Source organism: Nonomuraea sp. NPDC051298, from assembly GCF_055586305.1.
Genome location: NZ_JBVJIM010000035.1, coordinates 1 through 57671, shown reverse-complemented (window position 1 = coordinate 57671; position 57671 = coordinate 1). Strand labels below are relative to the sequence as shown.

The following is a 57671-nucleotide window of genomic DNA, read 5'->3' as shown; positions in this document are numbered from 1 at the left end:
ACGCCGACGTCGGACATCGGGAACATGAAGTACGTCAGGCCCCGGTGCCGTTCGCCGGAGGTGCGGAAGAGGCCGAAGCCGTGGGTGGCGTGGGCGGCGCGCGAGCTCCACGTCTTGTGGCCGTACAGGCGCCAGCCGCCGGGCGCGGGCTCGGCGCGGGAGGTGAGGGCGGCCAGGTCGCTGCCCGCCTCGGGCTCCGACCACGCCTGCGCCCACACCTCCTCGCCCCTGGCCATCCCGGGCAGCCACCGCTCGCGCTGCTCGGGGGTGCCGAAGCGCATCAGGGACGGGCCGAGGAGGAAGATCCCGTTCTGGGTGACGCGGGCGGGGGCGCCGGCGGCCCAGTACTCCTCCTCGAAGAGCAGCCATTCGACGAGGGTGGCGCCGCGGCCGCCGTACTCCTCGGGCCAGGAGACGACGGACAGGCGCGCGCCCGCCAGCGTCGCCTCCCAGGCCCGGTGCGCGCGGAAGCCCTCGGGGGTGTCCATCGACGGGAGCGGGCCCGGCACGTGCGCGCCGAGCCAGTCGCGGACCTCGGCGCGGAAGTCCCGCTCGGCCCGGGAGAAGTCGAGATCCACGACACCCAACCTAGCGCACGCTTGGTTGAGTTGCCAGGCCGACGATTGACTCGGGGGTTCGCCTTACGCTGGGAGACGTGCAGGGACTGCTGCTACGGCTCTCAAGCCTCGACGCCGACGCCGAGAGCGCGGTGCGGGTCATCGTCTACTTCGACTCGCTGGTGCGCGACCACGCCAGCGTGCCGGTGCTGCTCGCCGCCACCGCGCGGCTGACCCAGTGCCCGGTCGGCCTGCTCGACGCGGCCACCGGCCGAAGCACCCGCACCTCGCCCGGCGGTCCCGTCGACGCGCACGTCGACGCGCACGCCGCCGTCCCGGCCTCGGCCAGGACGCTCGGCTCCGGGCTCGGGGCGGTCTGGATGGAGCGCGAGGGGCCCGCCCACGGGCTCGACGAGATCGTGCTCGAACGCTACGCCGCCGCGGCGGAGGTCACCCTCGAACGCGCCGCCGCCCTGGTACAGGCCGGGCAGGACCCGGCGCTGGTCGAACTGGCGCTGTCGGCCCAGAGCCGCGAGGCCGAGCAGGCCAGGGCGCTGCGCCTGCTCGGCTTCGACCCGGCCGCGCCCCTTCAGGCGCTGGCGATCGCGCTGCCGGACCGGGGCCTGGCCGCGGGCCTGCGGACGATGGGCCACCACGTACGGGCCGCCACGATCGGCGACACCGAGGCCGTCCTGGTCACCACCACCCTGCCCCACCTCACGATCCGGCGGGAGGGCGGCCGCGGGTCCGCCTCGCCACGGAGGTCGATCGACCTCGGGCCCGAGCTGACCGACGGGGCCAGGGTCGGCATCGGTCCCGAACTGCCCGGCGCGCGGGCCGCCGAGTCGTGGGCGGGCGCCCGCACGGCGCTGCGCTTCACCGGCCCCCACGACCGCGTGATGCGCTGGTCGGAGCTGGGCGCGCTGGCGCTCTTCGCCGACCTCCCCGAGCAGGCGATCGCGGACCTGGACGACGTCCGGGCGATGGCCCGCCTCGGCGAGGAGTCGCGGCTGGCCGTACGCGCGCTGTGCCTGGCGGGTTCGGTGCGGGGCGCGGCCGTCGTCGTGCACCTGCACCACAGCTCGCTGGCCACGCGCATCGCCCGCGCGGAGGCCGTGCTCGGCTTCTCGCTGGCCGACCAGTCCGGGCGCACCCGCGCCTACTTGGCCCTGGCCCTGGTACGCCTGCTCTCCGGCACCAGAGCCGAGCCGTCACCCGACGCCGTCAGAGGCCGAACACCCGCCTGAGCGCCGCCTCCCTCGCCTGCCTGGCCCGCCTGCTCAGCTCGGCGTCGGGCACCGTCATGTCGAACCCGTGGAACGCCCCCGGGTAGAGGTGGAACTCGGTCGAGACCTCCGCCTGCGCCAGCCGCCGGGCGTAGTCGAGGCACTCGTCCCTGAACACCTCCAGCTCGCCCACGTCCACGAACGCCGGAGGCAGCCCCGACAGGTCGGTGGCGCGGGCCGGGGCCGCGTACGGCGGGACGTCGTCGGTGCCGACCCGGTCGCCGAGCAGCGCGGTCCAGCCGAAGACGTTGGTCGCGCGGTCCCACGTCACGGCTTCGGCGAACTGGTGGCTGGACGGCGTGGCGTCGCGGTCGTCGAGCATCGGGCAGACGAGGAGCTGGAAGGCGATCGCGGGGCCGCCCCGGTCCCTGGCCATCAGCGCGGTCGCGGCGGCCAGCCCGCCACCCGCGCTGGCCCCGCCCACGGCCAGCCGGCTCGGGTCGATGCCCAGCTCGGCGGTGTGCTTGGCGGTCCAGACGAGCCCGGCGTAGCAGTCTTCGACGGCCGCGGGGTACGGGTGCTCGGGCGCGAGCCGGTAGTCCACCGACACGACGACCAGGCCGAGCTGCTCGGCGTAGCCGGCCATCATGGCGTCGTCCATCTCCGGCAGGCCGAAGATCATGCCGCCGCCGTGGATCCACAAGAGCGCGGGCCGGTTCTCGCCCCGCTCCTTCGGCTGGTAGATCCGCAGACGGAGGTCCGGCGCCCCCTCGGGCCCCGGCACCATGCGGTTCTCGATCGGCACCCGCGTCTCCGGGACGAACGCCGCGGCGATCATCGCGTTGATCTCCGTGCGGTGTCCGATGAAGTACTCGTTCGTCATCATCGACGGGTCCATCGCGGACATCTGGGTCTGCTCGATGGCGGCGCGCAGCTCTGGGTCGAGATTGGGGTGAAACGCCATAGGATTTCCCTTTCGCGATGATTTCGAGGCTACCCGTTGATGGTCTGAGCCCGGGACCTGCGCGGACAACCGCCAGGCGGCGGCGGTTACCCGCCTCGGGCCCGCCGTCCGGCGGCTCCGGAGACTCGCCCGCGCCACGACGGGCCCGACGATCTCAGGGACTGGATAGGCCCGCTCCGGCACGGGCATGCTCAGCCCATGTGCCATTCCACCGACAGCAGACCGCCCGCCCCGCCGATCCAGGGCGCGGTGGCCTCTCACGAGCAAATAGAGCTGACCGCCGTCGACGGCAACCGCTTCCTCGCCTACCGGGCCGAGCCCGCCGAGCCGAACGGGCGCAGCGTGGTGATCCTGCCCGACGTCCGCGGGCTGCACCCGTTCTACCGCGACCTGGCCGTACGCTTCGCCGAGGCGGGCTTCGGCACGATCGCCATCGACTACTTCGGGCGTACCGCGGGGCTGGGGGAGCGCGGCGCCGACTTCGACTACGTGCCGCACGTCAACCGGCTCACCAACGACCAGGTCAGAGCCGACGCCAGGGCCGCCACCGAGGCGCTCGACGGGCCGGTGTTCACGGTGGGCTTCTGCCTGGGCGGCGCCCAGTCGTGGCGGCAGGCCGCCGAGGGCAACGGGCTGGCCGGCGGGATCGGCTTCTACGGCGCGCTGCGCTTCATCGACGCGCCCACGTCGGGGCCGGGCGCGCCGCTGCTGCTGCTCAGGGGCGGGGCCGACACGGCGTCCACGCCGGAGCAGTTCGCCGCGTACGAGGCCGCGCTCGACCGGGTGGGCACCGAGTACGAGGAGCACGTGTACGAGGGCGCGCCGCACTCGTTCTTCGACCGCTCCTCCGCCGAGTGGGCCGACGCCTGCCAGGACGCCTGGCACCGCATCCTCTCCTTCACCGAGCGCCACTCGTAGCGGCACCCGCCGTCGCGGGCGTCGCTGCCTTTTGCGGGTCAGGGCCGTCTAACCCAGGTAGGCGGCCCTGACCACCGGGTCCTCCCGCACCTCGGCCGGCGACCCCGCCGCGATGACCCTGCCCAGGTCCAGCACCACGATCCGGTCGCACGTCTCCATCACGAACCCCATGTCGTGCTCCACCAGCAGCACGGTGGTGTCCAGCCCTCTGACGACCTCGGCCAGGTGGGCGCTCTGCCCCGCGTCCAGGCCCGAGGTGGGCTCGTCAAGCAGCAGCAGCCTGGGCCGGTCGGCCAGGGCACGGGCCAGTTCGACCAGCCGCCGCTGCCCGACCGGGAGCGCCGCCGCGTACGCGTCGCGCTGCGCGCCGAGCCCGCACAGCTCCAGCACCTCGGCCACCCGCTCCAGCCGCGCCCGCTCCAGCCGCCGCCGCGCAGGCAGGCCCATGAGGTCGGCGGCGAGCCCGCCACCCCCGCCGTGCCAGTCGAGCGCGGCCAGCACGTTCGCGGCCACGGTGAGCCTGCCGAACACCTGCGTCCGCTGGAACGTGCGCCGCACCCCCGCCCGCGCCCGCCTGATGGCCGGCAGGCCGGTCACGTCGCGCCCGCCCACGCGCACCCGTCCCGCGCCGGGCCTGCGCAGCCCCGACACCACGTCGAACAGCGTGGTCTTGCCGGCCCCGTTCGGCCCGATCACGCCGCAGACCAGCCCCGCGTCCACCTCGAACGACACCTGGTCCAGCGCCCTGACCCCGCCGAAGGCCACCGACACGCCCACCACGGCCAGCTCGGTCTCGGCCAACTTCCTCACCTCACCCCCAGGTACGCGGCCGTCAGCCGCTCACTGTCCACCTCGGCCCGCGGCCCGGCCCAGGTGACCCGGCCCAGCCGCATGAACGCCACCCGGTCGGCGATGCCCAGCGCCTCCGTGGCCTTCTCCTCGACCAGCAGCAGCGCGACCCCGCGGGCCCGCAGCTCGGCGAAGACCTCGAACACCTGCCGCACCACCATCGGCGCGAGCCCGAGCGACGGCTCGTCGGCGATCAGCACCCGGGGCGGGCGCACGAGCGCGGGCGCGAGCGTGAGGAGCTGCTGCTCGCCGCCCGACAGGGCCCCGGCGAGCACGGTACGCCGCCCGGCGAGCTGGGGCAGCCGCTCATAGACGGGACCGGGGTCGGGCAGCCAGGTCCGCAGGTTCTCCTCCACGGTGAGGCCGGGGAAGACGCCCCTGCCCTCGGGCGCGAGCAGGATCCCGGCGCGGGCCCTGCGGTGGGCGGGCCAGGCGGTGACGTCGTGGCCGTCCAGCAGGATCCGGCCGCCGGTCACCGGCAGGTCTCCGGCCGCCGCCGCACAGGTGGTGGACTTGCCCGCGCCGTTCGCGCCGAGCAGGGCGACGACCTCGCCGGGGTTGACGGTCAGGTCGACGCCGCGCAGCACGGGGCTGTCGTCGTACCCGGCGAGGACGCCCTCCATCGTGAACAGCGCCCGCTCGCGCACCTGCGCGCGCGGGCGGGGCTCAGGCGCGGCAGCGGGGCTTTCGACACCGCGCCGGTGGTGAAGGCTGTGGCGCAGCTCGGCGAGCTGGGTGAGCACCCCGTCGGGATGCTTGGCCAGGATCACGCCGCCGAGCCCGAACAGGATGGCGCCGACGTGCGCGGAGACGTCCCAGGTGGACAGCAGCTCCGGCACGGCGACGGCGACGAGCCCGCCCAGCACGGCCCCGCCGATGCGCCGCACGCCTTGGAGCACCACCACGGCCAGCCAGACGAACCCGGAGAAGGCGGGCAGGTCGGTGGCGGTGATCGAGCCCTTGGAGACGGCGAACAGCACCCCGCCCAGCCCCGCGATGCCGGACGCCAGCACGAACAGCATGATCTTCGTACGGGCCGCCGACAGCCCCGAGGTCGTGGCCGCCGCCGGAGCCGACCGCACGGCCAGGATCGCCCGCCCGGAGGCCGACCGTTCGAGGTTGCGTACGAGCAGCGCCACGACCCCGATCAGGACGAGCAGCACCACCACCCGCACCCGCGCGTCGGAGGTGTCGGCGAACCCGAACCCGAGTGCGGGCAGCGGCCAGCCGATGGTCCCGTTGCTGAACGCGTCCACCTGGAACAGCACCTGGTCGGCCAGCAGCGCCATGGCGAGCGTGGCCAGGGTCAGCACCCGCCCGCCCAGCCGCAGCGCGGGCAGCGCCACGAGCAGGCCCACGGCCGCGGCGGCCAGCACGCCCAGCAGGATCGCCGCGAAGAACGGCAGCCCCGACGAGAACGCCCACCCGCACGTCAGCGCCGCCATGGCGGCGAAGGCGGCCTGGGCCAGGTTCACCATGCCGCCGATCCCGGTGACGACCACGAACGAGCAGAAGATCAGCGCCAGCACGAGCCCCTGCGCCGCGACGCCCACGTAGTAGTCGGGCCCCGCGAAGGCGAACACCGCCAGCGCGCCGACCCCCACCGCCCACGGCAGGCGCCGCCGCCACGGTGGCAGCCCGGCCAGGTGGTCGGGCGGCGGGGCGTCCTCGGCCGCGCTGCCCGCCACCCGCTCGCGCGACCGGTTCAGCAGGACGAGCCCGGCGAACAGCAGGATCACCGGCACCGCCGTACGCAGCCCGGTCACCTCTTCGAGGAAGTCGGTGTAACCGGCGACCAGGTTCTGCACCACGCCGAGCGCCAGCCCGGCGGCGAACGTCCACGGGATCGAGCGCAGCCGGCCGAACACCGCCGCCGTGGCCGAGGCGAACAGCAGCACCGTGTACGCGGTCGCGTCCAGCCCCAGCACCGACACCGCCAGCACCCCGGCCAGCCCGGCCAGCCCGGAGCCCAGCGACCAGGCCAGCGCGGAGGTGGCGTCCGCGTCGATGCCCCGGAGCGTGGCCAGGCGGCGGCGGTCCACGGAGGCGCGCATGCGCAGCCCGTACGGGGTGTGCCGGAGGAACGCCCACAGCCCGGCCGCCGTCACCGCCGAGAAGCCGAACGTGATGAGCTGGTCGCTGTCGAGGTGCACGCCGAGCACGTCGAACGCCTGCGCGGGATGCGGCCCGACGCCGCGCGGCAGCGCGGTCGCGTCCGCGGGCGGTAGCCCGGCCACGTCCACGACCAGCAGGCCGAGCGCGGGCAGCGCGATCGTGAGCCCGATGGTGGCCACGATCTGCGCGGTCTCCCCCGCCTGGGCCAGCCCGCGGAACATCGCCTTGTGCAGCGCGTGGCCGAGCGCCGGCGCGAACAGCGCCACCGCCACCAGGGCGGACAGCCAGGCGGGCATCCCGGCCTGGTTGAGCTGGTAGAACAGCAGGGCGGTCAGGAAGCCGATGGCGCCGTGGGCGAAGTTGAACACCCCGGTGGCCGCGTACGAGAGCGTCAGGCCCGATCCCATGATCGCGAAGATGGCGCCGGTGACCAGGCCGCTGAGGACGTAGCCGAGGATCATTTGAGCGGCACGTTGTCGAAGCACTTCATGTTCTTGGCCACCTGGAAGGCGCCGTTCTCCAGCTTGACCAGGGCGCCGCAGCCGTTGGGCTCGCTGTGGTCCCTGGGATACCGGATCCGGCCGAAGCCGGCGTTCTCGTAGAGGTACGAGCCGTTGGCCGTGGCCAGGAACCTCTCCCTGGTCAGGTCCTCACCGGTCTTGTCCAGCAGGTCGAGGAAGATGTCGGCGGCCCAGTAGCCGATGGCCAGGTGCTGGGTGAGCGCGGCGCCGGGAGCCGTCCTCTCGACGTCCTGCCTGAGCCGGGCGATCTCGGGGGCGCTGGACTCGAACGGCTCGAACATGGGCGCCGCGATCACGCCCTCCAGGGCCCGCGCGCCGGCCGGGTCCTGGAGGATGGCGACGTCGTAGCTGGTGGCGTCGGTGAGCACGCCCTGGTAGCCGGCCCGCTTGAGCGCCGCGTACAGGCCGACGTTGAACTTCGTGCCGGCGATCACGGAGACCACGACGTCGGGCGGCCCACCGCCGTCGGAGGTCATGATCTTGTTGACGTACGGGAGCCAGTCGGGGGGCGGGGCGGCGGCGGGCAGGCCGGAGTTCACGCCGACCAGCTCGAATCCGGCGGCGGTGAACGACTGGGAGATGGTCGTGCCGCCGTACTTGCTGCCGCTGGAGTCCGAGGTCTGGACGTAGACGCTCTTACCGGCCGCGCCGCCCAGCAGGTCGGCCATCTGCCTGCCCCACCAGGTCTGCGAACCGGCCCCCTGCTTGGGCGCCAGGCAGCCGTTGTAGCCGAAGCCGGTCTTCGTGCCGCACCACTGGGGGCCGGTCGCCCAGCCGAACCAGGGCACGCCCTGCTGCTCCAGGAAGGCGGCGCCGCCGAAGTTGGGGGCGTGCACGGGGACGAGGGCGAACACCTGGTCCTTCTGGACGAGCTTCTTGGCCGCCGCGTCGCCCTTGGCCGCGTCCTGCCCGTCGTCCTCCGCGCCGAGGAACTCGATCTTCCGGCCGTGCACGCCGCCCTCGGCGTTGGCCCGGTCGAACCTGGCCCTGGCGCCGATCTCGGCGTCCTTGGTGGAGTAGCCGCTGGCGCTGGTCTTGGTCAGCACGCCGCCGACCTTGATCGTCGTGTCGGTCACGCCGGCCGCGCCGCCCTGGCCGGGCGTACCCCGCTGCTGGGCCGCGCATCCGGCGGCGAGCAGCAGGACCAGCACGAACGCCGACTTCCCAGGCACCATGACGGCCTCCCCGCTGGCTTTTGGCCTAGCGCTCGCTTGGTTTTCCCGAGCGTAAGTTGGCGGTGCGGGGACGTCAACGCCCGCGATCGGCGGACGGCATCACACGAGCCGACGGTCACGATCGGAGTCAACCCTAGCAATCGCTTGCTCACATGAAGTGATCCGGCTACCGTTTGGCGCATGCTGATGCGCGCGGCCGTGCTCACCGCGTTCCACGCCCCCATGGAGATCCGCGAGGTCGAGATCGCCGACCCCGGCCCCGGTGAGGCCCGCGTGCGGATCAGGGCGTCGGGTGTGTGCGGCTCCGACCTCAAGGCCATCGACGGCAAGAGCCCCGTGGTCGGCCGCCTGCCGTTCGTCCTCGGGCACGAGAGCGCGGGGGTGGTGGAGAGCGTCGGCGCGGGCGTCACCTCCGTCGCCCCCGGCGACCACGTCATCATCGCCATGAACGGCCCCTGCGGGCGCTGCCACCCCTGCGGCTCCGGCCGCTTCCACCTCTGCTCGGGCCCGTCGCGGCTGCCCACCGTCATGGGCGGCCCGCCGCGGATCGCCCTGGACGGCCAGGAGGTGCGCCGCTTCATCGGCATCGGCTCGTTCGCCGAGTACGCGGTCGTCCCCGAGGCCATGTGCGTGCGGATCGACAGATCCGCCCCCTTCGCCGCCATGTGCCTGCTGGCCTGCGGCGTCGTCACCGGCGTGGGCGCGGTGCTCAACGTCGCCCGGGTCCGGCCGGGCAGCACGGTCCTGGTGGTGGGCTGCGGCGGGGTGGGGCTCAACGTGGTCCAGGGCGCGGTGCTGGCGGGCGCCACCACGATCGTGGCGGCCGACGTGGCCGAGCAGAAGCTCAAGACGGCGGAACGCTTCGGCGCCACCCACACCCTCCTGTCCGCTGACCTGCCCCGCCAGGTGGGCGACGTGGTCAAGGGCGGGGTCGACTACGCCTTCGACGCGACGGGCGTGCCGGGCGTGCTGGCGCGGGCCTTCGCCTCGACGCGGCCCGGCGGCACCACGGTCATGGTGGGCAGCCCGCCCCAGGGCCACCCGCTGGAGCTGGACACGGGCCTGCTGTTCGCCTCCCGCCGCCTGATGGGCACCCAGGGCGGAGACGCCGCCCCGCACCGCGACCTCCCCATGCTGGCCACCCAGTACGCCAGGGGCCGCCTGGACCTCGACGCCCTGATCTCCGAACGCCTGCCGCTGGACGCCGTCAACAAGGCGGTCACCCACGTCCGCGAGGGCAGGGTGGCCCGCACGGTCATCACGTTCTGATCCCGGCGGGCCGATCTCCGCCCGACGGCGCGCGAAACTGGACTTGGCGCTCATCATCGGGCTATGCGGTGGTACATGATCGAGCCCATGAACACCACCGCCTTCGCCGTCTCCCTCCCCCAGCAGGTCTCCGACGGCGCCTTCGACCCGGCCGCGTTCCGCGCCTACCTCCGGCGCGTCGAGGAGGCCGGATTCCACAGCGTCTGGACGCAGGAGGGCACCCTCTCGCCCTTCCCCATGCTCGACCCCATCGAGGTCATGACGTACGCCGCCGCCTGCACCGAGCGGCTGCGCATCGGCTGCGCGGTGTTCGTCAGCGTCCTGCGCAACCCGCTGCACCTGGCCAAGAGCATCAGCACCCTCGACCAGCTCAGCCGGGGACGGCTGGAGGTGGGGTTCGGGCTGGGGCGCACGAGCAGGCTGGCGCCGTTCGGGGTGCCGCCCGAGGGGGTCGCGCGGGCGGGGCCACGACGGCGGCGTTCGCCGAGCAGGTGCGTACGGTCCGGGCCGAGCTGGAGCGGACCGGCCGCGACCGGGAGAGCTTCCCGATCGCCAAGCGCGTCTACGTCTCGGTCGGCGCGGACGACAGGATCGGCGAGCAGCTCCGCCGGCGGTACGGCAGCGACGACATGGCGCTGACCGGCACGCCCGAGCAGTGCGCGCACGGCCTGCGCGAGGTGATCGAGGCGGGCGCGGGCCTGGTGCTGCTGGACCCGATGTTCGACGAGCCCGAGCAGCTCGACCGCCTCGTCACCCAGGTGCTGCCGGAGCTGTGAGACTTCGGGGAAGAGTTCAGGATTCCGCAGAGGAGAGAGCATGTCCTACCCCGACCCGCGCTACTTCGGCGAGACCGGCGAGCGCGGCGGCGTCATCGACCCGGCCGGCCGGGCCCCCGACCTGACGATCGGCGCCGCCGACGGCACGAAGGTGCACTACCTGGCCACGGGCGGGTCCACGAACGGCGCGTACGGCCTGTACCGGTGGGAGATGGGCCCGAAGCCGTCCGGCCCCGGCCCGCACTTCCACCGGACGATGACCGAGTCGTTCTACGTGCTGTCCGGCACGGTCCGGCTCTTCAACGGCGACACGTGGGCCGAGGGGCGGCCAGGCGACTTCCTCTTCGTGCCCGAGGGCGGGGTGCACGCCTTCCGCAACGAGCCGGGCGATCCGGCCACGATGCTGATCCTGTTCACGCCGGGGGCGCCGCGGGAGGCGTACTTCGAGGAGCTGGCGGAGATCGCCGAGAGCGGCAGGCAGCTCACCCCCGAGGAGTGGGCCGACGTCTATCTGCGGCACGACCAGTACATGGTCTGAGGTCAGGGCCCGCACGGGAGAAAGGTCGACTACTGTGAGTGACGAAAGACTCACAGAGGGAGGCGCGGTGCACATCCCACGAACCACCATGGCCGGCGTGCTCGCGGCGGTGGCCCTGAGCGGTCCGGTGTCCGCCGAGGCGGCGCGGGCCAGGCTCCTGCACGACTTCGGCGCCCTGGACGTGATCATCTGGAGCGAGCCCTGGATCGGGTCCGAGCGCGTCGGGCTCGGCTACCCGGGCCAGGGCTTCGACTCGAACCGGTCGGAGGAGCACGGGCTCTACCGGTGCGGCAGGTTCGAGACCACCCTGTGGCACCACGGCCGCAACGCGAGCACCGGCGTCGTCGGCTGGGTTGCCGCCTGCGACCTCGTCGACTCCGACTGACCCGGCCCCAGCGGGTCAGACGCCCAGCTTGACCGGCTCCCGCCGCTCCACGGCGGGCTCGTCGTCCTCCTCGTGCCCCTCCACCGACAGGTTGGGCAGGATCCGGTCCAGCCAGCGCGGGCACCACCAGTTGAGCCGCCCCAGCAGCACCATCGTGGCCGGCACGAGGAAGCCGCGGATGATCGTGGCGTCCACCGCGATCGCCACCGCCAGCCCCACCCCGAACGTCTTCACCATCGAGTCGGGATAGGCGATGAACGCCACGAAGACCGCCACCATGATCAACGCCGCCGACGTGATGACCCGCCCGGTCGAGCCGAGCCCCTCGGCCACCGCGCGTGCGTTGCGCCCGTGCCCCAGGTACGACTGCCGCACCGCGGTCAGCAGGAACACCTCGTAGTCCATGGACAGCCCGAACAGCACCGCGAACAGCATCAGCGGCACGTAGCTCTCGATGGGCACCGAGAAGAAGATCGGCTGCACGTACGAGGAACTGACCGGCGGGTCCAGGCCGACCAGCCCGCTGCCCAGCCCGATCGAGAAGACCATCGCCAGCGCCCCGAACGCCGCCCCCAGCGACACCAGGTTCATCACCGCCGCCTTGATCGCCACGACGGGCGCGCGGAAGGCCAGCAGCAGGAGCAGGGCGCTGAGCAGCACCACCACGCCGATGACCAGCGGGGTGCGCTCGGCCATGCGGTCCCCGGCGTCGGTCAGGCCCGCGACCTCGCCGCCCACGTTCATCCGCACGCCGGGCAGGGAGACGGCCCTGACGTCCCTGACCACCTGGGCGGCCCGCTCGTCGCTCGGGGCGTACTCGGGGACGGCCTGCAACAGCACCGAGCGGCCGGAGGTGTTGACCTCGGGCTCGCCCACGAACTTCACGCCGTCGACGTCCTCCACCTCGCGGACGACGTCGTCCACGAGGGGCGCGTCGGCGTCGGCCACCTTCATGGGCAGTTCGGCGACCACGATCAGCGGCCCGTTGAAGCCGGGGCCGAAGCCGGTGGCCATCAGTTCGTACGCGCGGCGCGAGTCGGACCCCTGGACGCCGTACCCCTCGTCGACCGGGCCCAGCTTCAGCGCCAGCGCGGGCGCGGCCAGCGCGCCCAGCACGACGACGCTGGCCAGCAGCACCCGCCACGGCCGCCGCGCCACCCACGAGCCCAGCCCCGACCAGCCGGAGCCCGACGAGCCCGAGCCGCGCAGGAACGGCACCCTGAGCGCGTTGACCCGGTGCCCGAGCAGCCCGAGCAGGGCGGGCACCAGCGTGACCGAGGTCAGCACGGCGGCCACGACCGAGATGCCGGTCACCCAGCCGAGCGTGGCCAGCAGCGGGAACCCGGCCAGCATGAGCGCGCTCAACGCGATGATCACCGTGCCGCCCGCGAACACGACGGCCCCACCTGACCCGGCCACGGTACGGCGTACGGACTCCACCACCGGCACGCCCTGGGCCAGCAGCCGCCGGTGGCGGGACAGCAGGAACAACGCGTAGTCGATGCCCACGCCGAGCCCGATCATGGTGGCCATGATCCCGGCCTGCTTGGGCATGTCCACCACCCACCCGAGCAGCCCGATCACGCCGAGCCCCGAGGCCACGCTGACCAGCGCGGCGAAGATCGGGATGGCCGCGGCCACCAGCGTCCCGAACGCGAACACGAGGACCAGCAGCGCGCACACCACACCGATGATCTCGCTCGGCCCGGTCTTGATCTCCTTGTCGGCCGGGGTCGAGCTGTCGGCAGGCACGACCTCCAGCCCGGCCTCCCGCGCCGGGTCGGCGGCCTTCGACAGGGCCTGCGTGGTCGCGGCGATCTGGTCGCCGTCGTTGCCCTCCAGGCGGACGGTGATGAGGCCGATCTGCAGGTTGGAGGAGATGCCGCCCTTGCGGAACGGCGTGTCCACCTCCTGGACGTGCGGCATCGTACGGAGGCGGTCGATGGAGCGCTCGACGGCCCGCTTGCGGTCGTCCTCGATGAGAGGGCCGTCGGGGGAGTAGAGCAGGAGCTGAACCGTGCCGCCCGTGTCGTAGCCGGAGCCGAAGCCCGTCTTCATGAGGTCGTGGGCGCGTTGCGCGCCGGTGCCGGGGATGCTGGCGTCGTTGCTGGTGGGGCTGGGGAAGGCCAGGCTCCCGCCCATCAGCGCGGCGGCCGCGACGACCCAGGTCACCAGCACGATCCACCCGTGGCGCGCGCACCAGCCGCCCAACCGTCCCAGTAACCGCGTCATCGCCCTGCCCCCACTCGACGGCCGTCCTGTACGGTCGTCCAGGACATACGATAAAGCGGGAAATATCCGGAAGGCCGTCTCCCGCAGGGAAATGAGACGATGACCACAGCCGACGACACCCGCACCCGGATCCTGGCCGCCGCCAGAGAGCTGTTCGCCGAGCGCGGCTACGCGGCCACCTCCCTGGCCGACATCGCCGCCGCCGTCGGCCTGACCAAGACCGCGGTCGCCTACCACTTCCACCCGAAGGACCGCCTGGCGACCGAACTGCTCTCCCCCGCGGCGGGCGACATGCTGGCGCTGCTCGACACCCCGTACGCGAGCCGGGCGGAGTTCGTCGAGGCCCTAGTCGGCTTCGCCGTGCGCTATCGCTCGGTGATCCGCCTGTTCATGGAGGACCTGGCGGCCGACGACGCGACGACGGCGCCCGGCTCGGAGCGCGACACGATCCGGACGTTCAGGGACGAGATCTACGCCAAGCTGGCCGGCGACGACCCCGCCCCCGAGATGCGGCTCAAGAGCTGGGCGCTGCTCGGGGCGCTGCAGTGGGGCGCGGTCACGACCATGGACCTGCCGGAGGAGCAGGTGCGCGCCGCCTTGCTGGAGGTCGCCCGCGCGTACTGAGGCTCAAGGCAGCAGGCCCCGGCCGTAGGCGGCGGCCACGGCCGCGGCGCGGTCGGAGACGCCGAGCTTCGTGTAGATGTGCGCGAGGTGCGTCTTCACCGTCGTCTCGCTGATGAAGAGGGCCGCCGCCGCGTCCTTGTTGGTGCAGCCCCGCGCGACCAGCGCGAGCACGGTGCGTTCGCGCTCGCTCAGCTCGGCGGGCGCGGCGGCGGCGGCCGCGCGGACCCGGCCCAGCACCCGCGCGGCCACCACCGGCGACAGCACCGACTCCCCCACCGCCGCCGCCCGCACGGCGCGGAAGACCTCCTCCCGCGGCGAGTCCTTCAGCAGGTAGCCGATCGCGCCCGCGGTCAGCGCGGGCAGCACGTCCTCGTCCCCGTCGTACGTGGTCAGCACCAGCACCCGGGCCGACGGCACCCGCTCGGCCAGCGACCTGATGAACTCCGCCCCGCTGAGACCCGGCATGCGCAGGTCGGTGAGCACCACGTCGGGCCGCTCGCGCACGGCCACGGCCAGCCCGCGCTCCCCGTCGCCCGCCTCGCCGACCACCTCCAGGTCGGGCTGCTCGACGAACATGCCGCGCAGCCCGTCACGCACCACGGGATGGTCGTCCACGATCACCAGCCGTACGCTCACGTCGCCTCCTGCCCGGCCGCGCTCGGAATGGCGGGGACGGTCACGCTGACCGCGGTCCCCTGACCGGGCGCCGACTCCACCTCGACGCTCCCGGCCAGCCTGACGACCCGCTGCCGCATCGCCGTGAGCCCGAAGCCCGCGCCGCCCGTCTCCCCGGGGGCGAACCCCGCCCCGTCGTCCCTGACATCGGCCACCACCACATCCTCCATGTACGACAGCGTGACCGCCGTACGCCCTGCGCGGGCATGCCTGGCCACGTTGGCCAGCGCCTCCTGCACCGCCCTGAACAGCGTCATCTCCACCTCGGGGTGCAGCAGCCTGGCCGTCCCTGTGACGGTGAGCGTGGCGGGCACCTCGTGCGTGCCGCTCCAGCCGGACACCAGCGCCGACAGCGCCTCGGGCAGCCGCGACTCCGCCAGCGGGCCTGGGCGCAGGCCGTCGAGCGAGCGCCGGACCTCGGTGAGGCTCTCCCTGGCCAGGTCGCGGGCCACGGCCAGGCGGCGGCGTACGGCGGCGGAGTCGTGCGCGACCGCCTCGGCGGCCTCGAGCTGGGTGACGATGCCGGACAGGCCCTGGGCGACGGTGTCGTGGATCTCCCTGGCCATCCGGCCGCGCTCCCCCGCGACCCCGGTCTCCCTGGCCGCGGCGAGCAGCCTGCCCTGCAGCTCGGCGTTCTCCTCGCCCAGCCTGGCCAGGCGCTCGTTGGCGCTCTCCAGTGCCCGGTTGGCGGCGCGACGGCGGTCGACCTCGGTCTCCATGGCCCTGATGATCCACCCGAGGAACGCGGCGAACAGCGCACCGGCCAGCGTGAGCAGAAGTCTCGGCCAGAGGTCGCCGGATTCCAGGCTGACGAAGGGGACGGCGACGAGCGCCGTGAGCGCCACCCCGAGGTAGGCGTACCAGCCGGGCAGCGCCGCGAAGGCCATGGGGAAGCACACGAGGACGACGAGCGCGTACGCCGGGTGGCGGGCCGACAGCACCCCCGCCATCGCCGTCAGCCCGGCGAAGTACACCGCCATCGGCGCCAGCACCCGCTCCGGCCATTGGGGGTGCGCCAGCACCATCCACCAGTGCCACAGCGCCAGGGCGGCGGACAACGCGACCGTGACGGCCCGGTACCGCGCGGGCGTCCCCGGGTCGAACGCCGCCACCAGGGTCACCACGGCCAGCAGGCCCAGGGGCAGGACGCGCCAGGCCCGATCCCAGTCGCGCTCGTGCACCATGCCACCCTCCCCGTCAGCTCCGGCCGGTCGCCTTCATCCTCACCGATACGCCAGCCGCCGCAGCAACGTCTCCGCGGGCCCCCGCACCCCGGCCCGGCGCATCAGCTCGGCCAGCAGCACCGCCCCCGCCCACGCGCCCAGCGCCAGCACGACCGTCGCGGCCGACCCCAGCGTGCCGCCGAGCCCGCCCGCGTACGGGGTCAGCACCGCCACGAAGACCACCGACTGCAGCAGGTAACAGGTCATCGACCGCTGCCCGCAGGCCGACAGCGCGGTGACGACCGGGCCGCGCCGGGCGCCGATGCGCCGCGCGAGCAGGGCCATCAACGCCGCGTACCCGAGCCCGCCGGCGATGCCCGACACCACGTGCACGGCGTTCAGCACCATCACCGTCGCCTGCCCGTCCACCTCGACGAACTCCCCCGCGACCAGCCCCACCGGCAGACCGCCGGCCACCCCGATCAACGGCCCCCACACGGCGGCCCGCCGCACGACCCCGTCCGGCGCGGCCATCAGGTCCCGCCGCCCCGCCCAGAGGCCGACGACGGCGGCCGTGACCACGCCCATCATCCCGAACGGGGTCATCACCCACTCGACGGCCCGCAGGGCCATCGCCGTCGCCGGGTCCGCCACCGCGAACGACCAGAAGTACGTGCGCTCGGTCGCCCCGTGCGGCGTGCTGTAGGCCAGCGCGGCGCTCAAGGCCACGGGGACGAGCCAGGCCGCGGCGAGGATCAGCAGGGTCCGGTCACGTACCCGCAGCAACCGGACCAGCAGGAGTCCGAGCAGCCCGTACAGCCCGAGCACGTCCCCCGAGAACAGCAGCACCCCGTGCACCGCCCCGAACGCCAGCAGCCACCGGCTGCGCCGCCGCAGCACCCGCCGCCCCTCTGCGTCGTCAGGCCGCCGGTTCCAGATCTGCACCATGCCGTAGCCGAACAGCGCGGCGAACATCGGGTACGCCCGCGCGTCCACGAGGCTCATGGTCAGCGCCCCCGCCACGCGGTCCGGCAGGTCGTGCTCGATGACGTGCTGCCTGATGCCGTACGGGCGGCCGTACAGGTAGACGGCCGAGTTGGCCACGGCGATCAGCGCCAGCATGACGCCTCTGGCGAGGTCGGGTGCGAGCATCCGCTCACGCTCCCCGACCGGCCTCAACTCCAGGGTGGAAGCCACGTTCCCTCCTACGCTCGATGGATTCCCACCGAGTGTCCGGGGAGGAGGCGGCCCGCCGAATCGTGCGGCGGGGCGCGATCGGGCGACCGGACGGACGATGCGGCGGTCACCCGTTCGGAGGATGTACCAGTCCTGGCAAGTACGCCCGGCAACGGTCCAGGACCCGGAATACTGGTACACCGGACTCAACCCCATCGATCGACGAGCAGGGGGTCGCGGCGTGCGTACCTGGTTCCAACCCGAGGAGACGGAGGAGTTCGAGGCGGCCAAGGCCGTGCTCCTCCGCCGGTGCCTCGCGTGGGCGGAGGAGCACGGCCGCCCGGCGGACGACCTCCTCTTCACCGCCGCCGTCGACGCCCGCCACGAGAGCCGCGACGGCCGCCTCGCCTACTGGGACGAGACCCAGATCAGGCGCTATCTGCTGGCCTGGGTCCCCAGGCACGTGGTGGCTCCCCGAGAGCTGCTCGACCTCGCCCCGGAGATCCTGCGCACCTACCTCGGCTACCTGGCCGCCACCGGGCTGCGCGACCCCCGGGGCCTCACCCCGGCCGAGGCCGACGACGTGATCACCCGTGCCGTCCCGGAGTTCCAGAAGGCGCTCGACGACCCCCATCTCCAGGGTCTGACGAAGTTCTGGGCCGCCACGGCGCTCGACCACGGCATCGACCTCTTCGAGGGGCCCGCCGCCCTGGCCGCCCTCCAGCAGGACCTCGACGCCGGCCGCGTCCACTACGACCAGGACGTGCTCGACGGCATCCTGCAGGCCCAGCACCTGGACGCCGACCTCGACGGCGAACGCGCCTTCCTCCAGCCGCCCATCGCCCTGCCCCCGCCGCCCGCCCTGACCGAGGCGGCCGGCCGCAGCAGGACCGTCCGGCACCTCGTCGCCCTGGCGAACTGGGCGGGCAAGGAGGGCCGCCCCCTCACCACCGACGGCGCCCTCCCGCCCGACCTCGCCCACGACCTGCGTGCCGCGCTGAACGACGGCGAGGACGCCCTGCCCGTCTCCCTCCTCGACGACGACCCGGCGGCCTGGTACGGCGCGCGCGACGACCGCGACTCCGCCGACGCCTTCCGCCTCGACCTGCTCGTCGCCTGGGCGAAGAAGATCCGCCTGGTCCGCACCAGCAAGGGCCGCCTCTACCAGGTCGCCAAGGCCGCCCCGCTCCTGCGCGACCCGGAGGCGCTGTGGAAGCGCGCGTTCGAGGCCCTGCCGGAGCTGGGCCCGGAGCTGGCGAGATCCACCCCGGGTCAGCGCCGCCCCGTCTCGCTCGTGGCGTCCTTCTTCGGCGACCTCCTCCCCGACCTCCTCAACAGCATGTACGGCATGGACGACATGCCGGTCGTCCGCCTGGCGGAGACGGTATGGCTGGCCTGCCAGGAGTACACGGAACACTTCGGGCTCGGCGAGGAGGAGTCGCCCCTGCGGATCCTCTGGCACCGCCAGGTGACCATCGACCTCGAGCGCACGTTCGAGCTCCTGTCCGACCTGGGGGCCGTGGAGCTGACCCGGGGCCCGGTCGACGCCCTCTATCTCAGCGACCTCGACGACGAGGACCAGGAGCTGCCGCCGGACTCGATCGAGCGCCTGCGCACCCGCCTCGCCGGGCCCGACGTCCTCCTGGCCCGGCTGACCCCGCCTGCCCTGCGCGCCGTACGCGAGCGACTCCTGGCGGAGGGCCGCGACGCCCCCTTGATCGGCGAGCTGTCCACCGCCTCGGCGGCCGAACTGCTGGGCGTCCTGGCCCAGCACTATCCGCCCGAGGAGACGGCCACCGAGCTGAACGCCTGGCTTTGCCATCCGGGCCAGGACGTCGTGGACCTGCTCCAGGCCGTACGCGACTGCCCGTTCCGCACCAGGACCGCCGCCATGCTCGCGGTGCTGGCCGAGGCGCTCCCCCAGGGCCGCGCCCTCGTCCGCGACCTGCGCCACGACCCCGTCCTCGGCCCCGCCGCCGTCAGCCTCCTCATGGACGACGGCGAGATCGACCCGGGCGCCCTGGGCGAACGCGAACAGCTCCTCCTCGGCGCCGAGAACTTCCTCACCCTCCTGGAGCTGGGCGGCCCCGAGTCGCTCATCGACCAACTGCGGACGATGGCCGGCGGCGACGCCTACGATCTGGTCCAGGCCATACTCGCGTCGGGCCACCACGACACCGTCGGCCTGGCGGAGATGCGCACGCTGGTCGCCGAGCCCCTGCGCGGCACCCGCAGCCACCTCCGCCTCGTCGCCAGCAAGCCCCCGGGCGCACGCGGCCGCCCCAAGGGCACCGGCAAACGCCGCAAACGCTGAGCGGCCCCGCTCGACCGGCCTCCGGCGGCGCGGGACGGATCCCCCGGGGCTACTGGGTGACGATGGGGCCGGTGGGTCCGGTGGGGAGGTCGGTGGGCTCGTGGGGGTCGGGGCCTGACTGGGCGGCCAGGCCGACCGTGATGACGATCTGGGCGCCGGGTTTCGCGCACGTCCCCGGTTCGAGGCTCTGGCCCAGGACGCTGCCCACCTGGGCCTCGTCGTCCACCAACTGTTCCTTCGCGGCCACGACGAAGCCCGCCGCCATCAGGGAGACGCGGGCGTCCTCGCGGGGGCGGCCGACGACGGACGGCACGGTGACGCCGTTGCGCGACAGCGTGAGCGCCACTGCGGCGCCTCCCGTGACCCGGCTGCCCGCCTTCGGCTGGGTGGAGAGCACCTGGCCGGTCGGGGCCTGGGCGCAGGAGCGGGTGATCGCGCCGACCTTGAGACCGGCGCCGACGAGGGCGGCCTCGGCCGGTTCGCGTCGCAGGCCGGTCAGCGCGGGCACCGCCAGGCCCGCCGACACCTGCAGGGACACGGTGCTGCCCAGGTTCACGACGGTGCCGGGAGCGGGTTCGGCGCTCAGCACCTGACCGACCTTCTGGGGTGCGTCCACTTCTGTGACGGGGCCAAGGACGAGCCCGGCGCGCTTGACGGCCTTGCCGGCCGCGCCCCTGTCCAGGCCGGTGAGCGGGGGGATCGCCACCGTCACCGGACGGGCCACCGGCGGATCGGCGGCGGGCCGTTCGCGGGGGCTCGTCGATCGTTCGGCGCTCTTGGTCGGGGACGGCTTGTCCGCCGAGGGCGAGGCGGTCGGCGGGTGCGAGGTGGTCGAGGGGGCCAAAGGGCCGCTCGCCTGACGTCCCGCGATCTGCTCGGTTGGGGTCAGCGAGGGCATGACCACGGCGAGGAGCACGATCGCGGTCACCAGGAGGGCCGCGCAGACGGCGATGGCCGCTCCGGGCCAGCCCCGGCTCCGGCGCTCCTGGGCGGGCGGGCCGGTGCCGCCGCCCTGGTGGGAGTCGGGCAGGTGGTAGCCGCCGGGGGTCCCGGTCACCTCGGGCTCGGCCATCGGGGACCGGGCGTCGCGCTCGGAGGGTGACGAGCCGGAAGGTAGCGAGTCGGAGGGTAACGAGGAGGCGGGTAACGAGGAGGCGGCCGCGTTGGAGGGGCGCGCAGGGGAGTCGCGTCCGGGCGGGAGGGCTCCAGAGGCTTCGCCGCCGGACGGGCGGGTCTCCTGCGTCTCACCGGTGAACGGGCGCGCCTCCGGGGCTCCGCCGCCCGACGGGTGCGAGTCGGGGTTCGGCGAGCGCGGCTCGGGGATCAGCCGGGGCGGCGCGGCGACGCGCAGGATGTGCGGCGGAGGCGACCGGAGCACCTCGGAAGGCACCCCGGCGGTCGACTCCCCCAGCAGCTCGAACAGCAACTCCCGGCTGCTGGGCCGGTTGCGGGCGTCCTTGTCCAGGCACGCGTCGACGAGCGTGCGCAGCCGTCCGTCCAGCCTGCCCAGCTCCGGGGGCGCGGTGAGGATGCGGTGCAGGACCGGGGCCACCGAGTCCTGCCCGAAGGGGGCGGTGGCGTTGGCCGCGAAGCACATCGTGGCGCCCCAGGAGAACACGTCGGCCGCTCCCGTGACCGCCGACGCGGTGATCTGTTCCGGAGCCATGTACGCGGGCGTGCCCACCCCGCGTCCGCTCACGGTGGCCGCCGCGTCCAGGGCCCTGGCCAGGCCGAAGTCGATCACCCGTGGCCCGTCCGAGCCCAGCAGGACGTTCTGCGGCTTGAAGTCCCTGTGCACGATCCCGGCGCGGTGGATGGCGGTCAGCGCCGTGATCGTGCTCACCGCGAGCCGTTCCAGCGCGCCGCCGCGCCGGGGGCCGGTGAGCGTGACCTCCCGCTGGAGCGAGGGCCCGTCGATGTACTCGCTCACGATGTACGGCCGTCCCTCGTCGAACCCGGCGTCGACCACCTGGGCCGTACAGAACCTGGCCACGTGCTTGGCCAGCTCCACCTCCCGCAGGAACGCCACCCGCTCGTCACCCACGGGCCCGTGCAGCAGCTTGACCGCGTACGTCTCCCCGCTCCTCGAACCGAGGAACACCGCGCCCTGACCACCCTCACCCAGGCGCCCGGAAAGCCGGTACTCCCCGAGTCGCTGCGGGTCCCCCGTTCTGAGCGGCTGCGCCGTTGGCACGGGCGCCTCCCCTCGCCGCCACCCCTTCTGCTCTCTACTGAAAGCAACGGCCCGCGATCAGTCAACGGTGCTCATGACAATCGCTGCCTGACCGTGACACATCAGGTCAGGACGTACGCGCCACCTTGCCGGAATACGTCACTTCGTCCTTACCTTCACGCGTCACCTTGATGGCCATCTGGTTCACGTCGGAGGTGGGGAACATGCGCAGCGTCCCCGGGTAGCACTCCTCGCCGGTGACCTGATCGAGGACGAAGACCATCCCGCTGCCACTGCGGCCGAGCCGTCCCGCGCAGTGCAGGTCCGCGCCCCATCTCATGGCCCCCGTGCCGTCGCCGTCCAGGCGCAGTTCGACGGGGAAGACGCGCTGCGCGGTGAAGTGCTCGGCCGAGCCGGTCCAGGTCCCCTCGAAGCCCGGCCCCTGGGCGCCGCGCAGCCAGAACACGAGCCCGGCCACGGCCATCAGCACACCGGCCAGCGCGACGGCGGCCTGCCAGGGACGCATGCGCCACCGCCACCGCCGCGCGGTCCCGGTCCCGGTCTCCACGACCGTCTGAGGGGCCGTGACGGCGGGGAAGCTCGTCGTGGGGTCGGGGTCGGTGATCACACCGGGACCGGCCTCCGACGCCCCGAGCCCGACCACCCGGCCAGGACGGGACATGCCTGCGAGAGCGCCCCCAGCACGGCCGCCGGCCGCCCTCCCAGCCACCGGCTCAGCGGCTGCGGCCGCGGGAGCCGACGAGGCTTCGGCAGGGGCGGCCCCGGCAGCGGGGGCCGACGGGGCTTCGGCGGCGGCTGTTTCGGCGGCAGGTGCCCGCGAGGCTTCGGCGGAGGCGGCCTCGGGGGCGGGGGCGGTCGGGGCTTCGACGGCGGCGAGGGCACCGGTGGGCAGCACGTCCGCGCCCGCCGCGCTCTGCCCCAGCAGCCACCGCAGCACCTCCTCCGCGTCCGGCCGCGCCGCGGGCTCGGCGGCCAGGCACGCCCGCACGATCTCCAGCAGCCGCCCGCCCAGGGAGCCGAGGTCGGCCTTGCCGTACAGGACGCGGGCCAGCACCTCCTGCTGCGTCTCCGCGGTGTAGGCGTGCCGCCCCGTGGCCGTGTACGCGACCGTCAGCGCCCACGCCCACAGGTCCGACGGCGTCCCGGCCGACTCGCCCTTCATGCGTTCCGGAGCCATGTAGGCGGGCGTGCCGATCGGGAGATGGGTGGTGGTGGCGGCGGTGCCCATCAGTCGCGAGACGCCGAAGTCGATCACCCGGGGCCCGTCGAGGCTCAGCAGCACGTTCCCCGGTTTGAAGTCGCGGTGCACCACCCCGGCGCGGTGGATCGCGCCCAGGGCGGTGGCGGTGCCGATGGCCAGGCGGTCGAGCGACCCGCCCTGCCGGGGCCCCTTGGCGACCACGTGGTCGTGCAGGGAGGGCCCCTCCACGTACTCGCTCACCAGGTACGGCCGATCACCCTCCAGGTCGGCGTCCAGGAACTGGGCCGTGCAGAACGCCGCCACCCGCCGCACCGCCTCGACCTCCCCCAGGAAGCGGCGGCGTACGTCGGGGTCGTCCGAGAGGCTGGCGTGCAGGAGCTTGACCGCGACCTGCGCCCCCTGCGACGAGTGGCCGAGGTAGACGATGCCCTGACCCCCTTGGCCGAGCCTGCGCGTGAGCCGGTACGACCCCAACTGCCGGGGATCTTCGGCACTTAGCTCGGACATATCCCGCAATTATGCCCGCCAACGGCGGCAAAGCTGTTCTCTTCGACAACCACGACCGCTCGACGACCACGGACAACCACGACGGACGACCGCGACGGACGATCACGACCGGCGACCACGGCGGACGACCACGGCTCACGAAATGAGCGCCGCGTACTCGTCCAGCACCGGCAGCACCACATCGGCGGGCCCGCTGGGCAACGTGGCCACCGCCTCCTCGACCCCGAGCCCGGCGAAGTATTCGAGCTTCTCCCTGGTGGGCCGCGTCCCAAACGGGATCACCCGCGCCATCGGCCGCCCCGCCTTCTCACACGCCAGCCGCAGCGCGGGCAGCGCCGCCCTGATCCCGTGCCCGCCGATCGGCATCCACCCGTCGGCGTATTCGGCCACGTGGGCGAACAGCTTGGGGCCCGCCGCGCCGCCGACGTACACGGGCGGCGTCCCGTTCACCGGTTTGGGCCAGGACCAGGAGGGCTCGAACCCGTCGAAGGCGGCCACCTCGTCCCGCCACAACGCCCGCATGGCCAGGACGTGCCGCCGCGCCACCTCGCGCCGCCGCGCGTACCGGACGCCGTGGTTCTCGATCTCCTCCGCGTTCCACCCGAACCCGACGCCGACCACCACCCGCCCGCCCGACAGGTGGTCGAGGGTGGCGATGGCCTTGGCGGTGACGATGGGCTCGCGCTGGGCGGCGAGCAGGATCCCGGTCCCGACCCGCAGCCGGGTGGTCGCCGCGGCGGCGAACGACAGGGCGACGAGGGGGTCGAGCGTGCGCCGGTACTCGGCGGGGAGTTCGCCGTGCCCGCCCGGATGCGGCGTGCGCCGCGAGACCGGGATGTGGGTGTGCTCGGGCACGTACAGGGAGGAGAGTCCGCGCTCCTCCGCCGCCCTGGCCAGGTCGGGCACCGGCATGGCCACATCCGTCGTGAACATCGTGACCCCGAGCCGCATCCGGCCTCCCAGCACGCGAACCAAGCGATTGCTCGGTTAAGATTTCCAGAGTACCTTGCAGAAGACCATCCCGCGGAAAGAGGTCCCGGTGAAGTTCTCTATCTTCCTGAATCCGCAAATTCCCGGCTCGGGATACGCGGCCGAGGAGAACGCCAAGGCCAAGCGCCCGATCGGACGCGACACCGAGTCGTACCAGCGGCTGCTGCACGAGGTACGGGAGATAGCCGTCCACGCCGACCAGGTCGGGTTCGACGCGCTGATGATGACCGAGCACCACTTCCACTCCGAGGGCATGGAGTTCTCGGTCAACCCGCTGATGTTCCTCACCGACCTGGCCGCCAGGACCGAGCGCATCCTGCTCGCCCCGCTCGGCCTCGTGCTGCCCGCGTGGGACCCGATCAGGGCGGCCGAGGACGTGGCGCTGCTCGACCAGTTCTGCAAGGGACGGCTGCGGCTCGGCGTGGCGCGGGGCTACCAGAACCGCTGGATGAACGTCCTGGGCCAGCGCTGGCAGGCGGCCGCCGCGCGCTCCGACGGCTCGGCCACCGACACGCGCAACTTCGACGTCTTCGGCGAGGTGCTGAAGATCATGAAGCTGGCCTGGACGCAGGAAACACTTCGCTACAAGTCGGACGTGCTCGACTACCAGGTGCCCTACCCGTACGACGGCATCGAGGGCTGGCCGGCCCAGGAGTGGACCCGTACGTTCGGCGCGCCGGGCGAACTCGACGAGGACGGGAGGGTACGGGCCGTGTCCGTCTGCCCCCGGCCGTACCAGAACCCGCACCCCGAGCTGTGGCAGCCGTTCACGATCTCCGACCGGTCGGTCATCAGGGCCGCCCAAGAGGACATCCTGCCGTGGATGTTCACCCCCAACCCCGACGACCACGCCCAGAAGGCCCAGCTCTACCAGGAGGAGTCCGCCAGGCAGGGCCGCCACTACAAGCTGGGCGAGCACACCGGCATCCTCAAGATCGTCGGCATCGCCGACACCACCGAGCAGGCCATCAACACCTTCGGCCGCAGCATCCCCAAGGACTTCGCCGCGTTCTTCGGCCCGTTCGGCTACCTGGAGGTGCTGCGCAAGAAGGAGGACGAGAAGCACGAGCCCATCTCCCCCGAGAAGGGCGACGCCAAGCGCATGAGAGACGTGGAGATGGCCCTGTTCGGCACCCCCGACGACGTCAAGCGCGGCATCCAGCGCATGCTCGACCGAATGCCGGACCTGGAATGGTTCGGGCTGTACATGCAGGGCCAGCAGGGCGTGCTGCCGCTCGACACGGCCAAGCGGAACCTGGAGCTGTTCGCCACCAAGGTCGCCCCGGAGTTCCGATGAAATTCTGGCTCGGGGCCTCGTTCGCCGACGCCGACCAGTTCGTGGAGCTGGCGCGGGCGGCCGAGCGGTGCGGGTTCGACACGCTGACGCTGTCCGACCACCTCTTCTACGCCGACTTCGCCACTCCGTACCCGTACTCGCGGTCGGGGCGGCCGCGCTGGAACGCCCGTACGCACTGGCCCGACGTCTGGGTGACGATCGGGGCCATGGCGGCGGTGACCAGCACGCTGCGGTTCTCGCCGAACGTCTACATCGCCCCGGCCCGCGACCTGTTCACCGTGGCCAAGCAGGTGTCCACGGCGGCGGTGCTGTCGCGGGAGCGGGTGACGTTCGGGGTGGGGGTGGGGTGGTGCAAGGAGGAGTTCACCGGCACCGGCCAGGACTTCCACACGCGCGGGCGGCGGCTGGACGCCATGCTGCCGCTCCTGCGCGCGCTCTGGGCGGGCGAGACGGTCGAGCTGGACGGCCTCCCGCCGCTGTCGATCTCACCCACTCCGGCGGGCCCCGTCCCGGTGTACGTGGGCGGCGACAGCGAGGCGGCCCTGCGGCGCGCGGCCAGGACCGGCGACGGCTGGATCGGCAACCGCATCTACACGGAGGAGCAGTTCGACGTCGTCCTGAACACCCTGCGCGACCGGCTCACGGCCCACGGCAGAAATGACGACGGCTTCGAGATCATCGCGCCGCTGGCCGTCCTGCCGGACGCGGACACGTACCGCAGGTTCGCCGCCAAGGGCGTGACGGGGACGATGGCCGCGCCGTGGTGGCTGGCCACCCCCGAGGAGAAGGCCCGCCACGGCGAGGGCACCCTCGAACTCAAGATCGCCACCATGGAGCGCTTCGCCGAGGAGGTCATCGCCAAGATGTGATCCCCGGCCGGGTCGGGGACGCCGGAGCAGGGGCGGGCCAGGGCAGGCATCCAGGGACGATAGCCTCGTCTCGTGCTGGAAAAGATCGCAGCCACCCGTTACGTCACCCCGCTGCGGGAGGGCGGGTCGCTGCCCGGCGTGGTCGAGGCCGACGACCTGGGCACGTACGTCGTGAAGTTCCGCGAGGCCGGTCAGGGCCGGAAGGTGCTCGTCGCCGAGATCATCGCCGCCGAGCTGGGCAGGCGGCTCGGCCTGCGCACTCCCCAGCTCAAGCTCATCGACCTCGACCCGCAGCTCGGCGTCAGGGAGCCCGACGAGGAGGTGCAGGACCTGCTCAAGGCCAGCACCGGGGTCAATCTGGCGGTGGACTTCCTGCCGGGCGCGCTCGGGTTCGAGCCGCTGGCCTGGGAGGCCGACCCGCTGTTCGCGGCCAGGGTGGTGTGGTTCGACGGTCTCATCCACAACATCGACCGGAGCTGGCGCAACCCCAACCTGCTGGTCTGGCACCGCGACACCTGGCTGATCGACCACGGCGCCGCGCTCTGGTTCCACCACAACTGGCGCACCGCCGACCCGCAACGGCCGTTCGACGCGGGTGACCACGTGCTGGCGCCGTACGCGGGCGACCTCGGGGCGGCCGGCACCGAGCTGAGCCGCCGGATCACACCGGAGCTGCTGACGGCCGTGACGGCCCTGGTGCCGGACGAATGGCTGGCCGGCGAGCCGGGTTTCGCCTCCCCCGACGAGGTACGCCAGGCGTACGCCGACCATCTGCTCCAGCGGGCGCACGGGCCGGGCGGATGGCTCGTCCACGGCCGGGAACACGAGGGGCGCGGCACCGAGCCCGACGGCCGCAGGGCGGGCCCGGGATCGGTCGGCGAGTTCTGGCGGGGAGGCGGCGGCCGATGACCAGGGACGTCTACGAGTACGCGGTGATCCGCGTGGTGCCCAGGGTCGAGCGGGGCGAGCTGATCAACGCGGGCGTGCTGCTCTACTGCCAGCCGCGCGGCTACCTGTGCGCCCGGGTCGAGCTCGACCCCGGCCGGCTGCGGGCCCTCGACCCGGGCGCCGACGTCGAGGGGGTCCGCCGGGCGCTCGGGGCGTACGAGCTGGCCTGCGGCGACCGTCCTGGCCCGCTGGCGGGCGAGTCGCTCGGCGGCCGGTTCCGCTGGCTGACGGCACCGCGCAGCACGATCGTGCAGACGGGCCCGGTGCACGCGGGCCTGACCGCCGATCCCGGCACCGAGCTGGCCCGGCTCTTCGACAAACTCGTCCGCGTCTGACAGGACCGCGTCTGACAGGTTCAGAACAACACGGACATGAACGTGTCGACCTCGTGGAAGCCCACCTTGCGGTAGACCGCCCGCGCCGAGTGGTTGTAGTCGTTGACGTAGAGGGAGACCACCGGCGCGAAGCAGCTCATCGCGGCCTCGACCACGGCCGCCATCCCGGCCACCGCGTGCCCTCGCCCGCGCAGCTCGGGCGCCACCCAGACGCCCTGGATCTGGCAGGCGTGCGGCGTCACGGCTCCCACCTCGGCCTTGAAGACCACCCGGCCGTCGTCGATCCGCGCGTACGAGCGCCCGATCCGGATCAGCTCGGCCACCCGCGTCCGGTAGAGCGCGCCCCCGTCCCCGAGGTTCGGCGAGACGCCGACCTCCTCGGTGAACATCGCCACGCACGCCGGCAGCAGCGTGTCGAACTCGTCGGGCCGCACCCGCCGCACGAGCGGGTCCGCGGGCACGGCGGGCTTGCTGGAGGTGGCCATGACCGGCTGCGCCCAGCGGATCGCCCGCGCCCTCCCCCAGTGCGGCTCCAGCCGCTCCCAGAGCAGGGAGACCGCGTCGACCGGCCCCACGATGGACGAACAGCGCCGACCCTGCTTGCGGGCGCGGTCGGCGAACGCGTGCACGGCCTCGGGACCGGCGTTGACCGGCACCATGTTGGCCCCGGCATAACAGAGCGACACGAGGCCACCGCGCGGCCCGAACCCCCACATCTGCCCGCCCAGCCTCGCCGGATTGAGTCCGACGGCCCGCACCCGGGAGGAGACGAAGACGTTGGCGATCGGGTCGGAGTCAAGCAGGGCGAGCACTTCGTCCCGGTCGCTGTCGTCGAGCACGCGCGACGCCGATGTACGCAGCATCACACGGTCAGACTACGCGAAGGGTTACCGATTGACTTATCCCGCAATGCCCACGGTAACCCTTTCTTGACGTTCGCCCCCGCCGAGGACCCCGATCTCGGTCCGTCGGCCCCCGCCGGGGGCTCCCGTCGTCCCCCCGTCAGCCCTCGCCGGGGACCCGGGGCCGGCTCAGCCGACGAGCCCTTCGAGCACCCCGAGGACGCCGAGCAGTTCGGACGACTGCCGGTTGCCCGACGTCATGTGCGCGGCCGGCCGCGGCTCGGGCAGCGCGGCGCAGGTGGCGTTCTGCCGCGGCAGGGTGCCGTCCCTCAGGTACGCGGCCAGGTGCCCGTCGACGCACTGGCTGCCCGCCAGCGACACGCCGTGGTTGCCGCCCTGCTCGAGCACCATGCGCGAGCGCGGGAAGAGCTTGGCCATCCGCTGCGCCCCCTTGTACGGCGTCGCGGCGTCGTAGCGGGACTGGAGGATGAGGATCGGCGGCAGCTTCGGCGACGAGTGCACCCGCACCGGCTGCCCGCCCTTGACCGGCCAGAAGGCGCAGGGGGCGTTGAACCAGGCGTTCGGCCAGGTCAGGAACGGCGCCTGGCGGTGCATGTTGTTCATGTCGGTACGCCAGCGGTCCCACTGCCGCGGCCATTGCGCGTCACGGCACTGGACGCCCAGGTAGATGGCGTAGCCGTTCTCGTCGTTGGCGTCGTTCTTGCCGTGCTTCTCGTAGACGTCCATGAGGCTGGTCGCGTCGCCCTTGCGCACGTACGAGGACCACGCCTGGGCGAACAGGGGCCAGACCTTGTCGCTGTAGCCGGCCATGGTGAAGGTGTCGTCCAGCTCGCTCGGGCCGACGACGCCCCCGGCCGGGCGGGCGCGCAGCCGGTCGCGCAGCGCGTAGTAGGCGAACGACGTCTGCTTCTCCGTGGCGCCCAGCCGGTAGACGTCGTGGTGCTTGGCGGTCCAGGCCAGGAACTGGCGGTGGCGGCGTTCGAAGGCGCGGTCCTGTTTGAGGTTCGACTCGTACCAGACGGCGGTCGGGTCGACGGAGCTGTCCATGACCAGGCGCTTGATCCGGTTCGGGAAGAGCGTGGCGTAGACGGCGCCCAGGTAGGTGCCGTACGAGTAGCCGAGGTAGCTGATCTTCTCCTCGCCGAGCGCGGCGCGGATGCGGTCCATGTCCCTGGCGGAGTTCTCGGTGGTCAGGTGCGGCAGCAGCCAGGACCAGAAGTGGCCGCAGCGGGAGGCGTACTCGGCGGCCCGGCCGAGCAGCACCTCCTCGTCGGCCCTGTCCCGCGGAACCTGGTCCGGCCGCGGAGCCTTGTAGTAGGTGTCCGGGTCGACGCAGTGCATGGCCGGCTCGCTGCCGCCCACGCCGCGCGGGTCGAACCCGACGACGTCGTAGCGCTCGGCCACGTCGGCGGGCAGCGCCGCGGCCACGTACTCGGTCAGATTGCGCCCCGGCGACCCCGGCCCGCCGGGGTTGAGCAGCAGCGTGCCGAGATGGTTGGCGTCTTTGGACACCTTGGCCCGCATCCGATTGAGCGCGATCGTGATCGACTGGCCCGTGGGCTCGCGGTAGTCGAGCGGCACTCGTACGGTGGCGCATTCGAGAGCCGCCGACGCGGCCTTCCCCGCCACCTTGGGACACGCGCCCCACGCCACCGCGGGCACCCCTCGGCTGGCGACCGCCGCCCCATCCGCGCTCACGACTCCGGCGACGAGCACCGCCAGTCCGGCGACAACCCCAACTAGCCGCTTCACCCGGCCCCCTCCCTGTCAATAGGCCCTGCGATGCTCCCGCGAGCAACCGGGTGAAGCGTGGGGTATGGGGAAATGCTTGCCGTTCCGTAATCGTAACGTGGCACTGAGTGATCGGGCGGCGGCGCCCTGCCGGGTCAGCCCACCGTGACCGTGGGGCCGGAGTCGTCGTCGAGGTCGACCTCGACGCCCATCTCCTCGGCCAGCCGCAGCGCCTCCTCGATCAGCGTCTCGACGATCTGCGACTCGGGCACGGTCTTGATGACCTCGCCCTTGACGAAGATCTGCCCCTTGCCGTTGCCGGAGGCCACCCCGAGGTCGGCCTCCCTGGCCTCACCGGGGCCGTTGACGACGCAGCCCATGACGGCCACCCGCAGCGGCACCTTCAGGCCCTCCAGCCCCGCCTGGACCTGGTCGGCCAGCGTGTAGACGTCGACCTGCGCCCGCCCGCACGACGGGCAGGAGACGATCTCCAGGCCGCGCTCGCGCAGCCCCAGCGACTCGAGGATCTGGGCGCCGACCTTGACCTCCTCGACCGGCGGGGCCGACAGGGAGACGCGGATCGTGTCGCCGATGCCCTCGGCGAGCAGGGCGCCGAAGGCGACGGAGGACTTGATCGTGCCCTGGAAGGCCGGGCCGGCCTCGGTGACGCCCAGGTGGAGCGGGTAGTCGCACCTGGCGGCCAGCAGGCGGTAGGCGTTGATCATCACGACGGGGTCGTTGTGCTTGACCGAGATCTTGATGTCGCGGAAGTCGTGCTCCTCGAACAGCGAGCACTCCCACAGGGCCGACTCGACCAGCGCCTCCGGCGTGGCCTTGCCGTATTTCTGGAGCAGGCGCGGGTCGAGGGAGCCGGCGTTGACGCCGATGCGGATGGGCACGCCCGCGTCGGCGGCCGCGCGGGCGATCTCGCCCACCTTGTCGTCGAACTTCTTGATGTTGCCCGGGTTGACCCGGACGGCCGCGCAGCCCGCCTCGATGGCGGCGAAGACGTATTTCGGCTGGAAGTGGATGTCGGCGATCACGGGGATCTGCGATTTCCTGGCGATGACGGGCAGCGCGTCGGCGTCGTCCTGAGACGGCACCGCGACGCGGACGATCTGGCAGCCGGATGCCGTCAGCTCGGCGATCTGCTGCAGGGTGGCGTTGATGTCGGCGGTGACCGTCGTGGTCATCGACTGCACCGACACCGGGGCGTCGCCGCCCACGGGCACGCTGCCGACCATGATCTGGCGTGAGTGGCGGCGTTCGGCGAGTGGCTTGGGACGTACCGCTGGGATGCCGAGAGCTACAGAAGACATTTCAACCCTTACTGTGACGACGCTTTCCAGTTTAGGTAGCTAATGGGACTGCCCCGCCGTCAGCTCGGCCGCACGGGCGCGCGCCCAGGCGTCGGCCGCCAGCACCTCCTCGACGGAGCCCGCGGGCGTCACCCGGTGCTCCTCGACCACCTTGGCCACGGTGTCGACGATCGCCAGGAAGGGCAGGCCGCCGCGGATGAACGCGTCGAGGCAGACCTCGTTGGCGGCGTTGTAGACGGCCGGCGCGGTGCCGCCCGCGGCGCCGACGTGCCGGGCCAGCGCGACCGACGGGAACGCCACGTCGTCGAGCGGCTCGAACGTCCACGTGTGGGCCCTGGTCCAGTCGATGGCCCGGGCGGCGCCGGGGATGCGGGCGGGGTGGCCGAGCGCGAGCGCGATCGGCAGCCGCATGTCGGGCGGGCTGGCCTGGGCGATGGTGGAGCCGTCGACGTATTCGACCATGGAGTGGATGATCGACTGCGGGTGGACCACGACCTCGATGCGGTCGAAGTCGAGGTCGAACAGCAGGTGCGCCTCGATCACCTCGAGCCCCTTGTTGACCAGGGTCGCGGAGTTGATCGTGATGTAGGGGCCCATCGACCAGGTGGGGTGGGCCAGCGCCATCTCGGGCGTGACATCGGCCATCTCCTCGCGCCGCAGGCCACGGAACGGCCCGCCGCTGGCGGTGATCACGAGCTGCTTGACGTACGCGGGGTCGTGGCCGTCGGGCCCGGCGGCCCACAGGCACTGCTGCACCGCCGAGTGCTCGGAGTCGACGGGGAGGATCTGGCCGGGCGCGGCCAGCCGCTTCACCAGCGGGCCGCCGATGATCAGGGACTCCTTGTTGGCCAGTGCGAGCGTGCGGCCGGCCTTGAGCGCGACCAGCGTGGAGGTCAGCCCGAGCGCGCCGGTGATGCCGTTGAGCACCACGTCGCACGGCCATCCGGCCACCTCCGCGACCCCGTCGGGGCCGCCCAGCACGACCGGCCCGGCGCCGTGCGCCGCCAGCGCCTCCTTCAGGGCCGGCACCGCGGCGGGGTCGGCCACCGCCACCGCCTCGACCCCGAACGCGGCCGCCTGCTTGGCCAGGAGCTCGACCCTGCCGCCCCCGGCCGCCAGCCCGGCGACCCTGAAGCCGCCCGGGTGGCCGGCGATGACGTCGAGGGCCTGCGTGCCGATCGAGCCGGTGGAGCCGAGCACGACGACGGAGCGAAGGGTCTCTGCATGCACCTGTCCATTGTCCCCGCTGTGTGGCGCACTCAGGCACGCGGCACCGGTACGTCCCAAAACTCCCCCACTTATGTGACACGAGATAACGCAGTGAATTTATGCCGGAATATCGCTATATCGGTATGCGCAAATCTTGAGAAATCTGGATATTGCGGCCGCTACCTTCCAAGCCCAGGTCCGCTTTAGGGAGGTACGTAATGCACCGCAGATTCGCCCTGCTTTCCACCGCCGCGCTCGCCGCCGCCTTGCTGCCCGCGCCCACGGCCCAGGCTCAGGCCCAGCCCCAGCCCGAGGGCCAGAACATGATCCAGGGCCAGACCCCGCAGCAGGCCCAGAAGCAGGCGCAGAAGCAGGCGCAGAAGCAGGTCCAGGCCCCGCGGCCCAAGGCCGCCCAGCACGCCGCCGCCGACACGGCCTCCGAACGGCGGCAGGTCACGACGTACTGGACGGAGTCGCGGATGGAGGCGGCCCAGCCTCTGGACGTCCCCGACCCGAAGGCCCGGATGACGGCGGAGGAGCCCGAGCAGGGCCCGGCTTGGATCGCTCCACCCACGCGCGGCCAGGGTGGTGGCGGCGTGAACGTCCAGGCGGCGAGGAGCGCCGGTGAGGCGTGGACCCGGGGCGGCGCGGTCGCGCGCACCACGGGACGGATCTTCTTCACCACGCGGGGCCGCAACGCCTCCTGCTCGGGCACGGCCGTGACCAGCGCGAACAAGAGCGTGGTGCTGACCGCTGGACACTGCGTGAAGATGAACGGAGCCTTCCACACGAACTGGGTCTTCGTCCCCGGCTACGCCAACGGCAACCGGCCCCTCGGCACCTGGGCGGCCACCCGCCTGCTGACCACGCCCCAGTGGGACTCCGGCGAGGACATCAACTTCGACGTGGCCGCCGCCGTGGTCGCCCCACTGGAGGGCAAGACGCTGGTCGACACCGTGGGCGGCCAGGGCGTGGCCTTCAACCAGCAACGACGCCAGCAGATGTACGCCTTCGGCTACCCGGCGGCGGCCCCGTACGACGGCTCGAAGCTCGTCCACTGCAGCGGCCGCGTCTTCGACGACTTCCTGTCCAGCGAGGACCTCGGCCTGACCTGCAACATGACCGGCGGGTCGAGCGGCGGCCCCTGGATGCTGAATTTCAACGAGTCGACCGGCCTCGGCACCCAGAATTCCGTCAACAGTTTCAAATACAACTTCGCCCCCAACTGGATGTTCGGCCCCTATTTCGGAAACGAGGCCCAGGCCGTCTACCAAGCAGCACAAAGCACCAACGCCCTCTAAGGAATTCACCGAAAGTAGTCACTAGATCACATCTCGTGGTGCAGACTCGGGGGACATGACCTTGAGCACCCCCCTGCTTGCGGCCGCCCCGCTCCTGGCAGGGTTGATGGGCCCCGCGCTCCTGGGCGCGGCACCCGGTCGCCAGCAGGCCGACCCACCGGCCGTCGTGGCCGCGCAGCCGGCCCGGCTGGCCGCGCGCGCCGACGTCGTCGAGCACGTCGCCGCCCGCACCGCCGCCGACCAGCGGCGCGTGCTCGACTACTGGACGCCGGAGCGCATGGCCAAAGCCCTCCCGATCGGCCTGCTCGACCTCGTGACCGAGGGCACCGACGCCGGAGACCTGCTGAGCGGCCTGACCGGCGACGCGGGCATCCGCGCCACCCCCGACCTGTCGGGCAGGACGGCCGACCTGTCGCTCCCCCGTGAGCTGATGGGCGCGCCCCGGCACCTGTCCGCGGCCAGGCCCGACACCAGCACGATCGGCTCGCGCTGGATCACCGGCGGGCACGTGGCCAAGACCACGGGCCGGGTGTTCCTGACCGTGTCCGGGGCCGACTTCGTCTGCTCGGCCAGCACGGTCAAGAGCGCCAACAGGGACGTCGTGGTCACCGCCGGCCACTGCGTGAAGGACGCCGCCGGCGAGTGGGCGGCGAACTGGACGTTCGTCCCCGGCTACGGCACGCGCGGCCAGCACCCGTACGGCCAGTACACCGCCCGCCGCCTGTTCGTCGCCGGGCCGTGGTCGCGCAGCGGCGACGACAACTACGACGTGGGCATGGTCGCGCTGGCCACCTCCCGCGGCAGGCACGTGGCCGACGCCGTGGGCACCCAGGACATCGCGTTCAACGCGGGGCGCGGGGGGCAGGCGTTCGGCTTCGGTTATCCGGCCGACCCCCCTTACGACGGGGGCCATCTGGTCTACTGCGCGGGACCGCTGAAGGACGACCCGCACGCCCAGACCCGCGACCAGGGCCTCGGCTGCGACATGACGGCGGGGGCCAGCGGCGGCCCCTGGATGACGAAGTTCGACCCGGGCACCGGCAGGGGCACGATCACGTCGCTGAGCAGCTTCAAGTACAGCGACGACGAGCGCACCATGTACGGCCCGTACTTCGGCGACGCCGTCAAGACACTCTTCGCCACGGCGGAACACGCGTGACCTGAAGGTGGCGGGTCCCCTCCGCCCGCCACCTTCGGGTCACCAGAAAATCCCGTGCGGGTTCAGAGCGGCAGCCCCGTCAAGACCATGACCTTCTCGTACGTCAGGTCCTCCATCGCCGAGTGCAGCCCCTCGCGCCCGATCCCGGAGTCCTTGACCCCGCCGTACGGCATCTGGTCGGCCCGGTACGACGGCACGTCGCCGATGACCACGCCGCCCACCTCCAGCTCCCGGTTGGCCAGGAAGGCGGCGTCCAGCGAGCGGGTGAACACACCGGCCTGCAGCCCGTACTTGGAGTCGTTGACCATCGCGTACGCCTCGTCGACCGAGGCGGCCGACTGGAGGATCATGACGGGCCCGAAGACCTCCTCGCGGGCGACCTTGGCGTCGTGCGGCACGTCCGCCAGCACCGTGGGGGCGATCGTCGCGCCCTCCCTGGTGCCGCCCGTGAGCACCCTGGCCCCCGCCTCGACGGCCTCCCGCACCCACTGCTCGACCCGCTCGGCGGCGGACTCGGAGACCAGCGGGCCCACCTGCGTCTTCTCGTCGGCGGGATCGCCGGTGACCAGCCCCGCCACGGCGGGGAGCAGGCGCTCGACGAACGCGTCGTAGACCGGCCGCTCGACGATCACCCGCTGAACGGCGATGCAGCTCTGGCCCGCCTGGTAGTTGGAGTAGAGCGCGATGCGCTGGGCCGCCCAGTCGAGGTCGGCGTCGGCCAGCACGACGGCCGCCGCGTTGCCGCCCAGCTCCAGCGTGACGTGCTTGCGCGGCACCTGGTCGGCGATGGCGTACCCGACCGGGGCGGAGCCGGTGAACGACACGACCGGCAGCCGCGGGTCGCGTACGAGGGCGGAGGCGCGCTCGTTCTCGATCGGCAGCACCGAGAACATGCTGGCGGGCAGGTCCGTCTCGGCCAGGATCTCACCGAGGAGCAGCGACGACAGCGGGGTGGCCGGGGCGGGCTTGACGACGACCGGGGCGCCGACGGCGATGGCCGGAGCCACCTTGTGGGCCACCAGGTTCAGCGGGAAGTTGAACGGGGTGATCGCCAGCACGGGGCCGTGGGGCACGCGCGTGACGTAGGCCAGGCGCCCGGCCGCCGCGGGCTCGGTGTCGAGCCGCTGCACCCCGCCCGACCAGCGACGGGCCTCCTCCGCCGCGAACCGGAACGTGGCCACGGCCCGGCCGACCTCGCCGCGCGCCCAGAGGATGGGTTTGCCGTTCTCGGCCGTGATCAGGTGGGCGATCTCGTCGGCCCGCTCCGCCAGGCGGCGGGAGACGTGGGCCAGCGCCTCGGCCCGTACGTGCACGGGCAGCGCGGCGGCCTCCTTGGCCACCGCGTGGGCGGCCGCGACGGCCTCCTCGACCTGCGCGTCGGTGGGCACGGAGTGCCGGGCGACCGCGCGGCCGTCATGCGGGTTGGTGACAGTCAGCTCGGTGTCCCCGGTCGCGGCGCGGCCGGCCAGCCAGAAGGTACGCACGTCCATACCCACGACGTTATGCCAAGGAGTACATCGGGGATTTACACCACGTTGCACAAGACTCTCGCGAGGGCTCACCGTTAAGTACAAGCTCCGTTGTATACCCATGATGTAACGGAAGTAGACCCAATTCGGGATGTTTACCATGCGGAGTGGTTTGAGCGATCTCCGCCCTGGCTAAGTCATCGGATGCGGGTCTCCAGCGCGGTGGGCCCCCGATCAGAAAGGCGTGGGCCCCGTGACCGAACGACGTGAGGTCACAAGGACGCGGAGTTCCTTGGCCACGAAGGAGGTCTCATGACCTCGACGCCTCTGGGCCTGCAGGGCGCCTACCACCTGGGCGAGCGCGCCAGCCACGACGAGCTCCGCGCCCGTCTCCTCGACGTGGCGGTGAAGCTCCTCCAGTCGGACGGGGCCGACAGCCTGACCATGCGCAGGATCGCGGCCGAGGCGGGCTGCACGACGACCGTCATCTACACGACGTTCGGGAACCGGGAAGGGCTGGCGGAGGCGCTTTATCTGGAGGGGTTCGAGAGGTTTCGCCGGTTTCTGGAGACGGTTCCGCAGCGGCGCAGCCCGTTCGAGCACCTGGCCGCCCTCGGGCCCGCCTACCGGCAGGCGTGCCTGGCCGAGCCGGGTTACTACAGCGTGATGTTCGAGCGGGCCATCCCGGGCTTCGAGCCCAGCGAGCGCGCCAGGACGCTGGCCCGCGCGGCGCTGAACATCCTCGACCGCGTCATCGCCGACTGCATCTCGGCCGGCTACCTGGTGCCGACGCAGCCCCGCAAGATCGCCGACGCGTTCTGGGCGGCGGCGCAGGGGGCGATCAGCCTGGAACGCGCCGGGCACCTGCGTGACGGCGGCACCTACGAGACAGTGACCAGCGCGATCATCCGCTCCTATCTGGCGGAGAAGCCGGAGTAACCCGAGAAGCCCCCGAACCACCCGGACCACCCGAACCACCCGAACCGGCCGAACCACCCGGACCGGCCGAAGCACCCGGACCGGTTGGAGCGGCTCGCGGGGCGGCCGGAGCCGTGGCGGCGGTCTGGCGGGCCACCTCCAGCGCCAGCCACAGCTCCGCGCGCACGCCCGGCTCGTCGAGGTCGCGGCCGAGCAGCTCGGCGACGCGTCTCATGCGGTAGCGCAGGGTGTGCCGGTGCACGCCGAGCCGCTGCGCCGCCGCGTCCCAGTGGCCGTTGCTGTCGAGGTACGCGCGCAGCGACTCGACGAGGTCGGCCCGGGAGCCGTACGTGGTGAGCGGGGCCAGGACCGCGGCCGAGAACGCCTGGGCGGCGGCCGGTTCGAGCAGCCCGAGCAGCCCCTGACCGGCCAGCTCGCCGAACCTGACGACGCGTCCCGCGCCGCCCCGGCCCGCGGCGGCCGCCTCCCCGCCCCTGGCCGCCTCCAGCGCGCGTCCGGCCTGGTCGAGCGCGTGGTGCAGGGCGGAGACCGCGTACCCGGTGGGCAGGCTGACCCCCACGGACGCCCCCGTGCCCAACGCCACCTCCTCGGCCAGACTCTCGGCCCCGTGCTCCGGCACGCGTCCTGTCCCGTGCTCCGGCACGTGTTCCGTCCCGTGCTCTGGCCGGTGCTCTGGCCCGTGTTCCGCCCCGGACTCAGGCACGTGTCCTGCCCCATGATCGGCCCCATGATCGGCCACGTCTTCTGCCACCAGGGCCACGACCACGCCCCCGGACGCCCCGCCAGGCCCCCACGGCCGGTCGTCCGGCTCGCGGCCGTCGAGCAGTACGGCGAAGGCGGTCGCCTCCAGCGCGTCGAGGGCCTCGGGCGTGGCGGCGAGCACCACCAGCGGCTCCTCGGGCAGCCGCCCGCCGAGCGGCGCCAGCACGGCGCGGGCCCGCGCCTGCTCCCCCGCGAGCAGCAGCTCCAGCACGGCGGCCCTGACCCGGCGCTGGGCGGCCAGTTGCGTCCTGCCCTGCTCCATGGCCAGCGTGAGCAGCGAGCCCGCGGCGTTGATCACCGTGTGCGTGACGGGCGAGAAGAGGCGTCTGGCCCCGACGGCGAAGAAGCCGCGCGGCCGGGCCCCGCCGCCGCCCAGCGGCTGCACGACGATGTGCTCGCCGGGCGCCGACAACGCGAGGCTGTCCATCGGCCGGCCCGGCCGTCCGCGCCGCCGGGCCAGCTCGCCCGCCACCGCGTCCGTCTTGGCGCCGCGCGTGGCGTGGCGTACCTCGCCGGACTCCTCCAGCAGCGCCGCCCAGCCCTCGACCTCCTTGGCCAGCCGGTCGATGACCGCGCGCACGCCCTCGGGGCGCAGCGCCGCCCGCGTCAGCCGGCCCTGGGCGGCGAAGGCGCGGCTGATCTCCTCGTACTGCTCGGCGGCCAGCAGCTCGCTGACCACCTTGCCGATCGCGATGAACGGCGTCTCGCGCGGGACCTCCAGCAGCGGCAGCCCGGCCGCCTCCGCCGCCTCGACCAGCGCGGGCGGCGTCTCCTCGTGGGAGACCCCGACGCCGAAGCCGAGCCCGGCCACGCCACGCTCCACGAGGCGGGCGACATAGTGCGACAGGTCGCCTTCCATCCGCAGGCCGGTGGTGAGCAGCAGCTCACCGCCCTCCAGATAGGGTGTCGGGTCCGCCAGCTCGCTGACCGCCACCCAGCGCACGGGCACGTCGAGCACGCCGTGGCCCGAGGTCCCGGCCAGCGGCCGCAGGCGCATCCGGCGCACGACGGTCTGGAGCGTAGGCGGCATGCGAGATTTGTCCATTCTGGCAAAGATGTGCACTCCCAGTGTGACATATCGACGTATCGGCGCAGGTGGGAGGCCGCCGTAGCGTCGAAGGCATGAGCATTCCCCAGGAGCGGCGCGTCGTGACCGCGATCCCAGGCCCCAAGTCTCTGGAGCTGCTGGCCCGCAAGCAGGCCGCCGTGCCGACCGGCATCGGCACCACCCTGCCGGTCTTCGTCACCCGCGCGGGCGGCGGCGTGGTGCAGGACGCCGACGGCAACTCCCTGATCGACTTCGGCTCCGGCATCGCCGTGACCAACGTGGGCAACTCCGCGCCCAAGGTCGTCGAGCGCGTCCGCAGACAGGTCGCCGACTTCACGCACACCTGTTTCATGATCACTCCGTACGAGTCGTACGTGCGGGTGTGCGAGAGGCTCAACGAGCTGACGCCGGGCGACCACGACAAGCGCACGTTCCTGGTGAACTCGGGCGCCGAGGCCGTCGAGAACGCCGTCAAGATCGCCCGGTACGCCACCGGCCGCTCGGGCGTCGTGGTGTTCGACCACGGCTACCACGGCCGGACGCTGCTCACCATGACGCTGACGGCCAAGAACATGCCGTACAAGCAGGGGTTCGGGCCCTTCGCGCCGGAGGTGTACCGGGTGCCGCTGGCCTACCCGTACCGCTGGCCGACCGGTCCGGAGAACTGCGCGGAGGAGGCCGCCGAGCAGGCCATCGACCTGATCACCAAGCAGCTCGGCGCGCAGAACGTGGCCGCCGTGGTGATCGAGCCGATCGTCGGCGAGGGCGGGTTCATCGTGCCCGCCAGGGGTTTCCTGCCGCGTATCGCGGAGTTCTGCCGGGCCAACGGGATCGTGTTCGTGGCCGACGAGGTGCAGACGGGCTTCGCGCGCACCGGGACGCTGTTCGCCTGCGAGGACGAGGGCGTCGTGCCCGACCTCATCACCACCGCCAAGGGCATCGCGGGCGGGCTGCCGCTGGCCGCGGTGACCGGGCGCGCGGAGCTGATGGACCGGGTGCACGCCGGCGGGCTCGGCGGCACGTACGGCGGCAACCCCCTCGCCTGCGAGGCCGCGCTCGGCGTGCTGGAGACCATCGAGGCGGAGGACCTGGTCGGCCGGGCCCGGCGGATCGGCGAGATCATGCTGCCCCGGCTGGCGGCGCTCAAGGAGCGCTTCGACGTGATCGGCGACGTGCGCGGGCGCGGGGCGATGATCGCGATCGAGCTGGTCGAGCCGGGCACCAAGGAGCCGAACCCGGCCGCCGTCCAGGAGGTCGTCAGGCGCTGCCACGCGGAGGGGCTGCTGGTGCTGACGGCGGGCACGTACGGCAACGTGCTGCGCTTCCTGCCCCCGCTCGTGATCCCCGAGCACCTGCTGGAGGAGGGCCTGGGGATTCTGGAGAAGGCGATCGCCGAGCTGTAGACGAAAACCTACGAAACGGGCATCCAGCTTGAGGCTGGATGCCCGTTTTTGTGGCGTAAACGGCACCGCTCGGGTAGAGAATTCACTCTGACTTGACGCTCAGCTAGACGCTCACGGCCTCAGTCAGGGTTATAACGGTTCCGACGTACGGAGGCGCGATGGCTGCTGGGAGCGTGATGAACTGGGGTCCGACCAGAACGGCGCGGAGTGTGTTGACGTTCGACCCTGAAGGGCTCAGCGGAGCCCAGCGCGACGGCGACGCCTGCGTCGTCTGCCACAAGCGGTGGCCGCGCCCGCGCGTGCGGGTGGGGCGCCTGCCCGACGACTCAGCCGTCCTGGCCTGCGCCGACTGTGCCGACGCGCTCCTGCCCACGCCCATGGCCACCATAGTGGCGTTCCCGTCGCGCTGACAGCCGACCCGCCGCGCGGAGCCCGCGCGCCGGAAGGCGTCGCGCCCTCCATGGGCCCTCCGCGGGGGAGCCGACCGAGCGAGACGCCCCGGGACGGGGGGGAAGGCCCGGGGCGCCTCTGGTGGCGGACCGCGCCCGACGGTGGATGACGGGCGGGCCCGCGGGGCTCAGGTGGGGATCGGCGGCCCTCACTCACTCCTTGAAGGCAGTCCACCGCTCGGTCCAGGCCGTGTAGTCAGTGCATTCCCCGTCCTCCGCCCGGCAACCCCCGGGCGGGCGCACCGCGAACACCACCCGGTCGAGCCTCTTGTCGTCACCCACCCCGTACGTCTCGCACATCACCTTGGCCCGCCCCTTGCACGCCTTGTCGTTGGCGGGCGCCATGCCCGACCAGGCGGCGGCGTCGCGCTGCGTTTCCGGGTCGGTCATCCAGTTGAGCCACCGGTAGGCGCAGGTGGTGTCGGAGACGTTCGCGCCGAGCATCCAGGAGTCGACCCAGCCGGTGGTCCTGGCGGTCTTGAGTGTCTTGATCGGCTTGCCGGCCTTCTGCAGGAGCAGGCGGTAGTAGGGGGTGGCCTGCGCGTAGTCGAGCGCCCCGGTGGCGAAGCCCTTGACCAGGTCGATCGGGTTCTGCCAGTAGGTGCGGTCCCGGTAGCGCGCCAGCAGCTCGACGGCCTTGTCCAGCTCGGCCTCGCTCAGCTCGTACGGCTCCTTCGCCGACCCCTCGGCCAGGGCCGCGTCCGCGATCGTCAGCGGGCTGTCCCTGAGCGCCGCCCGGCTCGAGCCGAACACCTGCTCCAGCCCGCCGCCGACGACCTTGCCCGAGTCGTAGACGAACTCGTCGTACGCCCACAGGTAGGGCACCCCGTAGACCTTGCCCGACACCGTGCCCAGGTCGCGGAAGCGCTCGTCGAGGTCCTCGTAGCCGCTGACCTTGGCCGGGTCGATGGGCTGCACCTGCTTGGCCTCGATGAGGTCGCCGGCCAGCGCGGGGCCCGCGGTGATCACGTCGTAGGGGCGCTGGGAGACCCTCTCGGCCATTTCGCCGGCGGTCTGGACGGTGTCGAGCCGGGCGACCCGGCAGCCGGTCTCCTTCTCGAACGCGCCGACCCAGTTGACCTTGGGGCTGATGCCGCCGTACTCGGCGTAGCCGCGGTAGGTGAGGATCTGCAGCGTGCCGTCGCTCTGCGTGGCCGTGGGCGACGGAGAGGCGGTGGGCGAAGGGGAGGGTGAACGCGTGGGAGTAGGGCTGGGGGACGGAGTGGCGTGAGCCGCTCCCACGCCGACGACCAGCGTCGTCGCCGCGATCGCCAGGGCATAAGCACGGCGACGTTTCACGATGTCCCCCTTGTCCGTCTGCTGGATCCTACCGGGGACCAGGGCGGGAAGAACGTCAGTCCCTCCCGCCCGCGCTCGCCGCTTACCCGTTCGTGGGGAAGCCGAGGTTCACTCCGCCGTGCGAGGGATCCAGCCACCGGGAGGTGACGACCTTGCCGCGGGTGTAGAAGTGCACCCCCTCGGTGCCGTGCACGTGGGTGTCGCCGAACAGCGACGACTTCCAGCCGCCGAAGCTGTAGAAGGCCATCGGGACCGGGATGGGCACGTTGATGCCGATCATGCCGACCTCGACCTCGTTCTGGAAGCGCCGGGCCGCGCCGCCGTCGTTGGTGAAGATCGCGGTGCCGTTGCCGTACTCGCCGTCGTTGATCACCGCGAGGCCCTCCTCGTAGGTGGAGACGCGCACGATCGACAGCACGGGCCCGAAGATCTCCTCCGTGTGCGTACGCGACCCCGGGGGCACGTGGTCGAGCACCGTCGGGCCCAGCCAGAACCCGGGGCTCTCCGCCGCCTTGCCGCCGCCCAGCAGGACCGTCTCGCGGCCGTCCACGACGAGCTTGGCGCCCTCCTCGACGCCGAGGTCGAGGTAGGAGGCCACCTTGTCGCGGTGCGGCCCGGTGACCAGCGGCCCCATCTCCGACCGTGGGTCGTCGCCGGGGCCGACCACCAGCTTGGCCACCCGCTCGACGATCTTCTGCACCAGCTCGTCGCCGACGGGGTCGACGGCCAGCACGACGGAGATCGCCATGCACCGCTCCCCCGCCGAGCCGAACCCCGCCGACACGGCCGAGTCGGCCACCAGGTCGAGATCGGCGTCGGGCAGCACGAGCATGTGGTTCTTGGCCCCGCCGAGCGCCTGGACCCGCTTGCCGTGCGCGGTGCCGCTCTCGTAGACGTGGCGCGCGATCGGCGTGGAGCCGACGAACGACACCGCGCGCACGTCGGGGTGCTCCAGCAGCCGGTCCACGCTCACCTTGTCGCCCTGCACCACGTTGAACACGCCGTCGGGCAGCCCGGCCTCCTGCCAGAGCCGCGCCATGAGCAGCGAGGCCGACGGGTCGCGCTCCGAGGGCTTGAGCACGAACGCGTTCCCGCAGGCGATCGCGACGGGGAACATCCACATCGGCACCATGGCCGGGAAGTTGAACGGGGTGATCCCGGCCACGACGCCCAGCGGCTGCCGGATCGAGTAGGAGTCGACCCGGGTCGAGACGCCCTCGGAGTAGCCGCCCTTGAGCAGGTGCGGGATCCCGCAGGCGAACTCCACCACCTCCAGGCCGCGGGCCACCTCGCCGAGCGCGTCGGAGTGCACCTTGCCGTGCTCGGCGGAGATCAGCGCGGCCAGCTCGTCGCGGTGGGCGTACATCAGCTCGCGGAAGCGGAAGAGCACCTGCGCCCGCCTGGTCAGGGACGCGTCCCGCCAGGCGGGGAAGGCCGCGGCGGCCGACGCCACGGCCGCGTCCACGTCGGCGGCCGAGGCCAGCGCGACGTGACCGCTCACCTCGCCGGTGGCCGGGTTGAACAGCTCCGCGGTACGGGCGGGGTCGCCGTCCGCGAGAGCCCCGTCGATCCAGTGCTTGACGAACTTCACTGCTCCGCGGCCTCCGCGTCGATGGTCTCCAGGGCGGTCACGATGATGCCCAGGCCCTCGGTGGCCTCGTCGACCGTGAGGGTGAGGGGCGGGGCCATGCGGATGGCGTTGCCGTACAGGCCGCCCTTGCCGGCCAGCAGGCCCGCGCGCCTGGTCAGCTCCATGAAGCGGCCGGCCTGGGCCGGGCTCTGCAGCTCGACGGCGAACATCAGGCCCTTGCCGCGTACGTCCTTGACGACGGGCAGGCGCTCGGCCGCCGCCTTGAGCCCGCCGATGATGATCTCCCCGGTGCGGGCGGCGTTGGCCTGCAGGTCGTGGTCGAGCACGTAGTCGAGGGTGGCGTTGGCCGCGGCCATGGAGATCGGGTTGCCGCCGAAGGTGGACAGGCCCACGGCGTGCGGGGCGTCCATGAGGTCGCCGCGCGCCACGATGCCGCCGACCGCGAACCCGTTGCCGAGCCCCTTCGCGAAGGTGATCATGTCGGGGGTCACGCCGTGGTTCTGGATGCCGAAGAACGCGCTGCCGGTGCGCCCCCAGCCCGTCTGCACCTCGTCCGAGACGAACAGGATGCCCTGCTCGTCCAGCACCTCCTTGTACGCCGCGAACAGCCCGTCGGGGGCCATCGTGAACCCGCCCACGCCCTGGATCGGCTCGGCGATCAGCGCGGCCACGTCGTTGGAGACGGAGGTGGCCAGCACGTGGCGCAGGTCGTCCACGCACACCTGGATGTAGTCGGCGTCGGACAGGCCGCGGAACTGGGACAGGTGCCGGTCGGCGCCGTGCAGGAAGTGCACGTTGAGCGGGGAGAGCGAGTTGTTCTTCCACGACCGGTTGGAGGTGACGCTGATCGCGCCGAAGCTGCGCCCGTGGTAGCTCTGGCGCATGGCCAGCACCTGGTCGCTCCTGCGCGCGTACGTCGCCAGGAGCAGGGCCGTCTCGTTGGCCTCGGTGCCGGAGTTGGTGAAGAACACCTTGGCGTCGGGGATGCCGGACAGCCGGGCGATCTTCTCGGCCAGCTCGACCTGGCCGCGCAGCAGGTAGACGGTGCTGGTGTGCACCACTCCGGTGGCGAGCTGCCGCTCGACGGCCTCGCGTACCTCCGGCACGTCGTACCCGATCATGTTGGTCAGGATTCCGGCGAAGAAATCGAGGTAGCTCTTGCCGTCCGCGTCGATGACGCGGTTGCCCTTGCCGCTGACGATCTCGATGGGGTCGTTGTAGTTGAGGGCCAACCAGTTCGGCATCACTGCCCGGTGGCGCGCGAGTAGCTCCGACATGTTAACGAGTATCCCTTTTCCTGGGAGTGCCGTCCTACCTACAACATGTCGGACCTGCAACGGCATGCCTTACACACTGAAAAGTCCCCTAGGGGATGTCCCGTCCGCCTGGAGGCGTACGGGTCCTGGCCTGTATCCACCACCGGAACCAGGTGCGATGACCACTGGCGGGCGACGACCGGGACGGTCTCCGTAACCGACGATCGAAGCATCCAAGACGAGGGAGACCGAGATGACCATCACCGCCGACCACCGCCCCGAGGCCCCGTCCGGCCCGCCCAAGCTCGGCCGCGAACAGCTCCTGCGGGCCCAGCGCGAGACCCTGGCCACCGCGCGGATGAACTACAGCCTGCTGGCCAGGATGATGTTCAAGCCGGTCGACCTCATGTACGGCGAAAAGGGCTCGTACACGAAGTTCGCCATGCTGGAGATCATCGCCAGGGTGCCCTACCAGGCGTGGGAACGCATGGGCTACTGGGCCGTGCACCGGCACGCCGGGCGTTCCGCGCTGGCCAGGAGGATCTTCGAGCGCATCGTGGAGGCCCGCGCCGACCAGGACAACGAGCAGTGGCACCTGCTGATCCTCCAGGACCTGGTGCAGCGCACCGGCCAGCGGCAGACCTGGCTGCTGCACAGGGCCGCGCCGTGGATGATCGCGTTCTTCTACTACCACGTGTCCTGGGTGCTGTTCCTGATCAGGCCGGACTGGAGCTACCGGCTCAACGCCGAGTTCGAGGACCACGCCGAGCACGAGTACATGGAGTTCGTGGCCCAGCATCCGGAGCTGGACCTGATGCCCGACCCCGGCACGTACGCCGCCGAGTACGGCCGCTACCACTCGGTGGCCGACCTGCTCAGGCAGATCGGCCACGACGAGCGCACCCACAAGCTGGACAGCCTGGAGAGCATGAAGGAGCCCCGTGTCCGCTAGACCCTGCTACCTTCCTGGCTGCCCGCCGAGCTGCCCGCCGGGCTGCCTTCCTGGCCACCCACGGGGCTGCCGTCCGGAGGAACGGGCCCGGCGGCGGTGGGCACGGGCGGGCGCAGCACGGTGAGCGCCAGCAACGCGGCCGCCACGCAGAAGGCCGCGCCCACCCACGAGCCGAGGTGCATGGCGGAGGTGAACGCCTGGTTCCCCGCCTCGGCCAGGCCCGTCGCGTGCGCGCCGCCGATCGACTCCCTGGCGGCGGCGGGCAGGTCGGCGGGCATCTCCGAGGTGTACTTCCCGGCCAGGACGCTGCCCAGGATCGCGATGCTGAGCGCCATGCCGACCTGCTGGACGGTGTCGTTCAGCGCGGAGCCGACGCCGGCGTGGTCCACCGGGATGGCCCCCATCAGCGAGGCGTAGGCGGACGGCCCGGCCAGACCGCCGCCGACACCCATGATCACCAGACCGGTGAGCAGCGGCAGGTAGCCGGTGGTCAGCGCCATGACGGCGAACCCCCCGGCCATGAACAGCAGCCCGGAGCAGATCAGCACGCGGTTACTGAGCCTCTTGCCCAGCCCGACGCCCACCCCGTTGAAGACCGCCGCGGCCACCGCGTACGGCAACATGGCCAGACCGGCCTGCATCTCCCCGTAGCCCAGCACGAACTGCAGGTACTGCGTCAGCATCAGCATCACCGCGCCGGCGCCGAACGACATGAGCAGGATCGAGAACGACGCGCCGCTGAAGTTCCGGTTGGCGAACAGGTGGAGGGGCAGCATCGGCTCCTCCTGCCTGCGCTCCCAGACCACGAACGCGCCCAGGGAGAGGACGGCCAGCGCGATCACCCCGATGTTCCACTCGCGCTCGATGACCACGTAGACGGCCGCGGTCAGGCCGACGATCGACAGCACCACGCCCACCGGGTCGATCCGCCGCGCGGGGCTGCGCGACTCGGGCATGAGCACCAGGGCCGCCACGATCGCGATCGCCGCGACCGGGATGTTCAGCAGGAAGACCGAGCCCCACCAGTAGTGCTCCAGCAGGAGGCCGCCCAGGGTGGGCCCGGACACCATGCCGACCAGGGCCACGGCGCTCCAGGCGGCCATCGCCTTGCGCCGTTCGGTCTCGTCGAAGACGGTCATCAGGATCGACAGCGTGGACGGCATCATCAGCGAGCCGCCGACGCCCATCAGGAACCTGGCCGCGATGAGCTGCCACGGCTCGGTGACCAGCACGGCCAGCAGCGACGCGCCACCGAAGAACACCAGGCCGATCACCAGGAAGCGGCGGCGGCCGTACTTGTCGGACAGGCTGCCCGCGGTGAGCAGCAGGCCGGCGAAGGCCAGCACGTACGCGTCGATGATCCACTGGATGTCCGACGGCGTGGCGCCCATCTCCTGGCTCAGCGAGGGGATGGCCAAGTTGAGCACCGTGTTGTCGACGACCAGCACAAGAAGGGCCAGGCAGAGCGCGCCGAGTATCCACCAGCGGCGCGGGTCTCGTACAGTGTTCGAGTTCACTCGCACAGCGTACGCCAGTACTCGTACAGTGTGCGAGTTGATTTATTCTGAGGACATGAGCAGCAAGGCGTTCTCCTCGGTGTGGCTCCGCGAGCCGCGCAAGGCCACCTCCCCCGGCCGCAGCCGCGAGGAGATCGTCAGAGCCGCCGTCGAGCTGCTGCAGGAAGAGGGCCTGGCCGGGCTCAGCATGCGCAAGCTCGGCGCGCGGCTGAGCGCGGGCGCCACCAGCCTCTACTGGTACGTCGCCAACAAGGACGAGCTGCTCGAGCTGGCCTACGACGAGGTGTGGGGCGAGATGGCCGTCCCCGACCCCGAGGAGGTCGGCTGGCGCGACTCCGCCTTCGCCCTGGCCCACAGCATGCGTCAGGTGATCCTGCGCCATCCGTGGTCGGCCGACCTCATCGGCCGCCTGCCCGCCCTGGGCCCCAACGCGCTGCGGATCGCCGGCCGGATGCGCCGGGTGTTCAAGGCGGCCGGGTTCGAGGGGATCGACATCGACTTCGCCAACTCCACGCTGACCGCCTACATCTTCGGCATGACGATCCCGGAGATCGCCTGGAACGCCACGACCGCCACCGCCGACTACGACGCCGACCGGATGCGTGCCCTGGTGCGCGGCGCCGCGGCCGAGTTCCCCGACGTGCTGGAGAGCCTCGACTTCGACGTCTACACCGACCCGCGGGCCATCCGCGAGCTGTGCTTCGACTTCGGCCTGGCCTCGATGCTCGACGGCCTCGAACGACGACTGGCCGCATGACGGCCCGGCCTCGAACGACGACTGGCCGCATGACGGCCCGGCCTCGAACGACGACTGGCCGCGCGACGGCCCGGCGCGCGGACGAGGGGGCCCACGTGACGGTACGGCGCGCGGACGAGGAGTGGTCCCGGGCGCCGGGTCGGCCTTGAGCCGAGGGCGGTGACGTAGCAGGATCCGGGTCATGAGCGATTTCCGTGCCGCCCGCGACCTCCTCCTCGGCGCCGGCCCCGAGGACGCCCGCCGCGACTTCCGCTGGCCGGAGCCGGCCGAGTTCAACTGGGCGCTCGACTGGTTCGACGGGGTCCTGGCCGCCGAGACCCCCGACGCCGTCGCTCTCAAGATCGTGGGCGCGAGCAGCGCCGCCTACACCTTCGCCGAGCTGTCGGCCCGCTCCGGCCAGGTCGCCAACTGGCTGCACGAGCAGGGGGTGCGCCGGGGCGACCGGATCCTGCTCATGCTGGGCAACCAGGCCGAGCTGTGGGAGACGCTGCTGGCCGCGATGAAGCTGGGCGCGGTGATCATCCCCGCCACCACGCTCCTGACCGCCAAGGACGTCGCGGAACGCATCAAGCGCGGCGGCGTCTCCCACGTCATCGCCAACGCCCGCGACGCCGGGAAGTTCGGGGCCGGAGAATACACGCGGATCGCCGTGGGCGACGCCTACACCTGGCTGCCGTACCACGACGCGTACGAGGCCCACGAGCGCTTCACCCCCGACGCCCCGACCCGGGCGGACGACCCGCTGCTGCTCTACTTCACCTCCGGCACCACCTCGCAGCCGAAGCTGGTCGAGCACACGCACGCCTCCTATCCGGCCGGGCACCTGTCGACGATGTTCTGGATCGGGGTCAGGCCGGGCGACGTGCACCTCAACGTGTCCTCGCCGGGCTGGGCCAAGCACGCCTGGAGCAACGTCTTCGCCCCCTGGAACGCCGGGGCCACCGTGCTGGTCCACGACTACCAGCGCTTCTCCGCGCCCGCGCTGCTGGAGGTGCTGCGCGACGAGCGGGTCACCACGTTCTGCGCGCCGCCGACCGTGTGGCGGATGCTCATCCAGGAGGACCTGGCCGCCTGGAAGCTCCCCCTGCGTACGGCCGTGGCCGCCGGCGAGCCGCTCAACCCCGAGATCATCGACCGGGTCGCCAGGGCGTGGGGCCTCACGATCAGGGACGGGTACGGGCAGACCGAGACCACCGCGCAGATCGGCAACGCCCCCGGCGAGCGGGTCAAGCCGGGGTCCATGGGGCGTCCGCTGCCGGGTTACGACGTCGTGCTGATCGACCCGGTCTCCGGTGAGCAGGGGGACGACGGGGAGATCTGCCTGCCGCTGGACGACCGCCGCCCACTCGGCCTCATGTCCGGATATGTCGGTGGATCGACGGAGGCCATGCGCGACGGCTTCTACCACACGGGCGACGTCGCCACCCGCGACCACGACGGCTACATCACCTACGTGGGCCGTACCGACGACGTCTTCAAGGCGTCCGACTACCGCATCTCCCCGTTCGAGCTGGAGAGCGTGCTGCTGGAGCACGCGGCGGTGGCGGAGGCCGCCGTGGTGCCCGCCCCTGACCCGGTACGCCTGGCGGTGCCGAAGGCGTACGTGACGCTCGCCCCGGGGTTCGAGCCCGGCGAGGAGACCGCCCGGTCGATCTTCGAGCACTGCCGCAGGGAGCTGGCCCCGTACAAGCGGGTGCGGCGGCTGGAGTTCGGCGAGCTGCCCAAGACGATCTCCGGCAAGATCCGCCGCGTCGAGCTGCGCGTACGCGAGCCCCGCCGGGAGTATCGGGAGGAGGACCTCCCTTCATGACAAGGGGCGCAAAGTGTAAATCGGCCTACTGCCGTTCTTACAGTCTGATCGGCTAGGCTCTGCCCCGTGTTGCCCACCATCGCCGATGTCCTCGCCCTGGAGACCGTACGCCGGGGCAGCCCGCGCGTGGTCGCGGGCGCCGACCGGCTCGACACCAAGGTGCGGTGGGTGCACGTCGGCGAGATCGCCGACATCGCCCATCTGCTGCGCGGCGGCGAGCTGGTGCTCACCACGGGAGTCGCCCTGCCGGACGACCCGGAGAAGCTCGCCGACTACGTCGGTGAGCTGTCCTCGGTCGGGGCTTCGGGCCTGATCGTGGAGCTGGGCCGCCGGTTCGTCCGCGAGCTGCCGCGCGTCGTGGTCAAGACCGCCGAGGAACACGGCCTGCCGGTCATCGTGCTCACCCGCGAGACCCCGTTCGTGCAGATCACCGAGTCGGTGCACGCCCGCATCATCGACATCCAACTCGAGGAGCTGCGGGCCTCCGAGCAGCTCCACGAGGTCTTCACCGAGCTGTCGGTCGAGGGCGCCTCCCCCGCCGAGGTGCTGGCCCAGGTGGCGCGGCTGTCGGGGCGTCCTGTGCTGCTGGAGAACCTGGCTCACCAGGTGCTGGCCTGCGAGTCCGCCGGGCGCGACGCGGGCTCCCTGCTGGCGGGGTGGGAGACCAGGTCGCGGGCGGTGGCCCCGGCCGAGCGCACGGCGTACGACCCGGCCTCGGGCTGGCTGGTCACCACGGTCGGCGCGCGCGGGCACGACTGGGGACGGCTGATCCTGCTCTGCGACGCCCAGCCGTCACCGCGCGACATGGTGCTCGCCGAGCGCGCCGCCACCACGCTCGCGCTGGGCCGCCTGCTCGAACGCCACCAGGAGTCGCTCGAACGCCAGGCGCACGGCACGATCATCACCGGCATCGTGAGCCACGCCTACGCCGACCCCGACGAGGCCGCCGCCCGCGCCCGCGCGCTCGGCGTACCGCTCACCGGGCGCAAGCTGGTCAGCGTGGTCATCCGGCCGACCGACCCCATCGACCAGGCGCTCGACGGGCAGGCACAGCTCGGCGAACTGGCCGAGGCCACCGCCGCCGCCTGCCGCGACGCCCGCCTGCCCGCCCTGGTGGGCGCGCTCGACCAGGAGCGAGTCGGGGTGCTGCTGCCGCTGCCGCCGCGTGCGCACGCCGAGCCCGCCCTGACTTCCCTCGCCGAACGGCTGCGCGTGCTGTGGCGGCCCGGCTCGGCGTTCGTGCTGGCGGCCGGCTCGGTGGTGGAGTCGATCAGGGACGTACGCCGCAGCTTCCTCGAAGCCGAGCAGGTGGCCGACGTGGCGGTGCGCCAGCCCGACGGCCGCCCCTTCTACCGCCTGCCCGACCTGCGCCTGCGCGGCCTGCTCCACCTGCTGCGCGACGACGCGCGGTTGCAGACGTTCGCCGAACGGGAGCTGGGGCCGCTGCTGGCCCACGACGCCCAGCGGGGCGGCGACCTCACCCGGATCCTGCGCGTCTACCTCGACTCGGGCCGCAACAAGGCCGTCGCCGCCCAGAAGGCCCACCTGTCCAGGCCCGCCTTCTACGACCGTCTGCGCCGTCTGGAACGCATCCTCGACACCGATCTGGACGACGTCGAATCGTGCCTGTCCCTTCACGTGGCGCTACTGGCCCTGGAGTCCTTCCGCAGAGAGGGCCGCTGATGTGCTGGAATGGGCGATATGTCTGATGTTCTGATGCCCGACGCGGACGATCTCGCCCGCATGCTCGCCACCGCGGGAGCCTTCTCCGTACCCGTCCACGACGTCCGGCTCACCCCCGACGCACTCGCCCCCGAGCAGATCGTCGCGGGCGACCCCGCCACGTCCTCCCTCGAACTGGGCGGCGGCCGGGGCATCTGGGAGATCACGCCCGGCGTCGTGACCGACGTGGAGAGCGACGAGATCTTCGTCGTGCTGTCGGGCCGCGCCACGATCGCCGTCGACGGCGGCACCACGATCGAGGTGGGGCCCGGCGACGTGTGCCTGCTGGCCGAAGGCGCCAGAACCACGTGGATCGTGCACGAGACGCTACGCAAGGTGTACCAGACACGACAGAGCGAGTGAGAGACGCCGCCCCGCCCGATCGCGACAGACCGCGCGACCGGGCGGCACCCCACCCAACCACAACGACCGTGTAACCGAGCGGCACCCCACCCGTCCGCAACAGACCGCATGACCGGCAAGCGGGGGTCTGCCCGCCTAACGTCGCTAGTGTGCCCCTCTTCTTCAATCCCCTGGAGGCCGCGGCCCACCGGCTGTCGATCGTGCCTCCGATGTTCGACTACTTCGGCGCTCTGGGCCTGCACGCGATCATCGCGGCGGCCAGGACGGGGGTCTTCGACGCCCTGGGCGAGCGCCCCCGCACCGGTGGCGAACTGGCCACCGACCTCGGCCTCGACCCCCGGCGTACGGAGGCGTTGTTACGCGCCCTGACCGGGCTCGGCTACCTGCGGGCCAGGGGCGGGCGTTACCGCCTGGCCCGCACCGCGCGCCGGTGGCTCACCACCGGCTCGCCGACGTCGCTGGTGGCGGCGCTGGAGTTCTGGGAGCGTACCGCCTGCGTGATCTGGCCCAGGCTGGAGGAGGCGATCAGGGACGGCTCGCCCGCGACGCCGTTCTACGCGCTGCTGGAGAACGACCCGGCCCTGGCGCGCTCGTTCCACGCCTGGACGGCGGCGCTGGCCGGGCGGCAGGCCGCGGCCACGGCACGGGCCGTCCCCGTGCCGCGCGACGCCCGCCACGTGCTCGACGTGGGCGGCGGCCATGGCCTGTTCAGCGTGGAACTGCTGCGCCGCCACCCCGGGCTGCGGGCCACCGTCGTCGACCTGCCGCACGGGCTCGAATCCGCCGCCGACCACCCTCGGCTGACGCTGCGCCCCGCCTCGTTCCTGGAGGACGACCTCGGCCACGGGTACGACGTCGTCCTGCTCTTCAACATCGTCCACGGGCTGAGCGACGAGGAGACGGCACGGCTGTTCCCACGCCTGGCGGCGGCGCTCAACCCGGGCGGCACGATCGTGGTCGGCGACCAGTTCGGCGACAGCCTCATGCCGGGCCGAGCCAGCCGCGCCCTCCTCCACCTGCTCGACCTGAACTACCTGGCCGCCGTGGGCGGCCGGGTACGCACGTTCCGCGAGGTCGCGGCACTGCTCCGGACGGCCGGTTTCCGCCGGATCCGGCACCGCCGCCCACCCGGCTCACCAGCCACCGAACTGGCCGTCGCCAGCACCCCGACGCACCCTCCACCACCTCGAACGTAACTGCCACGCATGGACCGTCGTGGAGAAAGGGGACAGGCATGTGGACCGTCGTGAAGACGGAGGAAGCGACGTGTGGACCGGCGTGCAGAGGGAGCCAACGGGTGGACCGGCCCGGAGACAGTGGAACCGGCCTGGAATCCGTGGGCATAACCCCGACGAGCCCGAGACCATCCCCGACACGCGAAACCCGATGGCACCCTCAGACCCCCCGACGGCGCCATCAGAACCCCATCGCGCCCTGCACCTCCTCCAGCGTGCGGACCGCCTGCTCGCGGGCCCGCTCATTGCCCTCGGCCAAGACCTGCCGCACCTCGTCCTCCCCCAACTCGGCCCGGCGCTTCCTGATCGGGCGCAGGAACTCGTTGACCGCCTCGGTCGTCACGCGCTTGAGCGTGGCGGCGCCACCGTCGCCGATCTCCTCGGCCAGTTCGCGCGGCGGGCGGCCCAAGCACAACCCGGCCAGGGTGAGCAGGTTGGCCACCTCGGGGCGACCCTGCTCGTCGAACGTGATGTGCCGGTCGAAGTCGGTGCGGGCCTTGCGGATGAGGGCCGCGGTCTCGTCCTCGGTGGCCGACAGGGCGATCGCGTTGCCCCGGCTCTTGCTCATCTTGCCGCCGTCCAGGCCCTTGAGCAGCGGCTGCTCGCCCATCATGGCCTCCGGCAGCGGGAACACCTCGCCGTAGCGCTCGTTGAAGCGCCGTGCGACCAGCCGCGTCACCTCCACGTGCGGGAGTTGGTCCTTGCCCACGGGCACCAGCGTGCCCTTGCAGAACAGGATGTCGGCCGCCTGGTGCACCGGGTACGTGAACATCAGCCCGCTCACGGCCTGCTGCGAGCTGTGCGCGATCTCGTCCTTCACCGTGGGGTTGCGCCGCAGCTCGGACACCGACACCAGGCTCAGGAACGGCAACAGGAGCTGGTTCAGCTCGGGGATCGCACTGTGCTGGAAGATCGTGGCCCTGGCCGGGTCGATGCCGACCGCCAGATAGTCGAGGAGCAACTCGGTGGTGTTGCGCCGGATCTCGCCGGGCGTGTCGCGATCGGTGATCACCTGATAGTCGGCGATCAGCACGTACATCGGATATCGACCCTGCAGATCGACCCGGTTCGCCAGAGAGCCGAAGTAGTGGCCGAGATGCAGAGGGCCGGTCGGACGGTCGCCCGTCAGCACGACGTCGTTCATGAGGTCTCTCCTTGGGATCATGCCGTCCCGGAGAGGCACCCGCTTCCGAGGGCCGTCCCTGGGACGGCCCACGCATGGGGAATCAGCGGCCGTCTGTCGGCCGCCACCACATGCAGATGCGAGTCATACACGAATGGTACTGGTAAGTGATGTCAATCTCGTAACCTCTTTACTCCGTCGGCGCGTTCTCCTGCCTCCGAGACCTTGATCTCGCCACTATGGTGCGGTCCCTTTTCCGCCCTCTGGAGAGTTCATGTCTCGACGCACACTCGCCGGCGGCCTGGCCATAGCCGCGGCGCTGCCCCTCACCGCGCTGCCCGCGACAGCGGAGCAGCAGTCGGTGAGGTTTCCGTCGGCCAAGTTCCCGCTGGGCACACGCCCCGTGCCGACCAAGACCATGACCGCGGTGACGCAGGGCATCGACCTGTACGACGTGAAAGCGGGCACGTCCACAGACGGCTACACGGTCACCGTCTTAATGCCCAACGGCCGCGATTCCGGCACCCTGCCGAACGCCGAAGCCAAGCTCGCCGAGGTGGAGGCGCTCGGGGAGACCGCCAGCCTGCAGCAGGTGGTACAGCCGAGCGTCGCCGACGCTCCCTCCAAGACCGAGTACATGGTCCGCGTCGGCCTCTGGCCCCTCAAGGACAAGAAGAAGGCCGAGGAGACGGTCACCAAGCTCAAGGACGCCGAACTGAAGGCCAAGGTCGACTACCTCGGCGACGACGGCGTCAAGACCACCGGTCCGTGGGACGCCAAGGTCGTCTTGATCGACGCCAAGACGTTCCGCGGCTCGTACGCCGCCACGCTCGGCACCAGCGTGGCCAAGCGGGAGACCGTCTCGTCGATGGCCAAGGCGCGCAAGGCCGTGGTCGGCGTCAACGGCGGCTTCTTCAACATCCACACCTCCAAGGAACTGCGCGGCGAGCCCGTCGGTGCGTCCGTGGTCGGCGGCAAGCTGCTGAGCGAGGCCGTCCCTGGCCGGTCGGCCGTCGTGCTCAAGGGCCGTACCGCCAAGATCACCGAGCTGAAGACGACCGTCACCGCCATCTCCCAGGACGGCGAGAAGGCCACGGTCAACGGCGTCAACCGGGCCGCCGCGCCGGACGAGCTGGTCCTGTACACGGAGGAGTACGGCGCCAAGACGCCCACCGGCGGATCCGACGTCGTCATCGACGCCAACGGCAAGGTCGTGGGCGTACGCACGTCGGGCGCCGCAGTCCTCGCCGGCACGCGGGTGCTGCACGGCAACGGCGGAGCCGCCGACTGGCTCAGCCAGCACGCCCCGCAGGACTGGACCGTCACGGTCGACACCAAGGTCGTGGACCTGCGTACCAAGCGGGCACTCCAGCTCACCCCCGACCTGAACGTGATCGCGGGCGGCGTCGGCCTGGTACGCAACGGCACGACGAAGATCACCGCCAAGCTCGACGGCCACAACTCGATCAACATGATCCTGCGCCGCCACCCGCGCACGCTCCTCGGCACCACCAAGAACGGCAGCCTCATCCTGGCCACCATCGACGGACGGCAGCCCGGGGTGACGGTCGGGGCGAACTTCCTGGAGGCGGCCCAGTTCATGCGCTGGCTCGGGGCCACGCAGGCGATCAACCTGGACGGCGGCGGCTCGACGGCGATGGTGGTCGGCGACAAGCTGGTCAACAAGCCGTCCGACGGAACCGAACGCGGCATCGGCGACGCCCTCCTCGTCCTCCCCTCCTGACCACCCACGCGGACAAAGTCCACGACCCGGGCAACGCCCGCCACGGAAGGGCCCAGCCACACCCGCATCCGTGCGGAGCCACCACCCAGTCGCCCGACACCCTGAGAGAACCCCTCTCTCAGTCACCGAACACCCCGGGGGCCGCACCACCCAGCCCGGCCCCCGGACCAACACCCCACCACCGAGACCCCCACACCAGAAACCCACCCTCAGGCAACGCCCCCAGGAACCCACAAACCCCATCCGACCAACCCAGGGCCCGCACCACCCGTCCAGCCGAACCCAGGAACCCGCACCACCGACCCGGACCACCCCAGGGCCCCACGGCACTCCGCCCAACAGCTAAAGAACCCCGAGAGACCCCAGATCTCCGCACCACCACACGCAGTTCACTAACACGCTGAAGCAGCGACGCAGTGACGCCGTGAGGCAATTCGGCGATGACAGGGCGAGCACCTTCAACTGCAAAAGTGGATGGCAGGTTGCCGGCAGCAGTCGGAGCCCACCATCACCCACCTGCCACCCGAAACCACCACCCCAAAACCAACAGCAAGCACCAACCCCCGGAAAACAGAAAAAGGCCCAGCCACCCCGGCCAGGCCCCACCAAACACACACCCCCACCACCCAGCCAGGGCTCCACCACCCCACAACCACAACCCCTCAAACAGCCACAACAACCCCCAACCAGCCCCTCCCCCACAACCCACCGAGCAAAGAAGAAGAAGAAAAAAGGGCCCGGAAATGCAGGAAGGGCCCGACACAAACCGTGTCAGACCCATTCCCGAAATGATTGTCCGGCGGTGACCTACTCTCCCACACCCTCCCGAGTG

Annotated in this window: 48 protein-coding genes (1 of these 48 running past the window's edge); 25 read left to right on the top strand and 23 right to left on the bottom strand. The window is 72.0% G+C overall.

The genetic code is table 11. The features are described 5' to 3' along the window. Positions 1–578: the 5' portion of an acyl-CoA dehydrogenase family protein gene (locus ACZ6S0_RS48620; RefSeq protein WP_465927172.1), read on the bottom strand. Its footprint begins 523 nt before the window's first position; only the first 578 of its 1101 coding nucleotides appear in the window; the start codon lies at positions 576–578; the stop codon falls past the left edge of the window. A gap of 77 nt (positions 579–655) precedes the next feature. Here ACZ6S0_RS48620 and ACZ6S0_RS48615 point away from each other — a divergent pair, with 77 nt between their 5' ends. Continuing rightward, a complete protein-coding gene (locus tag ACZ6S0_RS48615) occupies positions 656–1804 on the top strand; it encodes a helix-turn-helix domain-containing protein (RefSeq protein ID WP_465927170.1) in 1149 nt (382 codons plus the stop codon). On the opposite strand, the gene ACZ6S0_RS48610 is transcribed toward ACZ6S0_RS48615, so the two are convergent. After that, positions 1782–2747 carry an alpha/beta hydrolase gene (locus ACZ6S0_RS48610; protein WP_465927168.1) on the bottom strand — a complete coding sequence of 322 codons (966 nt, stop codon included), beginning with the start codon at positions 2745–2747 and terminating at the stop codon, positions 1782–1784. The two genes, ACZ6S0_RS48615 and ACZ6S0_RS48610, sit on opposite strands and share 23 nt — an antisense overlap. Before the next feature lie 198 nt (positions 2748–2945). Between ACZ6S0_RS48610 and ACZ6S0_RS48605 the strand changes: the two genes are divergently transcribed. After that, positions 2946–3665: a dienelactone hydrolase family protein gene (locus tag ACZ6S0_RS48605; protein ID WP_465927166.1), complete on the top strand. Its 720-nt coding sequence runs from the start codon at positions 2946–2948 to the stop codon at positions 3663–3665. 48 nt (positions 3666–3713) lie between these two features. Here ACZ6S0_RS48605 and ACZ6S0_RS48600 read toward each other — a convergent pair whose 3' ends face one another. The 3 genes from ACZ6S0_RS48600 to ACZ6S0_RS48590 are packed head-to-tail and all read right to left on the bottom strand — an operon-like array spanning position 3714 to position 8325. Next, entirely contained in the window at positions 3714–4466 is a 753-nt protein-coding gene (locus ACZ6S0_RS48600; protein ID WP_465927164.1) for an ABC transporter ATP-binding protein, read from the bottom strand. 5 nt (positions 4467–4471) lie between these two features. Next, positions 4472–7090, bottom strand: a complete 2619-nt coding sequence (locus ACZ6S0_RS48595) for an ABC transporter permease subunit (RefSeq protein WP_465927162.1) — start codon at positions 7088–7090, stop codon at positions 4472–4474. Next, positions 7087–8325 carry an ABC transporter substrate-binding protein gene (locus tag ACZ6S0_RS48590; RefSeq protein ID WP_465927160.1) on the bottom strand — a complete coding sequence of 413 codons (1239 nt, stop codon included), beginning with the start codon at positions 8323–8325 and terminating at the stop codon, positions 7087–7089. The genes ACZ6S0_RS48595 and ACZ6S0_RS48590 overlap by 4 nt, the downstream gene beginning before the upstream one ends. Before the next feature lie 180 nt (positions 8326–8505). Between ACZ6S0_RS48590 and ACZ6S0_RS48585 the strand changes: the two genes are divergently transcribed. The 5 genes from ACZ6S0_RS48585 to ACZ6S0_RS48565 all read left to right on the top strand — a co-directional run bounded on the left by ACZ6S0_RS48585 (position 8506) and on the right by ACZ6S0_RS48565 (position 11293). Next, a complete protein-coding gene (locus ACZ6S0_RS48585; protein WP_465927158.1) occupies positions 8506–9594 on the top strand; it encodes an alcohol dehydrogenase catalytic domain-containing protein in 1089 nt (362 codons plus the stop codon). Positions 9595–9657: 63 nt separating this feature from the next. Beyond that, entirely contained in the window at positions 9658–10233 is a 576-nt protein-coding gene (locus ACZ6S0_RS48580; protein WP_465927156.1) for an LLM class flavin-dependent oxidoreductase, read from the top strand. After that, positions 10224–10370, top strand: coding sequence for a hypothetical protein (locus ACZ6S0_RS48575; protein WP_465927154.1), 147 nt, complete (start codon positions 10224–10226; stop codon positions 10368–10370). Before ACZ6S0_RS48580 ends, ACZ6S0_RS48575 begins: the two co-directional genes overlap by 10 nt. A gap of 40 nt (positions 10371–10410) precedes the next feature. Beyond that, on the top strand, positions 10411–10908 hold the full coding sequence (locus ACZ6S0_RS48570; protein WP_465927152.1) for a cupin domain-containing protein: 498 nt from the start codon (positions 10411–10413) through the stop codon (positions 10906–10908). A 67-nt stretch (positions 10909–10975) separates the two neighbouring features. Beyond that, on the top strand, positions 10976–11293 hold the full coding sequence (locus tag ACZ6S0_RS48565; RefSeq protein ID WP_465927150.1) for a hypothetical protein: 318 nt from the start codon (positions 10976–10978) through the stop codon (positions 11291–11293). Between the two features lie 15 nt (positions 11294–11308). Here ACZ6S0_RS48565 and ACZ6S0_RS48560 read toward each other — a convergent pair whose 3' ends face one another. Then, entirely contained in the window at positions 11309–13525 is a 2217-nt protein-coding gene (locus ACZ6S0_RS48560; RefSeq protein ID WP_465927148.1) for an MMPL family transporter, read from the bottom strand. Positions 13526–13624: 99 nt separating this feature from the next. Here ACZ6S0_RS48560 and ACZ6S0_RS48555 point away from each other — a divergent pair, with 99 nt between their 5' ends. Continuing rightward, a complete protein-coding gene (locus ACZ6S0_RS48555) occupies positions 13625–14149 on the top strand; it encodes a TetR family transcriptional regulator (protein ID WP_465927146.1) in 525 nt (174 codons plus the stop codon). Positions 14150–14152: 3 nt separating this feature from the next. On the opposite strand, the gene ACZ6S0_RS48550 is transcribed toward ACZ6S0_RS48555, so the two are convergent. The 3 genes from ACZ6S0_RS48550 to ACZ6S0_RS48540 are packed head-to-tail and all read right to left on the bottom strand — an operon-like array spanning position 14153 to position 17184. After that, positions 14153–14785: a response regulator gene (locus tag ACZ6S0_RS48550; RefSeq protein ID WP_465927144.1), complete on the bottom strand. Its 633-nt coding sequence runs from the start codon at positions 14783–14785 to the stop codon at positions 14153–14155. Then, positions 14782–16008 carry a sensor histidine kinase gene (locus ACZ6S0_RS48545; protein WP_465927142.1) on the bottom strand — a complete coding sequence of 409 codons (1227 nt, stop codon included), beginning with the start codon at positions 16006–16008 and terminating at the stop codon, positions 14782–14784. The genes ACZ6S0_RS48550 and ACZ6S0_RS48545 overlap by 4 nt, the downstream gene beginning before the upstream one ends. Positions 16009–16047: 39 nt before the next feature. Further along, positions 16048–17184, bottom strand: coding sequence for a DUF418 domain-containing protein (locus ACZ6S0_RS48540; RefSeq protein WP_465927140.1), 1137 nt, complete (start codon positions 17182–17184; stop codon positions 16048–16050). Positions 17185–17404: 220 nt separating this feature from the next. On the opposite strand from ACZ6S0_RS48540, the gene ACZ6S0_RS48535 reads away from it, so the two are divergent. After that, positions 17405–19477 carry a hypothetical protein gene (locus ACZ6S0_RS48535; protein WP_465927138.1) on the top strand — a complete coding sequence of 691 codons (2073 nt, stop codon included), beginning with the start codon at positions 17405–17407 and terminating at the stop codon, positions 19475–19477. Positions 19478–19526: 49 nt separating this feature from the next. On the opposite strand, the gene ACZ6S0_RS48530 is transcribed toward ACZ6S0_RS48535, so the two are convergent. The 3 genes from ACZ6S0_RS48530 to ACZ6S0_RS48520 form a co-directional block, all read right to left on the bottom strand. Next, a complete protein-coding gene (locus ACZ6S0_RS48530; protein WP_465927136.1) occupies positions 19527–21671 on the bottom strand; it encodes a protein kinase domain-containing protein in 2145 nt (714 codons plus the stop codon). A gap of 106 nt (positions 21672–21777) precedes the next feature. Further along, positions 21778–23379 (bottom strand): serine/threonine-protein kinase, encoded by a 1602-nt coding sequence (locus ACZ6S0_RS48525; RefSeq protein WP_465927134.1) that lies wholly within the window; start codon positions 23377–23379, stop codon positions 21778–21780. A gap of 135 nt (positions 23380–23514) precedes the next feature. Continuing rightward, positions 23515–24330 carry a TIGR03619 family F420-dependent LLM class oxidoreductase gene (locus ACZ6S0_RS48520; protein WP_465927132.1) on the bottom strand — a complete coding sequence of 272 codons (816 nt, stop codon included), beginning with the start codon at positions 24328–24330 and terminating at the stop codon, positions 23515–23517. A gap of 88 nt (positions 24331–24418) precedes the next feature. Between ACZ6S0_RS48520 and ACZ6S0_RS48515 the strand changes: the two genes are divergently transcribed. The 4 genes from ACZ6S0_RS48515 to ACZ6S0_RS48500 all read left to right on the top strand — a co-directional run bounded on the left by ACZ6S0_RS48515 (position 24419) and on the right by ACZ6S0_RS48500 (position 27818). Further along, positions 24419–25666: an LLM class flavin-dependent oxidoreductase gene (locus ACZ6S0_RS48515; RefSeq protein ID WP_465927130.1), complete on the top strand. Its 1248-nt coding sequence runs from the start codon at positions 24419–24421 to the stop codon at positions 25664–25666. Beyond that, entirely contained in the window at positions 25663–26535 is an 873-nt protein-coding gene (locus ACZ6S0_RS48510; RefSeq protein WP_465927128.1) for a TIGR03619 family F420-dependent LLM class oxidoreductase, read from the top strand. The genes ACZ6S0_RS48515 and ACZ6S0_RS48510 overlap by 4 nt, the downstream gene beginning before the upstream one ends. Positions 26536–26607: 72 nt before the next feature. Continuing rightward, positions 26608–27444 (top strand): HipA family kinase, encoded by an 837-nt coding sequence (locus ACZ6S0_RS48505; RefSeq protein ID WP_465927125.1) that lies wholly within the window; start codon positions 26608–26610, stop codon positions 27442–27444. Continuing rightward, positions 27441–27818: a DUF3037 domain-containing protein gene (locus ACZ6S0_RS48500; RefSeq protein WP_465927123.1), complete on the top strand. Its 378-nt coding sequence runs from the start codon at positions 27441–27443 to the stop codon at positions 27816–27818. Before ACZ6S0_RS48505 ends, ACZ6S0_RS48500 begins: the two co-directional genes overlap by 4 nt. A gap of 20 nt (positions 27819–27838) precedes the next feature. Here the strand turns inward: ACZ6S0_RS48500 and ACZ6S0_RS48495 are convergent, their stop codons facing one another. From ACZ6S0_RS48495 to dxr, 4 genes are all read right to left on the bottom strand, one after another. Further along, positions 27839–28681, bottom strand: a complete 843-nt coding sequence (locus ACZ6S0_RS48495) for a GNAT family N-acetyltransferase (RefSeq protein WP_465927224.1) — start codon at positions 28679–28681, stop codon at positions 27839–27841. 168 nt (positions 28682–28849) lie between these two features. Further along, on the bottom strand, positions 28850–30433 hold the full coding sequence (locus ACZ6S0_RS48490) for an alpha/beta hydrolase (protein WP_465927121.1): 1584 nt from the start codon (positions 30431–30433) through the stop codon (positions 28850–28852). Between the two features lie 134 nt (positions 30434–30567). Beyond that, positions 30568–31731 carry a flavodoxin-dependent (E)-4-hydroxy-3-methylbut-2-enyl-diphosphate synthase gene (gene ispG, locus ACZ6S0_RS48485; RefSeq protein ID WP_465927119.1) on the bottom strand — a complete coding sequence of 388 codons (1164 nt, stop codon included), beginning with the start codon at positions 31729–31731 and terminating at the stop codon, positions 30568–30570. Between the two features lie 39 nt (positions 31732–31770). After that, positions 31771–32961, bottom strand: a complete 1191-nt coding sequence (gene dxr / locus ACZ6S0_RS48480; RefSeq protein ID WP_465927117.1) for a 1-deoxy-D-xylulose-5-phosphate reductoisomerase — start codon at positions 32959–32961, stop codon at positions 31771–31773. 197 nt (positions 32962–33158) lie between these two features. Between dxr and ACZ6S0_RS48475 the strand changes: the two genes are divergently transcribed. Both ACZ6S0_RS48475 and ACZ6S0_RS48470 read left to right on the top strand, forming a co-directional pair. After that, positions 33159–34241 (top strand): trypsin-like serine peptidase, encoded by a 1083-nt coding sequence (locus ACZ6S0_RS48475; protein WP_465927115.1) that lies wholly within the window; start codon positions 33159–33161, stop codon positions 34239–34241. Positions 34242–34296: 55 nt separating this feature from the next. Next, the gene (locus ACZ6S0_RS48470; protein ID WP_465927113.1) at positions 34297–35400 is read left to right on the top strand and encodes a trypsin-like serine peptidase; all 1104 of its coding nucleotides are present in this window, start codon (positions 34297–34299) and stop codon (positions 35398–35400) included. A 62-nt stretch (positions 35401–35462) separates the two neighbouring features. Here ACZ6S0_RS48470 and ACZ6S0_RS48465 read toward each other — a convergent pair whose 3' ends face one another. Next, positions 35463–36890, bottom strand: coding sequence for an aldehyde dehydrogenase family protein (locus ACZ6S0_RS48465; RefSeq protein ID WP_465927111.1), 1428 nt, complete (start codon positions 36888–36890; stop codon positions 35463–35465). Between the two features lie 291 nt (positions 36891–37181). Between ACZ6S0_RS48465 and ACZ6S0_RS48460 the strand changes: the two genes are divergently transcribed. Beyond that, entirely contained in the window at positions 37182–37808 is a 627-nt protein-coding gene (locus ACZ6S0_RS48460; protein ID WP_465927109.1) for a TetR/AcrR family transcriptional regulator, read from the top strand. Here ACZ6S0_RS48460 and ACZ6S0_RS48455 read toward each other — a convergent pair. Beyond that, the gene (locus tag ACZ6S0_RS48455) at positions 37774–39615 is read right to left on the bottom strand and encodes a PucR family transcriptional regulator (RefSeq protein WP_465927107.1); all 1842 of its coding nucleotides are present in this window, start codon (positions 39613–39615) and stop codon (positions 37774–37776) included. The genes ACZ6S0_RS48460 and ACZ6S0_RS48455 overlap by 35 nt on opposite strands. A gap of 77 nt (positions 39616–39692) precedes the next feature. Between ACZ6S0_RS48455 and gabT the strand changes: the two genes are divergently transcribed. Further along, on the top strand, positions 39693–41021 hold the full coding sequence (gabT, locus tag ACZ6S0_RS48450; RefSeq protein WP_465927105.1) for a 4-aminobutyrate--2-oxoglutarate transaminase: 1329 nt from the start codon (positions 39693–39695) through the stop codon (positions 41019–41021). Positions 41022–41197: 176 nt separating this feature from the next. Further along, positions 41198–41431, top strand: a complete 234-nt coding sequence (locus ACZ6S0_RS48445) for a hypothetical protein (RefSeq protein WP_344886514.1) — start codon at positions 41198–41200, stop codon at positions 41429–41431. A 192-nt stretch (positions 41432–41623) separates the two neighbouring features. Here ACZ6S0_RS48445 and ACZ6S0_RS48440 read toward each other — a convergent pair whose 3' ends face one another. The 3 genes from ACZ6S0_RS48440 to ACZ6S0_RS48430 form a co-directional block, all read right to left on the bottom strand. After that, on the bottom strand, positions 41624–42769 hold the full coding sequence (locus tag ACZ6S0_RS48440; protein ID WP_465927103.1) for an extracellular solute-binding protein: 1146 nt from the start codon (positions 42767–42769) through the stop codon (positions 41624–41626). A gap of 82 nt (positions 42770–42851) precedes the next feature. Beyond that, positions 42852–44360, bottom strand: a complete 1509-nt coding sequence (locus ACZ6S0_RS48435) for a CoA-acylating methylmalonate-semialdehyde dehydrogenase (RefSeq protein WP_465927101.1) — start codon at positions 44358–44360, stop codon at positions 42852–42854. After that, the gene (locus ACZ6S0_RS48430; RefSeq protein WP_344886482.1) at positions 44357–45637 is read right to left on the bottom strand and encodes an aspartate aminotransferase family protein; all 1281 of its coding nucleotides are present in this window, start codon (positions 45635–45637) and stop codon (positions 44357–44359) included. Before ACZ6S0_RS48430 ends, ACZ6S0_RS48435 begins: the two co-directional genes overlap by 4 nt. A gap of 232 nt (positions 45638–45869) precedes the next feature. On the opposite strand from ACZ6S0_RS48430, the gene ACZ6S0_RS48425 reads away from it, so the two are divergent. After that, positions 45870–46568 (top strand): alternative oxidase, encoded by a 699-nt coding sequence (locus ACZ6S0_RS48425; RefSeq protein ID WP_465927099.1) that lies wholly within the window; start codon positions 45870–45872, stop codon positions 46566–46568. Here ACZ6S0_RS48425 and ACZ6S0_RS48420 read toward each other — a convergent pair. Further along, on the bottom strand, positions 46565–48085 hold the full coding sequence (locus tag ACZ6S0_RS48420; protein ID WP_465927097.1) for an MFS transporter: 1521 nt from the start codon (positions 48083–48085) through the stop codon (positions 46565–46567). The genes ACZ6S0_RS48425 and ACZ6S0_RS48420 overlap by 4 nt on opposite strands. Before the next feature lie 55 nt (positions 48086–48140). On the opposite strand from ACZ6S0_RS48420, the gene ACZ6S0_RS48415 reads away from it, so the two are divergent. The 5 genes from ACZ6S0_RS48415 to ACZ6S0_RS48395 all read left to right on the top strand — a co-directional run bounded on the left by ACZ6S0_RS48415 (position 48141) and on the right by ACZ6S0_RS48395 (position 53933). Next, a complete protein-coding gene (locus tag ACZ6S0_RS48415) occupies positions 48141–48842 on the top strand; it encodes a TetR/AcrR family transcriptional regulator C-terminal domain-containing protein (RefSeq protein WP_465927095.1) in 702 nt (233 codons plus the stop codon). 181 nt (positions 48843–49023) lie between these two features. Next, positions 49024–50652, top strand: a complete 1629-nt coding sequence (locus tag ACZ6S0_RS48410) for an AMP-binding protein (RefSeq protein ID WP_465927093.1) — start codon at positions 49024–49026, stop codon at positions 50650–50652. 66 nt (positions 50653–50718) lie between these two features. Then, complete coding sequence (locus ACZ6S0_RS48405; protein ID WP_465927091.1) at positions 50719–52335, top strand: PucR family transcriptional regulator; 1617 nt, start codon at positions 50719–50721, stop codon at positions 52333–52335. An 18-nt stretch (positions 52336–52353) separates the two neighbouring features. Then, the gene (locus ACZ6S0_RS48400) at positions 52354–52737 is read left to right on the top strand and encodes a cupin domain-containing protein (protein WP_465927089.1); all 384 of its coding nucleotides are present in this window, start codon (positions 52354–52356) and stop codon (positions 52735–52737) included. A gap of 149 nt (positions 52738–52886) precedes the next feature. Beyond that, complete coding sequence (locus ACZ6S0_RS48395; RefSeq protein ID WP_465927087.1) at positions 52887–53933, top strand: methyltransferase; 1047 nt, start codon at positions 52887–52889, stop codon at positions 53931–53933. A 220-nt stretch (positions 53934–54153) separates the two neighbouring features. Here the strand turns inward: ACZ6S0_RS48395 and trpS are convergent, their stop codons facing one another. Continuing rightward, complete coding sequence (gene trpS / locus ACZ6S0_RS48390) at positions 54154–55116, bottom strand: tryptophan--tRNA ligase (protein WP_465927085.1); 963 nt, start codon at positions 55114–55116, stop codon at positions 54154–54156. Between the two features lie 253 nt (positions 55117–55369). On the opposite strand from trpS, the gene ACZ6S0_RS48385 reads away from it, so the two are divergent. Next, positions 55370–56839 carry a phosphodiester glycosidase family protein gene (locus ACZ6S0_RS48385; RefSeq protein WP_465927083.1) on the top strand — a complete coding sequence of 490 codons (1470 nt, stop codon included), beginning with the start codon at positions 55370–55372 and terminating at the stop codon, positions 56837–56839. Positions 56840–57671: the final 832 nt, after the last annotated feature.

Coding starts and splice junctions, on each gene's coding strand:
- ACZ6S0_RS48400 (WP_465927089.1), top strand. CDS start 52,354: ATGTCTGATGTTCTGATGCCCGACGCGGACGATCTCGCCCGCATGCTC.
- ACZ6S0_RS48410 (WP_465927093.1), top strand. CDS start 49,024: ATGAGCGATTTCCGTGCCGCCCGCGACCTCCTCCTCGGCGCCGGCCCC.
- ACZ6S0_RS48575 (WP_465927154.1), top strand. CDS start 10,224: ATGGCGCTGACCGGCACGCCCGAGCAGTGCGCGCACGGCCTGCGCGAG.
- ACZ6S0_RS48510 (WP_465927128.1), top strand. CDS start 25,663: ATGAAATTCTGGCTCGGGGCCTCGTTCGCCGACGCCGACCAGTTCGTG.
- ACZ6S0_RS48500 (WP_465927123.1), top strand. CDS start 27,441: ATGACCAGGGACGTCTACGAGTACGCGGTGATCCGCGTGGTGCCCAGG.
- ACZ6S0_RS48415 (WP_465927095.1), top strand. CDS start 48,141: ATGAGCAGCAAGGCGTTCTCCTCGGTGTGGCTCCGCGAGCCGCGCAAG.
- ACZ6S0_RS48580 (WP_465927156.1), top strand. CDS start 9,658: ATGCGGTGGTACATGATCGAGCCCATGAACACCACCGCCTTCGCCGTC.
- ACZ6S0_RS48570 (WP_465927152.1), top strand. CDS start 10,411: ATGTCCTACCCCGACCCGCGCTACTTCGGCGAGACCGGCGAGCGCGGC.
- ACZ6S0_RS48430 (WP_344886482.1), bottom strand. CDS start 45,637: ATGTCGGAGCTACTCGCGCGCCACCGGGCAGTGATGCCGAACTGGTTG.
- ispG (WP_465927119.1), bottom strand. CDS start 31,731: ATGTCTTCTGTAGCTCTCGGCATCCCAGCGGTACGTCCCAAGCCACTC.
- ACZ6S0_RS48475 (WP_465927115.1), top strand. CDS start 33,159: ATGCACCGCAGATTCGCCCTGCTTTCCACCGCCGCGCTCGCCGCCGCC.
- trpS (WP_465927085.1), bottom strand. CDS start 55,116: ATGAACGACGTCGTGCTGACGGGCGACCGTCCGACCGGCCCTCTGCAT.
- ACZ6S0_RS48545 (WP_465927142.1), bottom strand. CDS start 16,008: ATGGTGCACGAGCGCGACTGGGATCGGGCCTGGCGCGTCCTGCCCCTG.
- ACZ6S0_RS48455 (WP_465927107.1), bottom strand. CDS start 39,615: ATGGACAAATCTCGCATGCCGCCTACGCTCCAGACCGTCGTGCGCCGG.
- ACZ6S0_RS48470 (WP_465927113.1), top strand. CDS start 34,297: ATGACCTTGAGCACCCCCCTGCTTGCGGCCGCCCCGCTCCTGGCAGGG.
- ACZ6S0_RS48555 (WP_465927146.1), top strand. CDS start 13,625: ATGACCACAGCCGACGACACCCGCACCCGGATCCTGGCCGCCGCCAGA.
- ACZ6S0_RS48590 (WP_465927160.1), bottom strand. CDS start 8,325: ATGGTGCCTGGGAAGTCGGCGTTCGTGCTGGTCCTGCTGCTCGCCGCC.
- ACZ6S0_RS48525 (WP_465927134.1), bottom strand. CDS start 23,379: ATGTCCGAGCTAAGTGCCGAAGATCCCCGGCAGTTGGGGTCGTACCGG.
- ACZ6S0_RS48605 (WP_465927166.1), top strand. CDS start 2,946: ATGTGCCATTCCACCGACAGCAGACCGCCCGCCCCGCCGATCCAGGGC.
- ACZ6S0_RS48465 (WP_465927111.1), bottom strand. CDS start 36,890: ATGGACGTGCGTACCTTCTGGCTGGCCGGCCGCGCCGCGACCGGGGAC.
- ACZ6S0_RS48460 (WP_465927109.1), top strand. CDS start 37,182: ATGACCTCGACGCCTCTGGGCCTGCAGGGCGCCTACCACCTGGGCGAG.
- ACZ6S0_RS48610 (WP_465927168.1), bottom strand. CDS start 2,747: ATGGCGTTTCACCCCAATCTCGACCCAGAGCTGCGCGCCGCCATCGAG.
- ACZ6S0_RS48520 (WP_465927132.1), bottom strand. CDS start 24,330: ATGCGGCTCGGGGTCACGATGTTCACGACGGATGTGGCCATGCCGGTG.
- ACZ6S0_RS48560 (WP_465927148.1), bottom strand. CDS start 13,525: ATGACGCGGTTACTGGGACGGTTGGGCGGCTGGTGCGCGCGCCACGGG.
- gabT (WP_465927105.1), top strand. CDS start 39,693: ATGAGCATTCCCCAGGAGCGGCGCGTCGTGACCGCGATCCCAGGCCCC.
- ACZ6S0_RS48585 (WP_465927158.1), top strand. CDS start 8,506: ATGCTGATGCGCGCGGCCGTGCTCACCGCGTTCCACGCCCCCATGGAG.
- ACZ6S0_RS48385 (WP_465927083.1), top strand. CDS start 55,370: ATGTCTCGACGCACACTCGCCGGCGGCCTGGCCATAGCCGCGGCGCTG.
- ACZ6S0_RS48495 (WP_465927224.1), bottom strand. CDS start 28,681: ATGCTGCGTACATCGGCGTCGCGCGTGCTCGACGACAGCGACCGGGAC.
- ACZ6S0_RS48425 (WP_465927099.1), top strand. CDS start 45,870: ATGACCATCACCGCCGACCACCGCCCCGAGGCCCCGTCCGGCCCGCCC.
- ACZ6S0_RS48445 (WP_344886514.1), top strand. CDS start 41,198: ATGAACTGGGGTCCGACCAGAACGGCGCGGAGTGTGTTGACGTTCGAC.
- ACZ6S0_RS48595 (WP_465927162.1), bottom strand. CDS start 7,090: ATGATCCTCGGCTACGTCCTCAGCGGCCTGGTCACCGGCGCCATCTTC.